Source organism: Bradyrhizobium sp. RDI18 (assembly GCF_043203335.1).
Taxonomy (GTDB): domain Bacteria; phylum Pseudomonadota; class Alphaproteobacteria; order Rhizobiales; family Xanthobacteraceae; genus Bradyrhizobium; species Bradyrhizobium retamae.
The window spans coordinates 2,602,378-2,660,048 of record NZ_JBICRN010000008.1; the positions used below are offsets into that span (position 1 = coordinate 2,602,378).

Sequence of the window (57,671 nt, forward strand, 5' to 3'; positions counted from 1 at the left end):
GTCAGCGCCGCGGATGCGAGTTCGACTTGCATATGATGCCGCATGGCCCCGCCGACGATCTTTCGGCTGAAGAGATCCATGACGGCCACCAGATACAGCCAACCCTCCGCGGTCGGGATGTAGGTGATATCGGCGAGCAGACCCGGTTCGGGGCTTTAGCCGTGAAGTCGCGTGCGATCAGGTTCGGTGCGATCGGCAGGTCGTGGCGGCTGTCGGTGGTGCGCACACGGCGCGGCGGTGCCAAGATGGCGTGGATACCGTGCCGGCGCATCATCCGCTCGATCCGGCCGCGGCTGGCGCCACGGCCCTGCGTCCGCAGCACGGCATGGGCGCGGGGACTGCCGTAGCGTTCGCTGCTGTCTCGATAGGCCTGCCGGATCGCAGCCAGCAGCGTGGCATTGGATTTTGTCCGCTCGCTCGCCGGGCGCTCGCGCCAGGCATAGTAGCCGGCCGGTGAGACCTCGAGCACGGCACACATCAATCGTACCGGATAGGCGTCGCGGTGGTCCTCGATGAAGCGGAAGCTCATGTCGAAGCCTGGTCCGCCGACATCGGCGCCGCCTGCGTGGTGGGGCGCCACGCCGCCGATGCCGGCTCCTGCCGGAACTTGTCCACCCAGCGCCGCAGCACCGAGTCGTGCAGACCGAGCCCCTTGGCCACCGACGTCACCGAACGGCGGCTCGACACCACCAGCTCAACAGCCTGACGCTTGTACTCTTCGGTAAATGACCGACGTTGACGTTCCATTCGACACCTCCGGGCTCAATAAGCCTACTACAGGTGTCCACTCATTCGGAGGAGGTTCAGACTGATCCAGCGCGAAGGGATCCACCGTACGCGTTCCCGCCTCCGGGACGCGTTGCTGCCACTACGCGCGCAACCACGCGCTCGATGCGCGCCGCGCGCGATGCCGAAGCTCGCGTTCCTTCCTGAAGAGCTACTGGTAGCTTTGGCGCCCGCGCGTTAGGCGGCGATCGCGCGCGTACAGACCTGATCGACACTCGCCGAAAGCCGCGGGCGCGATGTTGCTTCGCCAAAAAGGCTGGATTAAGGTCTTTCGCACCCGCGCTAAGCAGGATCAAGGAGTGCGTACTCCCGAACAGTGGTATCGCGTTCGGCGAGATGCTGGATGCGGCTCGTCTGAGCGCGCTCGAACTCGACCTGAACCCGGCCGTGATCAGAGCAGCGATAAGCGGATTCGGTCAGCGACCCGCAGGCGCTCGAAAACGCATCGGTCTTCTTGGATTTCGCGCGCATCTTTTGCCTCAAATCTATGAACAACTGAATTTGGTCCTAATGTTTGGATAGCCCTCGCGGCTCGTTGTTGTGTCATGAACCGTACATCGGGTTTGGAAGGAGAAAATCGTCCCTCCCGGAAATAAGGTTTCGCACTCCATTCGCGCGCGCCTCTGCTTGTGTTGTCCTCGGCAGATCAAGGATGTTGCACCCAATCCGTAGAGCAAACTGATCCCGCTTATTCCAAGACGCGCGCGCCGAGCCGTCTGTGTCCCTTGACCAGCAGCCTACGGCATTGCCCTCGCTGATTAGGTGCCGCCTCCGATCCTTGTCGTTCTTATACCCATATCGCTGCGATTCATCGCGATTGCCAGTCTGCGTGTCGGCGGCGCGCCAGCCCAGGATGCAAACCCGCCTGCGATCGTCCCGCATCCCAAAGCGCATGAGCATGGGCCTCAAGTGGTATCGCCGATCGATTGAATTTCCTGAGACTCGCGAGCTCGCGAAGGTGATCAATATTTCGAGTCGATCCCGGTCCAGAATTGTTCTTTGGCCTGGAGCCGTCGGTTGTAGTCGGCGAGCACAATGAAGGGAATTTGCATCCTTTGCACGCTCATCGACTCACTTCTTGAGAACCTTCTGCTGTTTAAACACCACCTGGCAATTATCGCCAGCCTCCAGCGCGCCGGCCCGGGCATCCTGACTTCAAATGGACGGAGAGAAAGCGGAGTGGCGCACCTGGTTCCAGGTTTATGTCGATGCCATAGGAATCCGGTTGGCGTTGTCGACATCGAGTGCCGTCAAATCGGGATTGCGCGAATACCTGATCGGCTTCTTAATCACGAAGCTCACGCGCTGCTTGATGATCGTCTTGACATTGCCCCGGGTGCGATCGGCAGATCTCCGCTCTCGGGGCGACTGGCGCCTTGATGCTCCGGACAAATGCTGGAGCATACCGTATAAATACGCACCTTGAGTATTGCGTGCAACGTAGTTGTCTTGCAATGTTTCCCAGAATGGGCTGTTGCAGCTAATTTCCGAAAACGCCTTCAACGATTCAGATTTTCCGATTGCGCTCTGGCAGCTCGCTGAACAACCACTAACCGGGTAGATCATGAGGCAGATTCGGCCCCTGTGTCCGACTAGACGACCGATTCCATGAAACCTGCGCTGATGGAGCAGGCTGAATTGGTGGAACGGACGGGCTGTTGGCGGATTCCTCGTTTGCGGTCGGCGAAACGAGGAGCTGTATCATGGCAGGATGGCGGCGAGCGGTCGAATTGGCAATGAGTGATGAAGAGATAGCGACCTTGACGACGCTTTCGCGGTCGAGGATCGAACTGGCGAGCCGGGTGTCGCGGGCGCAGATGCTGCTGGCGTATCGGGAAAACCCTTCGTTCTGCGCGGTGGGCCAGAGACTTGGGGTCCATCATCAGACGGTGCAGCGCTGTGTCGAGCGGGCGCTGGCCGATGGCCCGCTGGCAGCCCTCGACGATCGCCCGCGACCGGGCAAGGAACCAACCATCACGCCTGAGGCCAAAGCCTGGTTGGTGTCGCTGGCCTGCGACAAGGCCAAGGACCACGGCTATCCACATGAGTTGTGGACGACGCGGCTCTTGGCGCGCCATGCGCGCGAACACGGGCCGGCGGCGGGGCATGCGTGCTTGGCCAATTTGGTCCAGGGAACGGTGTGCAAGATCCTCGGCCGAGAGGAAATCAAGCCGCACAAGGTGCGCTATTATCTTGAAAATCGCGACGCCGAGTTCGAACAGAAGATGGCGGAGGTGCTGTGCGTCTATCGGGAAGTCGAAGTCCTGAAGAAAGCCTCTGCCAAGGGAAAGAAGAAGCGGGGAAAGCCGGTGACGATCGTCTCCTGCGACGAGAAGCCGGGAATCCAGGCCATCGCAACGACGGCGCCGGATTTGCCGCCCAAGCCTGGCGTCCACGCCACCTTTGCGCGCGATCATGAATACAAACGCCATGGCACGCTCAGCCTGTTGGCTGGGATTGATCTGCTCACCGGCAAGGTCCACGCCCTTGTCAAAGATCGCCATCGCAGTCGAGAGTTCGTCGAACTCCTCAGGCTTATCGATGACGCCTATCCGCCGAACACTGCGATCAAGTTGATCCTCGACAATCATTCCGCGCACATCTCGCGAGAAACCAGAGCCTGGCTCGCCACTCGACCAAGCGGGCGCTTCGAGCTCACCTTCACGCCCAAGCGCGGCTCATGGCTCAATCTCATCGAGGGATTCTTCTCCAAGTTCGCCCGTTCAGTCCTCCGCCACATCCGGGTGGCCTCAAAACACGAACTCAAGGAGCGCATCATGGCCGGTATCGACGACGTCAATCGCCATCCGGTCATCCACAGGTGGTCCTACAAACTCGCCGACGCCGCCTGATATGATCTCGAACCAAGAAAACGCTAATCTAGGAGGCAATTCTCCAAACAAGTCTCGGCACTGTGGCTGCCTGCATTGGAGGCTCGATCCCCGGTGTTGCGCAATTACCTTCTGATGACGAGCGAGGTTTGTTGGGCATGAATGGGCCAACTAGTGTCGCTAGCGTATGGCGGTCTTGATTCTTTTCCAGACTCTGCAACGTTTGACGCGTCCGTCCAAATCGGCGCAGACGCCATTGCACTGATGCGCAAACTAACTGACCTTCCCCCAATATGTGGAACGGCCCGCGTGGCAAGAGCTTTTTCAGTCGATTCACACATTGGAACGGTGCGGTCATATGTCCGGCCTTTTGTACGCGGCACATGGCCGCTGGCCTCGATGAGATCCGCGGAACAAGGAGCTAAATCAAGTTTACGCGCTTGAGCGCATTGGGGCAGTAGCTTCACTCGTTCGGGATTTCGTCCCACGGTTCATTGCCTGTTGTGGCACCTTGCCCTCTGCCGGCTGCGCCGGTCAGATCGTTTGGCGGTCACTGCGTCCATCAGACGGCGACCGCGGTAATCGCGAGTGGATCTGGACGTCGATAAGTTCCGCCCCTATTCAGAAGCGCCCCGATGATCCGCGCCGTCTTATTGACTTGCGCGACCGCGACAACCTTGAAGAGCCGTCTGGCGAGAAGCGTTCAGCCACGGCCGCGCCCGAGCGTCGTTTCGGGCGACCCGCAAGACGGCTGTTGCCCCGACGACCAGGAGAGCGCGGAGTTCTGGATTTCCCATCTTCGATATTCGTCTCAGTCGCTCTTTGCCTCCGCTTGAATGAGACCGCGGCGTCAATCCCAGCCAGGTGGCAAAGTGGCGAGCCGACTTGAACCCGCCGGATCCGGCACAAGCGCCTTGATGGTCGGCGCCGTAATTGGCGCCGACGCCGGAATCGTGGTCAACCGACGCATGTCCTCGTCGTGCTTGGCCTCGACCATTGCGCGCTCGAGCCTCTCGATCTGGTCGGCTGAAGCTTCAATCTCATCGGCAATAGCCATCAGCGCGAAGCGCGCTGCTGCGGGCAAGCGAGCATCTGTCTCGTCCCGTACAATCGCGACCAGCGCCTCAACCTTGCCAGGCCCGCGGTGGCGATGATGCCTAATTCGGCCGGATGCGCGCGCAGGGCGTTGACCGCGCCTGCGTTCGCTGCCGCACCAAAAGGGCGCGGGTCTTCAGCACCATCGTCGCAGCCTGCTGCTCGGCCGTCTTGATCGGGACGAAGCGCATGGTCTTTCGGGTCACCGCTTCGCTGATCGCCTCCGCATCCGCCGCATCCGTCTTACTCGCTTCAAAGGGTTTGACATAAGCCGGCGGAATAAACCGCAGCTGATGACCGAGAGCTGCGATCTCGCGCGCCCAATAGTGGGCGCTACCGCATACTTCCATCCCACCAGGCATGGCGGCAGCTTCTCGAAGAAGCGCAGAACTTCGCTGCGCCGCAGCTTCCGGTTGAACACAGGCGAGCCCTCGTCATCCGCGCCGTGAACCTGGAAAACGTGCTTGGCCAAATCCAACCCGATGGTGCTAACCTGTTTCGCGGAACGGTCCTTCCTTTGTGGCCCTCGATCAACGACCACGTTCTAGCACTTTGATGCTGTTGGATGGGCCGTTCCACCACATCAACTTTTATCCTGTTCTGAGCTTGCCCTGGCTGTTGGCTTTGCCCGATTGGATGGTGGTGGCGACGGGAGCTGGCGCGAAGCCCTCGGCATAGCGCAGCGCCAGATCCCGGCGCGGGTGGCAGGTCAAGGCGAACTCGGAGGGTGTCTTTCATCCGAGCTGCGAGTGTGGTCGTGCATCGTTGTCATCGGCCCGCCAGCATCCGAGCGCGACGCGAGCCTGGGCCATCGAGGTGAACAACGTCTCGTTCAACAGTTCATCCCGCAGCCGACCGTTGATGGGGAAGATAGCCCCGCTCCCTCGGAGCCGGCGATATACTGGCGATGGACGGAACCGCTAACAAGAGCAGTTGACCAATGGAAGTCAGGACAATTGGGTTGGACATTTCGAAGCATGTATTTCACGTCCACTCAGTTGATAGCAAAGACCAAGTGACCAGTCGCCAACGCCTCCGGCGTGGCGAGATCATGTCGTTCTTCTCCTCGCTCGCCCCCTGCCTGGTCGGCATTAAGGCCTGCGCCACCGCTCACCACTGGGCGCGCGAGATTCGGCGGTTCGGACACGATCTGAGATTGATTCCGACAGCCTATGTAAAACCCTACATGCGGCGAGGAGCCAAGAGCGACGCCGCTGACGCGGCCGCGATCTGCGAAGCGGTCACCCGCCCCAATATGCGGTTCGTTCCAATCAAGAGCGTCGAGAACCAAGGCTTCTTGATGCTTCATCGCGCGAGAGGCTTGCTGGTCCGCCAGAGAACCATGCGCTATCCGAGCTCACTTTGCTGAGTTCGGAATCAATGTCGGACAGTGCCGGCAAAGGGTGGATGGTCTGGTGGACTTGTTGAATGACGAGGAACTGACGCTCCGCGCCCATGCCCGCATCGCACTGACTGTTCTCGTGAACCAACGGAAGGAATTGGACCGGCAGGTCGAGGCGATCGAACGGGAGCTGGCTGACATTCAGAGAGAAATCCGATGGCGAAGTTGCTTTCCTCGATTTCCGGCGTTGGTCCCATAACGGCCACGGCCTTCGCCGCGACTGTGCCGGACCCGACCATGTTCCGCTCGGGGCGAGAGCTCGCGGCCTGATACCGGACGATCGGGCCTGACGATGCCAGCCTTCGCCAGCGCATGAGAGCGATCGCCCAGGAACGCCGCGCTTCGGTTATCGGCGCCTGCATGTTCTGCTCAAGCGGGAGGCATCCGCGTGGCGCGGGAACTGGACCGGCTGATGATAGAGCGCGGCAAGCCGAAGATGGTGGTCAGCGACAACGGCGCCGAGCTGACCAGCAACGCCATCCTGATATGGGCCGATCAGAGCCGTATCGCATGGCACTACATCGCGCCAGGCAAGCCTATGCAGAATGCCTGTTAGTGCGACCGAAGCCATGGCCGCTGGCCCTGATGGAGATCGCGCATCGCGGCCTCATCAACGGGTCGCGCTTGTAGCTCAACGCGTCCGTCAGATGGTAGCGCGGTCGATGCCATACGAATGCGCGGCGAATCCAGCGGCATTATCGCGGCAACATTGCGCCCCATTCCGACCGCCGGGAAGGCAGTTGATTCAGCTGGCGATCCTGCCAGAAATTTTTGCGTCCGGGGCGACGAAGCGCGCCTGCCAGGCTCAGAATCCGAAAAGGCGAGGTATGTTCGGCAGCGGGTTAGGTGTGGGAACGGGAACTTTCAGACTCAGTTCATCCGAAGGACCGATCGCGTTCGTGCCCTCACCGCCCGTACCTTTCTTGAGCCGATGCCACTGCATGGTTAACGCCGGCGGCCTTCCGCAGGTCGCTGCAATATCCTTCAGTTTCCGACGGCGTACAAATTGAAAAGCGATCAGGCGTGCTGAAGGCGAAAGCGTTCTGCCTGTGGCCCGCAAGCTTGGGATATCGCGGAAGCTTCTGCATGACTGGGTCAAGGCATGGAAGGCCCATGGACCTGAGAGGCTGAACCGCAAGCGCGGGCTCAAGCCCGATCCACGCAGGCTCAAGCCGCTACCGGCGAACGACAAGAAGCACTCTGCACTCGCTCAGGCGAACGCGCGCATCGCCGAACTCCAACGGCTGGTGGGCCGCAGCAACTGGACCTCGATTTTTTCCAAAGCCTTGCGCGCGTTGGAGCGGCCGGCAGCGCAAGGCAAAACCGCACGCACATTATCGAAGTTATTGAAGCGATGACGCTGAGGACAGCCGGTTCCCACGCCGATGTGCATCGCCTATGCAGGCCCGCAGGCCTACCGCGCGCAACGTTTTACCGGCACCTTGCCGGTCGTGGCAGTGACGCGAGGCAGTGCGAGTTGCGCGACCTCATCCAACGCATTTGCCTCAAGCACCGCTTCTATGGGTATCTGCGGGTGACAACGGCCCTCAGGCGGCAGGGCATGGTGGTGAATGCCAAGAAAGTTCAGCGGCTTATGCGCGAAGACAATCGCCTGGCCCAGCGCAAGGTGCCGTTCCTAAAGCCGCCTGCGGATCGGCCCTCGGCCTTTCTCATCGTCCCCAATCTGGTGCGCGGCCTGGTCCGGTCGGCACCCGATCAAATCTGGGCCGCCGACATCACCTATGTGCATTTTGCCAGAACTTTCGCCTATCTCGACGCCTTTTCGCGCAAGGCCGTCGGCTGGGCTTTTGAGGCACTTGATGGCTCGCTCGCCATTGCCGCACTGGAGACGGCCCTTGGCGCCCGGAAGCCGTAACCCGGTAGCCTGATCCACCACTCCGATCGCGGCGTGCAAGGCGGCGGGAAGTACTGACGTAGCAGCCCATTGGTGTTCTCGTTGGTGCCACGCTGGCGATTTCGTCAGCGCTGTGGATGCTCAGGTCTGTGCCAAGCGGCCCTCAATGCTCGACCGAGAAAGACTCTGGGCTGGAAAACGCTGCCATGGGCTTTGCGGGTCGCAGAAGTAGATTTGGACACCCGCATCGATCTTGAGACGATCATGCTGGGCCATTTCGGCTCCCTGCTCCCAAGTCAGCGAACGACGTAGTTCTTGGGGCAAGGTGATGATGGCGCGCGTAACCGCTTCGCGCACGGCTTCGGCCCCGTGTCCCGCGAGCGCAGGGCCGTTCTTCGTGGGGGAGGTTCGCCATGACCTGCGAGCCGGAGAAGATGCAATAGCATCATGAAACGCGTCGTGTTCGACCAGTGTGCCAATCGCCGCGCTCCCAAGACCGAGGATAGGATCTCCCTCCCAATGGCCCGGCACCGCTCGATCGGTTGCTTCGGCGAGGCGTTGGCTGATCTCCGGAGACAAAGCCTTTCCCTTGCCCGCGCACGCGCGCCCTGGGCACCCGTAACACGCGTCCTGTTCGCAAGCAGGCCGTCGGTTCGCGGCGCAGCGCTCTCCGGCCTTGAAAAGAGGGACTTATAGATGGCTTCGTTGTCGTCCGGGAGGTCGAGCGGCAAGCGTCGGGCAAGCTTGTGTTGAGCGCAAGCTTGTCGGTTTAGGCCGACGGGCCGGCGATCCGCATGCCAGTGGGCAGTCGTCGCCCGATACTCCAACCCGCCGCTGCGGGTGGCTGCATTTGCCGCAGTTCTCGCGAGATTAGGTCGCCCCTCCAGGCGCCGCGGTTCCCACGCCAGGTGCAATGGAAGGATCGAGGAAATCGAGATCAAGGCTGACATGCAGCACACCATCAGCGGCGCACACTTTGTCGATGATCCGGCGAATCGTGATGCCCTCCATTCATTCATCTGGTGCATGTGGGTGATCGGGATGCTGAGGTCGCGCAGCAACTGTTTTTCCAGCTTGTCGAGCGAACGCGTGCCGAACAGTTCCAGGTGATCCGGGCGGACCGAGACGCGCACCTCGTCACCGAGCAGCTCATCGAGGCCGCCCTCGCCGCACAGGAATGCCGCTGCCATACCATGCATGTTGGCCGTGATCGTCGTGGCTGGCGTATTGAAATCGGCATGCGCGTCAGCCAAAGCACGAACATCTATCGCCCGCGCTCCTGCCAGTTACGTGACATGGCGTTGATGGAGCCCATTGAGAGCGAATGGTCGCTGCCGAGAAAAATCGGGAGCGCACCAGTTATCCGCGCCTGCTGAGCAGGCCGCGTCCAGCGCTGATTCCTATAGTGCCTTGCATTCTCCGGCGGTAGATCCTTGAGACCGATGATGCCCGATACGCTCAAATCGCCGTGATCCATTACATCAAACTCCTGCGTTTCCAGTAGGTTCAGGATCCCGGCGTTGCGGAGCGCAGCCGAGCCATCAATGTGCCGCACTCCGACGCACCCACGTCGTTGGGCGCTCCGAGGAGCGCGATGCGCCGCGGCATCGGTTCGGATTCTGTCGAATGTGTCACGGCTTGTCCTTTGAAGTCAGGAGCACGCGTAGCGGTAATCGGGACAGAGAGCCGCCTCGGTCTGTTCAGTTTTGATGCATCAGTGCAGGAAAGCGGTCACCGAGAGTTCGCAACCCGCGGTTCGCTACGTTCTGCCCCGCACGCGCGGTAATTCCTCGACGAGACCATCTTATGCTGTGAAGTTGCTCCGCCTGACCCTGCAGGATCAGAAGGATCGAGTGTCCACACAGCCAGCGATGAAGTTCTTTTTTGGTCTGCGAGGTGGTCGACTTGCTGAGGTCACCGTGAAATGCCATCAGTGGAAGACATGTTGCTCTCAAGCGATGCCAGATTGCGCCTTCCGCGGAGGTTATTTCTCCTCAAAACGGACCACTCCGGTTCGAGTGAAGGAGAACACCGCTCCTACTGCGAGTCTGCGCAGCCCACACTCAGTGTTGTTGTATCCAATCAGCAACAACCTGCGAGGACCATGCTCGTGCTTTAACCATTGATCACGCGCATCCTTTCAGGTCGCCAGCTAACGAAGGACCGTTGGCTGTCTTGAACCCAACAGGAGCCGTGTCGCTGTCAGAGACAGGACAAGCCAGGTTCGGCCCGGACATTCCGGGCTTTCACTCATCTCGGCGGCGGTGCCGGAATTTAGTACCTTGCTCGTGCAGCGTACCCATCGGGCACGGTTTTCAGAGAGCACAAGTTCGCTGCGACCATCGAAAGTTCTCGGCGTCCGCTTATTGCTTTTGAAGCCGGGGGCATGGCATTTGCTTGAGAAGGCGGAACGAGTGAGCGCTGGTGAGCCATGGAAGACGAGCGACCGCTCCTTGCCAAAGCCCGTTCCGAAAGTATCAAAGGCGCGGGAACACTGCGTCTTCAAATCCATGACGGAGAGCAACATGCCTTTAAGAGAGCTGGTGGCGATGAGCCATATCATCATGGTCGTTCACAGCCACCAGAGGCGAGTTCCACCAGTTTGTCTCATGTCGGAGGACCCAAAACTCGATCCTGAGCGGGCTCTGAGGATCTGAGGATCTCGAAAGAAAGAGGCGATGCAAAATCGCCCAAAATATCCGTGCTTGGAATCAGGCGCTCGCCAACCGATCAAAGCATCTTACCCGACTCGCCAATTAAGAAGCAGGAGAATGAGTATGCGCGACCCCGTCCAATTCTGGAATTGTGCTGGCGAACAGTTTGCTAGGTGCGCAGACGATCCGAACTCCTTTTTCGCTCGACGAACTGCTCTTGTCGCGGAGCTCGTATCTCATCACGTTTTGCCGGGCCGAATGCTAGACATAGGGTGCGGAGCAGGCCAACTCTGTTTTGAGCTTGCGAGGCGAGGATTTGACGTACACGGAGCTGATCTGTCATCAGTGCAGATCGAAATGGCCATCCAAAGCGCTCGCGGGCTTCTCGACATTCCGGAGAAGCGGTTCCAGGTGTGTGCACCTCACTATTTGCCTTTCGATGGACACTTCGACCTGATTACAGTAATCGGTGTCTTGTCCTATGTCGAGGATCACTCTGCGTTTATGCACCGCACGCTATCCCTACTGAAGCCGACTGGCATGTTGGTTGTTTCGTGCACGAACTCGCTAAGTCTCTTTACTTTTGCGGAAGTGATTCGCCACATGCTGTCGTTTCGGCCTCAGCGAGCCTGGTTTTCAGTGCTTGCAAATCTGGTACGAACAGGCCTGTGCTCCGGCGGTTGCGTCGATTTTCGAACGGCACGTCAGTGCCGAAGCGCGGCTACCCTGGACCGGCTATGTCGTCAGTCGGGACTAAAAATCGAGGAAACATTAGATTTATACAACATCGACTGGGATCTGCTCGATCGAATGCCTTTTGAAAGGGGACGTCTTAGCCGGATACTGTCCCGACATCTCGGGTGGACCCACATTGGAGCCTATCGCTTGGATAAGCGCTAGGCTCCACTCATTAATCTAGCGCAATTCAGAAGAGCATTTCGCGTCCAAACTCTCATTTACAGCACTCCCGGTTCTTCGGACGCTTGGCAGGCTCTCTGCCCCACGCGCAGAGCCTACTCCAATGGAGGCAATCCTGCCAACGCCACAGCGGAATCAATCGATTTTGGACTGCCAAATTAGCGTATTTCTGATTCACTATGCTGGCTGGGCAGGACACCAGCATGGATGGGCAGGTCTTACTCGTCTTCGCAAGCGTGTTGTGGCAGTGATAAGGCAGCATGGCATCAGGCCGCCAAGCGGTTGAGGGCGCGATCAGCACCGCAATTCGCTCGATTAAGCAGGTCGATGAACCGGCGCGTCGCTACTGGCCAGATACGCGGCCACACAAGGCGCCGGGGCAGTACGCGGCTTGGCTGTCGCGCACTCAAGGACGGTGATTTCAGGTTACGCGGGTTGGTCACCGAGCTTGCCGAGCGCGGGCCGAAAGGCGACTAACACTCAGTGTGGGACATCGTACATGCCGAGTAGAGCATGGCTTTCCTGGCGGCTTTGCCGCTATGCCAGGACGATGCGCCATGTTCATCGAGTCACGATCGCTGGCGTGCGCTTTTAGACCTATGTCGAGAACGTCCTTCGAATTTACGAATTATCGTTGTCCTTCGATCTTTACACCCACAGAAGCAAAGCCGTGCGCCAGCTCATTCGCTCCGCTGGCATCAAGCTCCGCTTCCTGCCAAAACGCTCAACCGGCCTGAATCCCGTCCGACAGGTCTTTGCTAAACTCAAACACCTGCTCCGAAACGATGTGGTTCGAACAATTGATGCACTCCGCGCAGTTCGGGAGCTATTACGGCGTCATCCTGAACTCGGAGCCGGAATACGCCGCACGCTGGAGCACCGGATTCGCGCCTGGCGGGCTATCCATGGCGCGGAGCGAGAAGTGATCTTTCGCCAGACCCATGCAGCTGGCCAGGTCGGCCTCTCCGACTTCACTGACTTCACTGACATGGGCAGAACTGGGGGTCACCATCGCTGGCCTGCCACTCGATCATCGCCTCCCATTACGGCTCGCCTATTCCGGATCGAGCATGCTCATGTTGTGCATGTTGCGCTCGGTGGCGAGAGCTTCGTCGCCCTGGCCGAAGGGCTGCAGAATGCCCTGTGGTCGCGGCGCGCCGCGCGAGCATCGGACCGACAGCCTGTCGGCGGCCTTGTGCAATCTCGACCGGAATGCTCAGGACGGTCTGAGGCGGCGATGCGAGCAGCTTTGCGCCCATTATGGCATGCAGCCGACCCGCAATAATCGCGGCATTTCCCACGAGTACGGGGATGATCGAGAGCACGTACGCCCATCTCAAGCGGGCGATTGCGGATACGCTACTCTTGGGCGGCACCACCGACTTCGACGATCTCGCCGCTTATCGCTGCTTCGTCGACGAGATCGTCAGCCGTCGTAATGCCCGCAACACCAGGCGGATCGACAGCGAGCGCACCACCCTGTGGGTCCTGCCGGATCGCCGTACCTACGAGGAGATGATCGTCCGCGTGACATCGAGCGGCGGCTTCACCCCGCGGAAGGTGTTCTACACGGTGCCATCGCGCCTATCGGTCACCGGCGGCGGGTGCGCCTGTACGACGATCGTCTCGACGGTGTTCGTCGGCGGCTCGCGACTCCTCACCTTGCCGCGCGGACGGCCGCATCCCAACGGCAAGCACGACCAGGTCGTCGACGGTTCGGCACGGGATCCATTCCGTGCGGCACAAGCCGATCGCGCTTCTCAATCTGGTCTATCGCGATCGATATTCCGGCGTAACGCTTAGCGCCGAGCCTTGGACTTCTTGCGCGAACGCTTGCCGGACAAGAGTGCCTGCCGGATCATGGTCGATCTGCTTACACTCGTTCATAAGCGCGGCTGCGAGGCCGAACTCCCGCTGACCTCGACGCCGGCCGACTGCCGGACCTCAACGGGTTGCGCGCCCACTTCGCCCCTGCTCCCGCTCACGTGCCGAACGTCGCGGTGCAACTGGCGCCGCTCGCCATTGAAGCCTCCTCGGCGCCGCCGAGATCGGAGGTGCCGCATGAGCACGGCCAACACCGTCGACACCGCGCTCCTCAATCTGTTGCCCAACGAGCTGCAGTGCCCGCCATCAAGATGCCGTGGCCGCAATTTGCCGAGCAGTCTGACATCGACCGCCTCGATTGCTTCGATTTCCTCGTCCTGATGATCTTGCCCAGGTCATTAAAGATCAGGCCGAGACCAGCGTGCTGTTCGAGCTCATCAGCCCACGCTACGAGCGGCGCTCCATGCTGATGGCGGCCATTCAGCCCTTCAGAGAATGGAATATGGTTTTCCCGGAACCCGCCATGACATTCGCCGTTAATCGACGTCTCGTCCACCACGCTACCATCATCGAGATGAATGTCGAAAGTTTCGCAGGCGCACCGCGCTCGAACGAAAGCGCGGCCCAGGACGGCCGCCGTCGCACGCCACACCCAAAACTGTCGGTGATTGAGGCTCCGCGACAATCAGAGCCAACAAAACTCCTTGCGCCTGCAATCGTCGTGGCAATCATCACACCGCGACACCAATTCGCCATCCTGATTTTCGCGCGCTCCTCATCCAGATTGTCCCGCTATAGTTAACGTTTTTGTGAGCTCACCGGCGCATGAAAACACCTGCACTAGGTCTCGGATGCCATGTTCGATGAGGATGCATGCCGCACCCCGAACAACCACGCGCCGGATACCACCGCCACCCATTCGCAAGCTTGCCATCGACACTCCGCAGGCAACACTAAGACCTACTCGCATCAGACGGAACAAGGGGTTAGCTACATGGATCTAAGATTGCTTCGTTTAGCCGCCGATACGGCAAGCCCTTCTTCTCCGCCGACAAGGCATGAGTCAGGTGACCACCGCAGCAGCAAACCCCGTTACGCAGGTCTTCGTTTTCAAGAAACGCCTGCAACGATTTGGAGTTCGTGATGTACCGAATGTAGGCGAAAGTGCTTTCTGTGAGCAGCTGCGTTGCAGTGTGCGCCACTATAGACGGGATATGATCGCAGTTGTAATGGACGACACCTTCCTCGCGATACGAGTGGTAGAGGAACGCTGAAGAGGTACAGGTCTCGATCATGTCGCGATCGCAGGCAGTACAGTCACAGATAATGCTGCTCGTCCGCATGGCGCGAACCATGGCGCGATCGATCAGATATTCCATTCGGTGTTTCGGAAGATCGGAGCGACGCACCGCGCAGTTCAGGAGGATGTCGGTTTTCGGCAGAGCAGCCGCAATAATATCTCGAGTGCGAGAGGGATCATTGTTGTCCATCACGAGCAGTTTTGTGCGAGTGGCGGCAATGTAGTCGACGCCTTCGGTTCCGAAGCGGGCATTGGCTCTGCCATTAAAGTCCTCGCTGTTTCGAGTGACAACAACGGTCAAGGCAACACCAAGATCGGACAAATATTTAAATGCGGAGAGACCCATGTTGCCGCACCCGATGATTAGGGCCCGCCCCCTGGAAGAAAGTTCTCATTGCGGGGGCAAAATGTTCGTTTTTCCTTCGAGCAGAGCTCTAGCGCTCTATGGGCGAAGAGATAGCCAGTCAATCGGCTCATCGGCTCGAGCAATGGATATCGGCCGTCTTTTCCCACCCACTCGTAAGCAATTCCTAAGAAGCCTCGGCTAACGAGTTCAGAAATATCCTGCGCCGCAATGTTTTCATCGAAATGCAAGTAGGTGAATAAGATATGATGCGGAGCGTAGTCAACATACTCTGAACGTAACGGCGCCTTGACTTTGAGGAGGAGCCTCGCTTCGGTGAGAAGCTTACTTTTTACCACAATCTTAGCGCCGCTCTCCTGATAATCAGAATCGGAGAAGCCTGCCCCTTCTCCGGCGCCACTCTCGATATAAACGGTATGCCCGGAGCTCGAAAGAACTCTCGCTTGAAGGGGCTGTAGTGCGACACGATGCTCGTCTTGCTTAATTTCCTTCAACACACCTACGTTCATGGAACGCTCCCTTGTTATTCCGATTCGGTCGGATGCCGATTCTTACCTACGAGCGCGAGCCTTACAGTTTGTCGCCGCAATCGAGGTGTCAAACGCAACATCCTGGAACGGAGAGCATTTCTTCTTGCGGCATCTCTTGTATTCAATGCGAAATTACTAGCACAGATCGACAAAGCGCGGTGAGCGTGCAACCATAGGCGCCTCTCTAGGTCTGCACATGATCGTCAGAGAATACGGCGAGTTCGAAGGAGAGCAACTATCAAACTACGCGGGGAGTTTTGGGCTTGACTTGGACTCAAAACTATAATTGGTCGTGCGTGAAGAACGCGGATTTCAACCTGGGCTAGACTGAAGTCGAGCGGTGAGCGGGATGAGGATTTTGAACAGCAAGAGCCTCAGCCACCGTATGAGGCGGCGGAAGTTGTAGCCGACGGCGGCGAGGACGGCGTTGGTGGCATCGCCCTGGCGGTGCCAGAGGTAATTCCGGCCCATTCGATGCTCGGATTTGAGATGGCCGATGACCGGCTCGATCGCGGAGCGCCGGCGCAACTCGCGTTTGATCTTGGGCGTCACCCGCCGCTTCTGGCCTGAGGTGAACACCCTGAATTTGTATTCGGGCGGCGCATTGTGGCCGCGGTAGCCTTTGTCGCCAAGAAGGCGCTCGATGATGTTGCCGATCAGCGCTTCCATCTCCGGGATCACGGTTTTGAGCGTATGGCCGTCATAGGGGTTGCCGGGCAGCGCTTTCACGTGGGTGACGAACTGGCCGCCTTTGGCGTGCGATAACGTCGTGGCAACGGAGACCTTGACCCCGATCTATGGACCACGCCCGCGTTGCAAGAGGGATCGACAAAGGGATGAAGCGGTTTGCGCCAATCTATCCGGCTTCGATTTGAGGCTGTCGCCCCGAGCCATTATGGATATCCGCGCCACTTCTGTCCTCAATAACTCGCCGGCCTCAAGGAGGACCATGGAGTCGAACCAGGCTTCAGAAGTGTCGGTGGAACCGTTTCTCCATTCGTCCTTTCCGTCTCGCAAACCTCGGCGGGATAGTGTGCTATTCCGATCGGATCTTGGATCTTCCTTCCTTCCCGGGTCGGGCGTGCTATGCAGCGTGGCCCAGGAAACTCGCTTCGTAGTCACGGCCTTTTGCGAGCATGCTCCAGGCCATCCGCGCGAGTTTTGCGGCCAAGGCAACAACCAGTACATTCGAGTGGAGCCGCTTCGATGCGGCCTCCAGCCAGGCTCCGAAGCCGTGCCTGGCCCAGGTTTGGCGCCTCAGTAATACGGCTCTGGCTCCCTGAATGAACAGTGTTCGTAGATAACGGTTGCCGCGTCTTGATATGCGACCGAGAATGGTTCGATCACCGGTCGAGATTTGTTTTGGTACCAGGCCAAGCCATGCCGCAAAGTCGCGGCCCTTCTGGAACGCATCACCAGTTCCGATCGCGGCAATCATCGCGCTTGAGATGATTGGCCCGACGCCCGGCGCACTCATCAGGCGGCGACAATGCGCATCTTGCTCCGCGATCTCATTGATCTCCTTGGTGACTAACGCGACGCGATGGTCGAGATAGCGCCAGTCCTCGGCCAAGTCCTGGATGAGCCGAACCACCTGAGGTGATAGGCTTTCCGAAGGCATCGAGAGGATTTGGGGGAGTTGCCAATCGGAGTGCTGCCGCTCCCTGCCGCACTGGTAGGCCTCGCTCAAGCAAAAAGCCCCGAATTTGATTGATGACCGATGTTCTCTGTGTCACCAATCGACTGCGAACTCTGTGGAGTGCCTGTAAATCAAGTTGTTCGGCCGACTTCACTGGGACGAACCGCATTGTCGGCCGCTGAGCAGCCTCGGCGATCGCTTCAGCATCCCGAAAGTCATTCTTGTGACCCTTGAGGTATGGTTTGACGTACTGTGCCGGCAAGAGCCGTACTTGATGGCCTAATTTCTCGAGCTTGCGCCCCAGATGATGTGCTCCTGCACACGCCTCCATTCCGATTAGGCAACGCGGAACATTGCTCAGCGACTGGTCAAGCTGATTTCTCGATCGCTTCTTGCGTAACGTGATTGCGCCGGTGGCATCGAGACCAACGACATGGAATGTGTTCTTCCCGAGATCGATACCGATTGTGATAATGTTCGTATTCGACATGGCTTGCGCTCCTGCTGCTGCCCGCGGGGTAGCACGTTGCCTCTGAGAGCGGGCGTGGTCCATGCCATTAACTCGTAGGGCCGGTGGGCCTTGCCCTTGCCGATGCATTCGACTTCCGGCGCGTGCAGCGAATAGACCTTCGGACCACGCTGGTGCTGTTTCTGGTCAAGCACCCGTCGCGCCAGTGTCAGCATACGGTCGAGCGCGATCTCATGGAGCAAGTCGACATTGCCCTCGAGCTTGCGGGCGATGTCGCGGATGATGCGGCCAAGATAGGTTCTGAGCGTCTTCAAGGCCCGATTGGCGCGTTTGAACTGCTTGGCGTGGGCATAGCTGGTGCTTAATCAGGGCGAACTTGCCGATCCGCCCATAGGACTGACGCAGCTTGATGCCAGCTTCCTTGGCGAGCCGCACCAGGATCTCGCGGGCGCGGTTCAGAAGCCGCGCGTCGGTCGGGAACATGACGTTCTTGGGCTGCACCGTGGTGTCGACGATGACGCGATTGAGGTCGGACGGCTTGATCGCCTCGGTCTTGGTGGCGACCGAGAGGCTCTCCTGGAGCAGCGCCTGCAGCTTCTCCTCACCCATGCGCTGGCGCCAGCGCGTCAGCGAGGAGCGGTCAAACACCAGGCGATGCTGGAAGAACTCCTCGCCGCAGAAGAACTGGTAATAGGGGTTCTCCAGCCAGCGTTCGCACAACACCTCGTCGGAGAGGTCGTAGGTGTGCTTGAGAATGGCCAATCCGGCCATCAGACGAGTCGGCAGCGGCGGCCGGCCCGGCTTGTCCTCGTAGACCGCGCCGAACTGCTGCTCCAGGAACGACCAGTCGATCGTCCGCGCCAGCTTCACCAGCGCATGGTTCATGTCGATGATCGCGTCCAGCCGCGAGCGCAGCAGATCGGTCTGCCCTGTCTCTCGTCGTTCCTTGGGTCGCATCGCTCCCTCGTCCGAAGTCCTTGGCGACCACAGAATCACGAATCAGATTTGCAAGGAATCTGGAGGGTTCTGTGAGGTCGCGCTCACGCGAGGGCGCGGCAGGCGCTTATGACGCGACCTCATTGAAGCCGGATTGAACGAAGGCGCGGGAGGCTATGCGCGATTTTACGCTATGGGGATTGTTTGAGATCGCAAGGCCCGATCTGCTGGCTCGGCGCGTGAGGCAGAGACACGAGATGTGCGCATCGGGGAAGAGTTGAGACCAAACGCGCTTCGCCGGAGATCACGATAGACTTTTTGTTGCATCGGACGGTTGTTGTCGCGCAGTGTGACAGCACGGATTCGACATCGTCCGCGATGATCGAGACGCTGGGAGCGGAATGACGAATGATGATCGTCGTGCACGGCATGACTTGGCTCACGATGTGTCGCATCGGAACGGTGGTGTTCGAGGGCTGGAGCGGCTGAAGCTGTGTCGAAAGCGCTCAATGATGCGCATGACGCCACCACAATCGGCACAGGCAGGAACCTCGGCCCAGGTTTGAGCTTCCGAATCCACAGGCGGCGGCTGGCCATCGTTTGGGGCTGTTCGCTCGCGATCGAGAAGTTCGCGGCAAAGGGCGAGCTTGGCAGCGCGATGGCGGTTGGCCATGAAGCCGAAGTGGCGGATGCGATGGAAGCCATCGGGCAGCGTGTGAAGAAGGAAGCGGCGGATGAACTCGTCGGCCTTGAGCTTCATGATCCTTGTCGCGCCGTTCTGGCGGTAGTCCTTCCAGGTAAAGGCGACGTGATCCTCGTCGAGGGCTACGAGCCGGCTGTTGGCGATTGCAACGCGATGGGTATAGCGGCCGAGATAGGCCAGCACCTGCGCGGGGCCGCCGAACGGCCGCTTGGCATAGACGACCCAGCTGATGCGCCGCATAGCGAGGAGGTGAGCTGCGAAGGCAGCAGGCTCGGCCAGGGATGCGAGATCGCCGAAGAAGTTCAGGGTGCCGGCGTCGAAGGCGGCGGTCAGACGTTCGAGGAACAGGCGTCTGAACAGCCGGGCGAGCGGTTTGACGGCCAGGAAGAAGTTTGGTCGGCTGGCGATCCAGCGCGCGCCATCGGGCGAGAGGCCGCCGCCCGGCACGACACAGTGAATGTGAGGATGATGCGTCAGCGCCTGTCCCCAGGTATGCAGGACCGCGACGCCGCCGATCTCTGCACCGAGCCTTCGCGGATTGGCAGCAAGCGTCGTCATCGCCTCAGCGGCGGCCTTAAACAGGATGGCATAGACGACGGCCTTGTTCTGGAAAGCGATCGCTGCGATCGGTGCAGGAAGCGTAAAGACGACGTGGAAATAGGGAACCGGCAGCAGGTCGGCTTCTCGCGCGGCAAGCCACGCGGCTCGGGCTCGCCCCTGACACTTCGGACAATGCCGATTCCGGCAGGAATTATAAGCGATGCGTGTCATGCCGCAGTCGTCGCAAGCCTCCATGTGACCGCCGAGCGCCTCGGTTCGGCACGCAACGATCGCACTCATCACGCGCCGCTCGACCCGACCGAGATGACCGGCATGCAAACGGCGATAGGCGTCGCCATGCCGGCGCAAGATATCGGCAATCTCGATGGCGGGTCTGTGCGGACGGACGTCGGGGCGGGCCATAACCCGCATCCCGGACGCGTCGTCATACCGGTGGCGTCACCTCCAGCGACAGGCGGTCGAGCGGGCTCTGCGTCGCCCGGATCGTATCGGTGGCGACCTGCGTGTAGCGCGCCGTCGACGACAGGTTATTGTGCCCGAGCAGAACCTGGATGATCCGGATGTCGGTTCCGTTCTCCAGAAGATGTGTCGCGAAGCTGTGGCGCAGCGTGTGCAGCGTGACGCGCTTGGTCAGGCCCGCAGCCTTCACCGCCGACCGGCAGGCGGCATGCAACACGGTCTGATCGATCGGATGGTCTTCGTCGCGTCCCGGGAACAGATAAACCCGCGGCCGGGCGAGCCGCCAGTAGGTGCGCAGGATGCCGAGTAGTTGGGGCGACAGCATCACGTTGCGATCCTTCGCCCCCTTGCCGTGGCGCACCTGGATGACACCGCGAGCACTGTCGATGTCTTCGATCCGCAGTCCCGCGACCTCCGAGGCCCTCAGCCCGGCCGCATAGGCGGTGGTCAGTGCGGCGCGGCTCTTCAGGCTCGATACCGCTTCAAGAAACTGAACCACTTCGTCGGCGCTGAGCACGACCGGCAGCTTGCGCGGTTCTCGCGCATAGGGAATGCGTTCCGGGATCAGCGCCTCGCCAAGAGTAACGCCGTAGAAAAACCGCAGCGCACAGACGATTTGGTTCAGCGCCGGCCATGATATGCCGGTCGAGACCAGATGCACTTGAAAGGCGCGAACGTCTTCCAGTTCCAACCGATCCGGCGATTTGCCGAAATAACGGCTGAACTTCGAAACCGCGCTGATGTAGGATCGCTGCGTCGCCGGCGACAGATTGCGGACGGTCATGTCCTCGATCATGCGGCGGCGAAGAGGGCTCAAATCGGCCATCTCAATACTCCTGTCTGAGAGGGTGGGCTGCAACACCCACATCCTCTCAGGCAGGAGGCGCTCTACGCCACCTCGCCGTTCACGCCGCGGTAGCGGCTTCGTTCAATCCCTCTTTGCAACCGCGATTCCCGGCAAATCCTAATGCCCGTTCGTTGCTCTTTCCGATTCCAAATCAAGGCGTTGGCGATTCTTCACGGACGACTAATTGTCCCTTTATTGAGTGCACGGCATGATGGAAGCTCCCGCTTAGCCCACCTGCAGTCTCGGTTGGTTAGTGCTAGACCAATTGCTGACGGGCACCGCCGAAGTCGCAGTCGTATGGGCCGCCTACTTTTTAGGGCACCGATCTCTTCTAGGAGCCTGTCCAGTTAGCTTTGGGAAGGCAGTTTTATCTTGATAATGGCGGCTCAGGCGGCCCTTGCGAGCTTGACGAGGTTGTGAGCGGTGCAGATGAGCGCCCATTCTGCGCTGACCTTTTCGATGCCGCGCAGCAGGAATTGCCTGAACCCTCTTGCCTGTTTGATCTGTCCGAAGACGGCTTCGACGATCTGCTTGCGCAAGCGGTAGCGACTTCGGTAGCCGGCGCGCTTGAGCTTGGTGCTCATCCTGGCGATCAGCGAGCCGGGTCTTGAAGCCTTTTTCGCGGTGGCGGATTTGGTGCCGTGCTTCTGCCTTCCGGTGGCGATGTAGCCCTCGATGCGCCGCCGTTTGATCGTGCGAAGATTGGCGTCGGAGCAGTAGCCGGCGTCGGCCGATACTTCGTCGGGATTGGTCCCCAGATTGGCCCTGATCCCGTCGAGCAACGGCGCCAGTTGCGCCTGATCGCTGGAGGAACTGGTCAGCGTCTGCGCCACGATGATCTGATGGGCACCATCGACCGCGGCCTGGGCGTTGTAGCCCTGGATGTAACCGTCCTTGGTCTTCAGGATGCGGCTTTCCGGGTCGGTGAAATTGCGTTGCGCCTTGCCGTCGGGCTCCGTGTTCGGCGGCGCGGACGTCTTGCCGTTCTTTTTGCCCCCTTCGGCGATGCGGCGCTCCTCGGCTTCGGCCCGCGCCTTGCGCTCCGCCTCGGCTGCGGCCTTGGCTTCGGCCTCCAGCGCGGCCTTGGCCTCGCGGATCTTCTCAAGCCGCTTCTGCTTGTCGGCCACCCAATCGGGCATCTCGTCGCCGCGCTTGTCGCCGTAGAGCTTATCCTCCTGCGCATCGGCGGCCTCCGTCGCCTTGAGCCAGCGGTCGACCTCCGCTGCAAGCTCCGCTTCCCGCTTCTTCATGCGATCATAGCTCATCGCCTTGTGCTTGGACGCGTTCGCCTTGATCTTGGTGCCGTCGAGCGCAACGTGCCCGAGCTTCACCAACCCGGCCTTCTCGGCCAGCTTCAACACCTGCACGAACAGGTCGGCCAGCGCCTTCAGGTGCCGCCGCCGGAACTCTGAGATCGTGCGGAAGTCCGGCGCATCGCCCGCCACGATCATCATGAAATCCGCCCGCTCCACCGCCGCCCTGGCGATCCGCCGCGACGAGTAGATACCGCTCGCGTAGCCGTGCAGAAGCAGCGCCGTCAGCATCCGAGGATCGAACGGCGGCTGCCCCAGCCCGCTTCGGTAGCTGCCTATGATCGCCGATAGATCAAGGCTTTCCCTGACCAGCGACACGATCAGCCGCGAAACGTGGTCCCTCGGCACATAATCCTGCACGCTCGGCGGCAGAAGCTGGGCCTCGTCGATCTTCCAGGGGCGAAATTCCTTGCTCATGGCTGCGCAAGGAATCAGACTCGCTCCCTCTTGACCAGTCACTACTCAGACAGGCTCCTAGGAGTGCCACGGCACGCGTCGCGGTCAAAAAACAACCAGATCAGATAGCTTTCGCAATGATCGAAAGTGACGTAGAGCCCCGGCGTTCTCCTTGAGCAACCCGGTGGGTAGATCAAGGCAAGGTGCACGGAGGCAACATGATTGAAGCGACTGAAATATATCGTGGTGCGGCGCCCTACTACGCACGGCACGGCCTAGCCTATCCAGAAGACTTCTTCGTATCATTGATTCGAGTTTGCCGTCTTAATAATGGAAGTCGGGCAATCGATCTTGGTGCCGGCACTGGACAAATTTCTATTCGCTTGGCGCGCTCGATTGGGGGAGTGCTTTTTGTCGATCCAAGTGGCGAAATGGTTCACGAAGGAAAGCGAATGGCCCGGAGCATAGGCGTAAAAAATATAGAATTTCTAATGTCTAGATCTGAAGACCTAAACGAACCAGAATCGTCATTCGATATCGCCACAATTGCGGGCGCCTTCATTTTTATGGATCAAAGCATGGTGTTGGCAAAGCTGGCCCAAATGCTTAAACCGGATGGTTGTGTTGCGATCATCCGTCGGGAACGGGATGGTTCAGAACCTGGAGAATGGTATGATGCGATGATAAACGAGATCAAGGAGTTCTGGGGAGGAAGCTTTCCGGCAGGTCCCGGCGCCGCTTTGCCCATAATGGCGATGTCCTATCCAGAGGTCTTGCGCTCTTCCGACTTCTCTGAAGTCACCGAGCTTCGTCATTACTACGAGCATCACTGGAACATTGATGACCTTCTTAGCTACCTCTTCTCAACGTGCATGGCCGCCCCAGGTACTCTCGGATCGCGTCGGGATGAATTTACTACACGCATTCGTGGTTTGTTAAGGTCATATTCGTCATCTGGACTCTTTACGGAACGAGGTCACGTCAAGACGTGGCTCGGATATAGGTTCTAAGCGCATTCAACGCCAGTCCAAACGTAGCCACTTGGCTTTGCCCTCTCAGATCTAGGCATGCGGTTTGCCGCATGCTCGCCATATGTGAGACTGCGCGCACGTAGCTGTAATGCGTGGTGCGGCACGTGGAGGCGTGCTCTCAGACTCTCAACAACAGTCCATCCACGGATCTTTCTGCTACTCGTCTCACCCCACGCAGTTCTTGTACGTGGTGCGGCCTAGCTATGTAGTCTGATGATTTTCCACTGTGTCTTTTCACCAGAAGGAGTTAGAGCCCGTCCCGAAAGAAGGATGGACGGATGAAGCAAGCAGCGTTCGCAGAAGAGCAGATTTTGCTGTATTGAAATGAGCATGAGACCGGAGCAAGGACGGCCGACCTAGCGCCAAGCGCCGCGGGAACAACCTGGCCGCATGAAAATATCTGAGACCAAGAGGCTGAGGGCGCAGCGCCTCGATCCCATCGGGGGAGGCAGATCTTGTTGCGGGTGCCCGAAAGCGAAGAACGGCACAACGTGCTGCCACATTTAGTCAGATCTGGCGCAGCGTTTACCCCATTTGGTCTCAACTCGGCAAGCTACAGCAATGCCCCCGCGGCGCTCTCGGGCGATAGATCGCGTTGATCGAGGGCAGGATCGCCTTGCGGTCCCTCCAGGAGACGAACGCAAGGCTGTTGCGGATTAGGTGCATGATGGGGTCGTTGAAGAAGTCTGCGGTCGTCGATTCACTGATCCCGCCGGTTCTCTTTGATTCGCGAGGTGGGCAGGATGCTGGGTCGGAAAGAGCGCGATCAGCTGGAGCTGTTCATCACCGGTTCGTTGCGACAGCTCGTTCCAGACGACCACATCCTCGCTCGCGTCGATCGCGTGTTGGACCTCTCGTGGCTGCGTGACGAGGTCGCCGATCTCTACTGCACAGATAACGGACGCCCGGGGATCGACCCGGAAGTGGCTGTTCGGCTTATGCTTGCCGGCTTTCTGCTGGGAATCATCCATGACCGACGGCTGCTGCGCGAGGCGCAGGTCAACCTGGCGATCCGTTGGTTCGTAGGCTATGGTCTGCACGAGGTGCTGCCCGACCACTCGTCGCTGACGCGCATTCGCCAGCGCTGGGGCGCTGAGCGCTTCCGCAACATCTTCAAACGCACGGTTAAGGCATGCATCGCAGCTAAGATTGCGGCCGGCGAGATCGTTCACATCGACGCCTCGTTAATCCGCGCGAACGTGAGTTGGGACGCCTTGGCGGTGCGCCATATCGCCGATGTCGAAGCAGCCGACCTATCCGAGTTCGAATGGAAGGATCGTCAGAGCGGCAAACACAAAAAGATCTGCACAACCGATCCCGATGCGACCATGGCCACCAGCAGCCGCAATCGTCGTCTGGAGCCTGCCTACAAGCAGCACACAGCGGTCGACGATCTGGCGGGCGTTGTTCTTGATGTCGAGGTCGCGACAGGCGAGGAGAACGAAGGAATGGCGATCGAGGCTCGGCTAGATGCAATCGCCGCTACAACCGGCGTCGATATCAAGACGGCGACCATGGATGCGGGCTATGCGTATGCCAAGGTTTTCCGGGCGCTCGAGGACCGTAAGATCGAAGCCATTGTGCCGGCAAAAACCGAACAGTTGCCTGGCAAGGTGATACCGACGAGGCGCTTCAAGCTCGATGCCAAGCACAACTTGGTGCGTTGTCCAACCGGCAAGATCCTGCGTCCCAAAGGCAAGCTGCAACGGGGCTCTTTCCAACACTTCCACGCGAGCAGCAAAGACTGTCGAGCCTGCCCGCTGCGGTCGCGCTGCGTGAGCCTTTCCCGCCATGCGCGTGTGGTCGTGTTCAATATCAATCACCCGTCATTGCTTCGGGCGCGACGCAAGAGGCTCAGATGGGGCAAAAATGAACACAATCTCTATCGGCGTCATCGCTGGCGGGTCGAGGGCATCCATGGCGAAGCCAAGAGTTGGCACGGTCTTGCTCGTGCCATACGCCGCGGCAAGGACAACATGCGCATCCAGGCTTTCCTGACTGCCGCTGCCATCAATCTGAAGCGGTTGGCCGCAGTACTCTTCGCCATTTTGCTCATGCTAGCGGCCCGCGTTGACGATCGGCTTCATCATCAAAGGATCGCCTCAGCCTGAAGCACGGCCAGCGGGCGTGCGGCAAGGGCGCGTCAAAGAAGCGGGCTTCTTCAACGACCCCATGATGCAGGTTTGCACCAGCGTTTGAGGGTAAGACCGGTTTGATCGCTTGCGGAATGCGTTTCAGCCCGTCGAAGAAGGCGATCAGGATGTCGTTGACACCGCGCGCCCCCGGGAATGTCAGATATTTTGTGTAAGAGGCCTCTGTGAAGGTTGAATTGCAGCCGTTTCTTGCAGCCGGACATTGTCATCGATCCCATGGTGGCTAACAGTGGACGGGCAGCAAGGTTTGTCAAGGCCGTAGCCCGCAGGATCGCCGTTACGGACCTTGCTGATCGGCCAAACTCGGGCCGACGAATAAGGGGCCGATCGACACTTTGGTCATCGCGCTGATCCCGGAAAACGCGAGCCGAACTGAATGGCGAACTGGCCCACGGCGGCAGTCTACTCGACACCTCGCCGCCACCTCAATCCGGCGTTCTTGATGGCGAGATAAAGCAGCTTCAACGCCGCGCCGTCATTTGGAAAGCTGCCGCGGGTCTTGATATCTTGCGCAAGCTACGGTGCAGCGCCTCGACGTTGGTGGTGTAGATCATCTTGCGGAAGCCAGGAGCCAACGCGAAGAACGGCACGACGTGTTCCCAGGCGCGGAGCGATTTCAGTAATTCCGGGACAGAAATTCCGCTAAATCGCGGACAGTAGTGACGGTTGGTTTTCGAGAGCGCCGTTCAGGCAATGTTCTCTCTCAAGCTGAGTTTGAGAAGGGCGATGCCAAGATGGAAGTAAGCGAAACGAACTGCGGTGAAGGACCTACGATCGATCCTGAGACTGACATACGAGCAAGGCCTGTCCGCTCGGGCCATCTCGGAACGGCTGCAGATCAGCAAGACCTCGGTTGCCCTACCTGCTGCGGGCGCGTGAGGCGGGCTTAAGCTGGCTGCTGCCATCGATTTACGAGAGCGAGGTGGCGTTGGAGCGGACGCTGTTCCGCCGGGTCGGACGGCCGCCCCAGGATTTTGAGCGAACCTGAGTGGCCGCTGGTGGTGCAGGAGCTGAAGCGCAAGGGTGTGACGCTGACGCTGCTGTGGCAGAAATACCGGGCGGCCCGTCCCAACGGTTATGGCTATACCTGGTTCTGCGAGAAGTTTGCAGCCTACCAACGCCGGGCGAACCCGACCTTCCGCCACCGCTATGCGGCGGGTGCGGTGATGCAGACCGTTTATGCCGGCCCGACGATGGAGGTGATCGATCCGCAAACGGGCGAGATCCGTCAGGCTCAGATTTTTGTCACAGTGCCCAGGGCCTCGTCGCTGACCTTCCATGGAGCTTCGGTCAGCGACTGCCGGATTGGATAAGGCCAGACCCGGGCCTTTGTCGTACTTCGGCGACGTTCCCAAAGCGATCGTCTGCGACAATCTGAAGGCCTGGGTCGTCAAGGCGCTGTGGTTTGAGCCGACGCCCACCCAGACCTTTGCCGTCATGGGCGAGCACTACGACACGACGATTTTGCCGACCCGTAGTCGCAAGACGCGCGAGAAGGGCAAAGTTGAAGGCGCGGTGCTGATTGTCGAACGCTGGATTCTGGCGCGGCTGCGCCGGCCCGCGGTTCTTCAACTTGGCCGATCTCAACAGCGCGATTGGTGATTTGCTCGAGGAGCTGAACGACCGGCCGATGCGCCATATCGGGAAATGCCGTCGCCAGATGTTCGAGGAGATCGAATGCACCGCCCTGGCGCCGCTGCCCAGCGAGCCGTTCGGAATATGCCGAATGGAAAACGGCCAAAATGCATCTCGATTATCATGTTGAAGTCGACAAGACCTTTTACTCGGTGCTGCACCGGCTGATCGGCTGTCGGCGGAATGTCCGGCTCACCTATCGGGCTGTCGAGATCTTCCAGGATCACATGCGGGTCGCCAGCCATGCGCGCCGGTCGCAGCGCAGCGGCCACGTCACGATGAACGAGCACATGCCCAAGGCCGATCAGCGCTACGCCAATATGACGCCGGCGGGCTTGATCAAGATGGAGGGGCGGATCGTCATCCTGGTCGAGCGGATTGGCCGGCGGCGATCAGGGTGAGAACTCCTATTGCCTCATGGAGGAATGTTCCCGAAGTCGCGATCGTTGCCTCATTTATTTTGCTCCCAAGAAGACGGACGGTCAGTACGGGGGAGGCCGGTCGTGAAGCTGGCCGGGGTTGTGCAACGACCGGCCTCCCCCGTACCGGAAGCGGGCGCTGTTACCGCGCAACCCCTGTCTCCTCGAAACGCTCCGCATGATCTGCCGATCCAAAGAGCAGCGCGCTTGCCTGCTTGCTGCGCCAGGATTTGAGGCGGCGCTGAAGCGTTCGCAGCAGCTTATCCGGGTACGCGCCCGGATATTCCGCCTGCAGCTTGTCAGGAGCTCGGCGCCGGTTCGCCACGGCTCGGCCTTGAACCACTCCTGCAGCTGTGGGGTCGCCTGAACGAGCGGATCAGGGCGACGACGACCTCGCTTCGCTTTGAGTATCGGCCGGTCAGTCGGTCGAGATGCGCCCTCTTTCCAAGCCGTTCGCAAGCTGGCGAGGAATAAGTCGATCGGCGGCCGCCGCAATAATCGAATCGCCTGCGACTTCACGTCGGCAAGGTCGGCCAGACGTATCTGCACAGGACGAATGTCACGCAGCAACGCGACCGGGTCCAAGCTGACGCAGATTTCCTGCAGTCGGGCCTGAACCGCATCGGAGAGGTATGTGGGTCGGCTGCCAGCCGCTGATGCGGCGTCGTCGGTGCACTATAAGATTTACGGACGCGTGCGCCATCGCGCTGTTTTCCGATCAGCTTGAACGACGGCTGGAAGAAGTTCACGAACAGGCGCACTGAGCGATAGAGTTATGCGAGCAACGCAGCCCCTCGAGTCCTTCAATCGACGCTAACCAACCATGCGTCGGACCACGGCTCCGTTCTTCTGTTCAACAAACGCCTGGTCATTCTTGCGGTAGGGTCGGCAACGCGTGACACAATGTTCGCCTGCTCACAATGCGCTTTCAGCGTTTCGTTTATGAACACGGTATCATTGTCGGTATCGAGGCCCTGCAGCGAGAACGGCAGCTGTCGGCGAAGTTCTGTCAACACGGTGCTCAGGAGCGTTTGCTCGCGCACCAGCAACGGCGCACACTCCGTCCAGCCGGTCGCAATATCCGCGAGCACCAGCGTCTGGATAAACTGCCGCGCGCCGAGGGCCCGCTGTGGGCGACCAGATCGGCTTCGACAAACCCCGGCGCCGGATCCTTCCAGTCGGCGGACGTCCGTACCATGCTCCGTCGCAATACGCTCGCCGTGGCCGTTCCATTGACTCGATCAGGGGCGGCAGCAGCGCTTTCAGAGGATTGCCCCATATCCCCTCGGAGCAGGCGCATCGTATGCTTTTGATGGAGCCCGTCACAACCACAAACTCGTCGAGAATTCGCGCCTTCTCCGCGCGGCTCGCCTCTCTGTAGCGCTGCCCCACAGCGGCCGTCAGCTCTCTTCGAGTCGCCATGCTCAGTTGCCTCATTCGTCCCCGCAGTCCCATCCCACTGGGGAGCAAATTACGTGAGGCAGCGGCCCAGCATTCAGGAATATTTCAGGCGACGCAATGCGCGCTCTCATCCTGTTTGCGCTCCATAGCGGAAGCCCATCCATCTGGGAGAGGCATTCGGGATGAGCGAACGGCGGGCGTGTAAAGCCATCGGCTGCTGCATGACCATGAGATACGCGACGATCCAGGCCGACGACGCCGGCCTTCGCCAGCGCATGAATGCGATTGCCCAGGAACGCCGCCGCTTCGCTATCGGCGCCTGCATGTTCTGCTCAAGCGGGAGGGCTATCTGATCAACCATAAGAATCTCTTCCGGCTCTATCGGGAAGAGAAGCTGACGGTGCCGGGACGAACTCCTGAACGAGACGTTGTTCACGTCACTGGCCCAGATCTCGCATTACTCTCGGATGCTGGCGGGCCGATACAACGACACACGACCACACTCGCAGCTCGGATGAAAAATCCCATCCGAGTTCGCCTTGACCTGCCGCCCGCGCCGGGATCTGGCGCTGCGATGACGAAGGCTCCGCGCCCGCTCCCGTCGCTAGCACCGCCCATCCGGCAAATCCAACAGCTGGATCGAATTAAGGACTGGATAAACTAGTCACGTGAATCTAAAGTTCACCACATAAAGTCTGCTGGGCTTTGTGGCAGAAGCGTTTGACCGAAGCCAAAATCTGGTCTGCGGACTTGGTCCATTTGAAGGGCTTCGGGCTTTTGTTGTGCAGGTCGATGAAGGAGCGGATGTCGGCCTCGAGCTGCCTGACGGAGGTGTGAACACCTCGCTGGATCTGCTTTCTGGTGAGTTCAGCGAACCAGCGCTCGACCTGATTGATCCATGACGCGGAAGTCGGCGTGAAGTGGACATGATAATGCGGGCAGCGGGCGAGCCACGCTTTGACCTTGGGTGTCTTGTGGGTGGCGTAGTTGTCCATGACTATGTGGACATCGAGCCCTTCAGGAACTTGAGCATCGATCTCCTTTAAAAACTTCAAGAACTCAACTGCCCGGTGGCGCTTGTAGCATTTGCCGATGACGAACCCCGAGGCGATATCGAGTGCTGCAAACAGCGTGGTCGTACCATGCCGCAGATAACCGTGCGTACGACGTTCCGGCACGCCAGGCATCATCGGTAAGATCGGTTGCTCGCGATCGAGCGCCTGAATCTGGCTCTTCTCATCGATGCTGAGAACAAGGGCTCGGTTCGGTGGGGATAGGTAAAGGCCGACGATATCGCGCACCTTGTCGACGAACAGCGGATCGCTCGACAGCTTGAATGTCTGGCTGCGGTGCGGCTGCAAGCCGAACGCCGGCCACATTCGGCGGATCGTGGTGTGGGAAAAGCCAGTTTCCGCAGCCATCGATCGGATCGACCAGTGCGTCGCATCGGCTGGCGTCGTGCGCAACGTCCGCTCGATCACAGCCGCAACCTGATCGTCGTTGATGGTGCGAGGGCGGCCAGGGCGGGCTTCGTCAAGCAGGCCGTCACAGCGATCCTTCAGAAATCGGCGGCGCCACTTGCCAACGGTGTGTTCATGGATGCCGAGTTCGGCAGCCACGGACTTGCTTGGCAAGCCATCCGCACACCGCAGGATCGCGCGGCACCGCTCAGATAGCGACCGGGCAACACGATGACGACGAACTTGCCTTTCTAAGTACGCCCGCTCCTGCGCACTCAGCACCAACGGCGCGATGGGCCGGCCTCTCACACCCGCATTCGTCACAAGCGCTCTCCTCTATCGAGAGATTCGAGCTATCATATAATGTAACGAACTTGCGTTCCAGATGACTAGGGGCAAGGTCAATGCGGCATCCGGTGAGACGGGCTGCCGCCCCATGAGGCGACCGCCAAGCGTCGCATTACGATTTGCAGAAGCTATTGGTAAGCCTACTTTGACTCGATTCAGAACGACCCTAAATTCAAGGCGCTTAAGATCTGGATTTTCGTGTACAAGTCGCTGAGTAAAATGCTCAGCAGAGATTCAGAGCCCTCGCGTCAATTCTCCTTAATGGCCCCAATTCCGCACCGCCATTCGGCCGACACCCTTAACGGACCACACCTACACAGTTCATCTCGCTGTTTCATCGAACCCGTACGTAGGTTGGCCAGCATCTGCGCACCCCAGACCGAGCCCTCCCTCGGCAACAAATGTCGGATCTAGAGACTTCGCAGCCAATGCTCAGTCGACCCAGCCCGTGTAGGTGGCAAGCCCACGTTTCCTAATTTGGCTACCGATTACCACTCGCTGGATTTCCGACGAGCCTTCCCAAATCCTGTCAACGCGAACATCGCGATAGAGCCGCTCGACCGCGTTCTCTCGCATGTAACCGCGGCCCCCTAGGATTTGCAGCGCTTTATCGATGACGCGTCCTGCCATCTCGCTCGCCTGTAGCTTCACTGCGCTTGCATGGGCGTGGGCCAGCTTTCGGTCAGGCCTCTGCGATGCCTGCCATGCGACGCGATAAACCAACGATTTTGTCGACATGATTTCTACTGCCATGTCCGCGAGCATGAACTCGATCGCCTGAAAATCGCGAATCAATCTGCCAAATTGGACGCGTTCCGCCGCATAGGCGTTCGCGATTTCGGTCGCCCTTGTTGCCGCGCCGACACAATGGGCCGCGATCTTGAGACGGGTCTCGACAAACCAATCCTTCGTTAGGTCGAGACCGCCGCCAATAGTACCAAGAATGTCCTCATCTCCCAGCTCCACCTCTTCAAACACGAACTCTGGATGCTCTGAAATGTAGGTGTGCATGAACTTCGGCACGCGTTTGATATGGACTCCCGGTCGATCCTTGTCGACAAGAAACACCGTTGGCTTTGCCGGATCTCCATCAACATGGGCGTGCACCATGATGAAGTCGGCGATATCCCCGTGAGTAACGAACCACTTCTCGCCGGAAAGATAGTACCGGTTTCCACGTCGCACCGCCGTAGTTTTCACTTGGCGCGGGTCGGATCCTGCGCTGGCCTCTGAAATTGCAAAGCAATAGGTGCGTTCGCCGCGACAACATGGCTCGAGGTAGCGTCGCCGCTGCTCGGCGTTGCCTTCCTTCAGAGGGATTGCGGGTTGGTATGCCACGCCCCAGATTCCGCCCGTTGCCATCCCGAACTGTTCGTTGACGAGCGCCTGCTCGAACAACGACAAGCCTTGGCCCCCGTGCTCGGACGTATGGTTGATCGCATTGAAGCCCGCCGCGAGCACCTCCCTCTTGAGCTGCGAGAAGATATCGCTAGGCAACGTGTTATGCTCCTCGACCAACATTTCGTTGGGAAAGAGGTGCTCCCTAGCAAACCGGGCGGCTCTCTCCTGAAGGTCGCGCTCGCGCTTTGAAAGTGTCAGATCCATGAGTCTCGATCCTTTCCTAGTTTGTCGTGCGCAAGCTCAAATTGCTGCGCGCCAGATGCTTACCGCCATCAACGAAGAGCACCGTGCCTGTGATGTAGTCGCCCGCGGGGGATGCGAGATAAGCGACCGCCTCGGCCACTTCCTCCGGTTCGCCCATGCGCCGGATGGGCAAGACATCAATGCCGGCCTCGATCTGCGCTTGATTATATTGCGCTAGCCCGCTGGTACGGATTGTACCTGGTGCGATTGCGTTAACGGTGATGTTGTACGGCGCCCACTCGCCAGCAAGGGTCTCAGTCAGGCTGATGACTCCAGCTCTCGCTGCAGCGCTATGCGCGTAGCCAGGCAAGCCGCCTGCAATGGAAAGCACGATGTTGATAATGCGCCCGCGACCGCCCGCAGCAACAAGGCGCGCCGCGAATGCCCGGGACACGTGCCATGTTCCTGTGAGATTGAGATCGACGACTGATCGAAATCCGTTCGCCGATATGCGCAGAGCGGCGGCTTCGAACTGCCCGCCAGCGTTGTTCACGAGAACGTCGGGCATGAGCCCGCGCTCGGATAAGCTGTCGAAAGCCGCCTCAACGTTATGCTCATCGCGTATGTCGACGGTTTGCACATCCACAGCAATTTCTTTCGCCCGAAGACGATCTGCCGCCGCGGCAAGGCGCTCCGCGCTTCGGGAGACAATGACTACGGTGGCGCCGAGTTCGCCCAGTTGTTCTGCAATCGCATATCCAATGCCGCTGCCACCTCCGGTTACTAGTGCAACTCGGCCGGCGAAAAGTTTTGACGCAAAGACCTGCCTCATGCTGTATGTCCCCGGCGAACAACGAAAGGACAATCGAGATGATGAATGTGCAAACGCGGCGCAACGGGGCGGTGTTCGAGATTGTGTTGGATCGACCGAGCGCAAACACGATCGACGGAGCAACGAGCCGAGCGCTTAGCGAAGCGTTTGTTACATTGCGTGACGATCTTTCGTTGCGGGTGGGTATAGTTACCGGTGCCGGCGAGCGCTTCTTCTCGGCCGGCTGGGATCTCAAGTCTGGCGCTGTAGAGACGCCCGACCGTGATTGGGGTCAAGGCGGCTTTGCCGGGCTTACAGAGCTGTTTGACATCGGCAAGCCCGTGATCGCTGCCGTGAACGGTCTCGCTGCTGGCGGCGGCTTCGAACTGGTACTCGCCTGCGACCTCATCGTTGCAGCCGACCACGCCGAGTTTCTGCTTCCTGAGGCGCGCGTCGGGGTCATCGCCGATGCTGGTGGCGTACTCCGCTTGCCGCGCCGATTGCCGCACGCAATCGCGATGGAGATGCTTCTCACCGGGCGGCGCATGAGCGCAGATGAGGCGCTCATGCGTGGCCTGATCAACGCGATCACGCCACGAGCTGAGGTTCTCACGCATGCCCGTCAACTTGCGGATAGCATCTGCACCTCGGCGCCTCTTGCGATTGCAGCCTACAAAGAGGTGCTGCTGAAAACTGAGAACCTGCCGGTGCCCGAGGCGTACCGCGTTATGCGGAGCGACGCGTGCCCGGCCTACCACAGGCTGCGTGCTTCCGAGGATTTTAGGGAGGGACCACGCGCTTTCGCCGAAAAGCGGCCGCCGCGCTGGCGAGGATGTTGAGTGACCGTGCAACGTCTCCGAAGGTGGAAGGACCGCGCTGCAATAGGCAAAGAGATCCAAGGGAATGGAATACAACGGAATGCAGCCGCGCAGGCGTACACGCGTCTCGAACGGCTGGAGAACGCGACTGTGTTCATCCTTGCACATCATCGCTCTCAATCTGCCATAGCGAGGCCGCCGACCCCCAACAACCGCTCGCGTCTGGCCACAGCGCCTTCAAGCCAGCCGGCCTGGAGTTGCGGGACCGAGGCGACGAGAATTTTCGTGTAGGCATGCTGGGGCCTGTTCAACACCTCGTCTGTGGGGCCACGTTCGACAATTTCGCCGCGATGCATAACGGCAATCTCGTCCGCGAAGCTCGCGGCAGTAGAGATGTCATGCGTGATGAACATGAACGCCAATCCGCGCTCAGTTCTTAAGCGACGCAACAATTCGATGATCGATGCAGCAACTATGGTATCGAGCGCTGACGTGATCTCATCGCAAAGGATAAGTTCGGGGTCTGCGGCAAGCGCCCGAGCGAGATTGACTCGCTGCTTCTGACCTCCAGAGAGTTGGTGAGGCTTGCGCCGGGCAAAGTCGGCCGGCAACTGTACCATTTCCAAGAGATCTCGCACTAACTCGCCGCTCTCGCGGGTAGCCTTGCCGCGGAAAAGAGTTAGCGGTCGACCCAGAATTTGCCCAACAGTGTTCGCAGGATTGAGAGCGACATCGGGGGACTGAAATACCATTTGGATGCGGCGCAATGCGTCTTTTGACCTTTGCTGGACAGAGTCCGGCAGCCGCTCTCCAGCTAGATGAATGGTTCCCCGGGCAGGAGGAAGCAGACCGGCGACAACCCGCGCCAAGGTGCTTTTACCCGAACCGGATTCACCGATTATGGCGAGTGCCGAAGACCGGCGCACGACGAGATCGACAGACTTCACGGCTACTACGACTGGATTTTGTCTTCTATTTCGGCCGTAACCAGCGGTGACATTCGTGATATTAAGAAGCGGCGGCCCGGCGATTGCGGTGGGCGCAGCAACGGCATCCGGCGTCCATTTTTTGCAAGCCGCAAGCAGAGTACGAGTGTACGGCGCCCTGGGTGCAGTAATGATCGCTTCGGAACTGCCCTGCTCTTGGACGACCCCGTTATGAATCACCAATATCCTGTCAGCGATCTGGGACACGACGGCGAGATCATGACTGATGTAGAGCGCCGCCGCCCCTTGATGCCGGATCGCGCGTTTAAATGCCTCAAGAACCTCGATTTGGGTTGTGACGTCCAGGGCGGTTGTCGGTTCATCCAGAACGAGAAGCTTCGGCCCGCAACAGATCGCCATGGCGGCCATGAGGCGTTGCAGTTGGCCCCCTGAGACTTGATGAGGATAGCGCGCTCCGATGTGTACGGGATCGGGCAGAGCCAACTCGCCATAGAGTTCAAGTGCTCGGGCGCGGGCCTGTTTGGCGGGCATAATTCGGTGAACTACCGCCGCCTCAATGACCTGTTCTCCAATCATGAGCGACGGATTAAAGCTGGCCGCGGCACTCTGCGCGACGTACGCGACTTGGCTACCGCGCATTTTACAAAGCGTGGCAGGGTCAAGCGAAAGGACATCAGCTCCATCAAGCAGCACGCGTCCTGAGGTCGCCTTTAATCCCGGCCGGATATGCCCGAGTGCGGTAAGACCAAGAGTAGTCTTTCCCGAACCGGACTCGCCGATGATGGCAAGCACTTCCCCAGGCGCGATAGCAAGATTAACGCCGCGCACAACAGGTGCTCGCGTCGCGACGCTTTCGATAGTGAGGTTTTCAATCTCAAGAACGCGACGGTTCATTCGCGCCCCCCGCGGTAGTCTCGGCCGGAACGCAATGACAATTCATCGACAAGAAGATTCAAAGCAACGGTGATGCTCGCGATTGCCGCTGCCGGAATGATGGGCGCCAGGGAGCCCGATCCCAATCCCTCGATATTCTCCCTGACCATGCTGCCCCAATCGGCGACCGGCGGTTGCACGCCCAATCCGAGAAAGCTCAGACTGCTCATGAACAAGATGATGAAAGAAAGTCGCAACGCAAAATCGGTGAGCAGCGGCAGCGCGGCGTTCGGCAACATCTCCCGAAAAAGCACCCACCAGACACCCTCGCCTCGCGCACGCGCGGCCTCGATAAACTCCATCTCTCGTAGCTCCATGGCAAGCGCTCGCGCGATCCTGAACACTGCCGAGGCGTAGATGAATCCGCTCGTGACGATGAGCACCGGGATCGATGAGCCGAGTGCCGCAATGACGACCAGACCCATCATAATGTGTGGGAACGAAAGGAGTGCATCATTGAGCCGGCTCATCAGGGTGTCGACTAAGCCACCGCGAATCGCAGCGAACAAACCCAGATAAACTCCAACGAACTCGGCGATCAGGGTTGCGGTTAGCCCCATTCCGAGCGTCGTCCGCGCGCCAGCCATCAAGCGAGAGAGGATGTCACGCCCGATATAGTCCGTGCCGAGGAAGAATGCGGCAGCAGGCCGGGCCAAGTTGTGATCGGAAACAATGTCCGCCTCGTTATACGGCGCAAGCAATGGGCCGAACACAGCTACAAAGAACCAAAAAAGGAGAATCGCTACGGCGATTAGCGCGCCAATGCTCAGCTGAACTCGCCGAGGCTTCAGCGACGTGGCGGTCGAATTATTTGCGACGGCGTTCATTTTTTCACCGCTGCGTGTCGTAGCCGCGGGTTGCCGAGGATTGCCGCGATGTCGGCAAGCAGCATCAGACCAATATAGCCCACACAAAAGATAAGCACACAGGCCTGGATCACCGGATAATCGCGGGAGGAAACAGCATCGACGAGCAGGCGCGCCAAACCTGGGTATGCGAAGATCGTCTCGACAACCACGACTCCGCTCACCAAGTACGCAAGATTGAGCGCGACAACGTTGGCGATTGGGCCGATTGCGTTACGTAGCGCGTGTACCAGGATCACGCGGCGGTACGGCACACCTTTAAGTACCGCCATTTCGATATAGGGCAACGAGAGGACGTTCACTACTGTTGCACGAATCATACGAACCATCTGCGAGATTATGACGGCGGCGAGGGTCGCGACCGGCATCGCCAGCGAGGTTACAAACTGATTGATCGACTGGTATTCAGTGACGTACGCGATCGCCGGCAGCCAGCGGAGATTCACCGCGAAGATGAGCACCAAGACGGTAGCAAGGAAGAACTCCGGTAAGGCAGCAACGCACAGAATCGCGATAGAGCTGAGGCGGTCGAACTTGCTGGCCGGGCGGGTCGCGGCGGTCAGTCCGATGGCGAATGACAACGGAACCGCCACGACCGCGGAGAGAGCAGCCAAGACCAGCGTGTGTCCGAGCCTGTCACCGATAAGCGCACTCACCGGCGTCTGATTTGCGAGCGACATACCGAAATCGAGGTGCAGGATGCCGAAAAGCCAACTGAGGTACCGCAGAGGCGCTGGCCGGTCCAAACCCATTTGAGCTCGCAACACCGAAACGCTTTCGGGAGTGGCGCTCTGCCCAAGCACAGCTTGCGCTACGTCGCCAGGCAGCAGCTCAGTTCCGACGAACACTAGAAGAGAAACGAGGAGCAACGTCAGCAACCCCTGCAGCACACGACGAGCTATCAATTGGATCATTCGCAAACTCTCGGAGAGGGCGATGATCTTCTCACCGCCAAGCAAGTGACCAGTTAGTTCTCGAGCCAGACGCTATCGGCGAAGTTGAAGCCGCCAAGATTGCCCGTTGGGATGGGGCTCAGCCCCTTCACCTTGCTCGAAATCGCATCGATATAACTGACAAAGGCCGGGATCGCATTCCCGCCCTGCTCGTAGATGATTTTCTCAATCTCCCAGAACAGCTCCTTACGCTTGGCTAGGTCAACGGTGCCGCGCGCAGTATTGATGAGTTGATCGAGCCGCACATCCTTGAATTGGGTATCGTTCCATTTGGCGTCCGACTTCCAAACCAGCGTCGCCATAATACTCTCCGTCGGCCGCGGATTCCATTGAACAGCATGGAAGGGGCGCTTCATCCAGATATTCGACCAGTAGCCGTCGGACGGCTCGCGCTTCAGGTTAATCGTAAGTCCGGCACGAGCGGCCTCGCGTTGCAACAGAAGCCCCATTTCGATGCTATTCTGAACGGCTTCCGAAACGCGGAGCTCAATACTGGCGTTCTCCATGCCGGCTTTTTTCAAGTGGAACTTTGCTTTGTCGATGTCGACCCCGCGCTGCGGCAGAGAGCTGTTGTACACCGGGCTTTGCGGCATCACGAAGTGATCATTCGCGACGACGCCGTAGCCCTTCAAGATCTGATTCACAATCCGTTCGCGATCGAGCAGGTTTTTGACCGCGAGGCGGAAGTCGGGATTGTTCGTTGGCGCCCGATCACACATCATCGCAAACTGAACGAAGCGCGGGCAACGAGTGGAGAAAACCTCAATTCCCGGCGCCTTTTTTGCTTCGTCGAGCGCATTCGGCCGGAGATCCGACATCATGTGAATATCGCCGGCGATCAGGGCATTCAGCCGCGCGACTGGATCTGCGATACCGAAATACTCGATCTCGTCGAGATAGGGTCGCCCCGACTTGAAGTAATTCTCGTTCCGAGTGACAACGGTGCGGACGCCCGGCTTGAACTCTTTGAGCCGGAAGGGGCCAGTCCCGACCGCCGTCGAGAAGTCAGTCGTCCCATTCTTTACGATCAGAAAGCCGAACGTACCGAGCAGAACAGGGATGTCGGCATTCGGCGCGCTGAGTTTGATCCGAACGCCATCCTTTCCATCGGCCGTCACGTCGACAATGTCTTCGACCAGGCCCTTGGAAGCAGAGGCAACCTTCGGGTCCTTATGACGCATGATCGAGTACACGGCGTCCTCAGCATCGAACGTCTTCCCGTCCTGGAACGTCACGCCCTTCCGAAGCTTGAAGTACCACTCGGTTACGTCGCCATTTGCCTCGAATGACTCCGCAAGCTCAGGCACAGCTTCCCCAGCCTCATCGATACGGGTGAGCCCGTTGTAGAGCATGAAGCCGCGCGCATATTCCGAAGTTTGCGCGAATTTCGCAGGATCGAGCGTGTCCTGCGCGCTTTGCACGTGAAGCGCGACGCGCAGCCGCCCGCCACGGGCAGGTCGCGCGAAGGCTTCACGCAGCGGGGACGCGCCGGCTGCGAGTGTCGCGCCTGTAGCGAGCAGCGATTTGTTGAAATCGCGACGATTCGGAATTTGGTTGGCCATCTTGGTCGCTCTCCCGGGATCGTTACTATTCATCTTCATGTACCGCGTGACATGGCGGTACCAGCGTCTTTATTGACATTTTGTCAAACGCTGCCATTTTGTCAACAGAAATCATTCAGGCCGCGACGCGGCGAGAAAGGCAGTTCGTTCGACATGCTGACGCGGAATGCCGATATCCAGCTTCAGTGCGCCATCATCTGACGGCCGATCGCAGCAATGGCCGAAGAGATGACTTTCGGAATTGCCAGCCGGGTTATCGGCCACGCCGTTCACGAGCAGTGGTTCGTGCCCCGTGCAATAAAATGCCTTACCTGCGAACGCGCACGGGACGACAAAACGTAACTTAATGACCGCTGGCAACGCTAGTCAGTAAGCGCTGGCCCCGCTTGGGCCCCAGATCGCACGCAGCATATAGTGAAAATTACGAGGCAGTTGGTGCACGAGAGTCGCGCCGCCCAAGGCGCAGGAGAACAAGAGCAATGCCACTGTCCAATGATCCGCTCCTCCAATTCTGTCAATCGGCTTGCAAATTTGGCTGTGACTCACTTTTGATGCAGTTTTGGGAATGTCTGGCGCATTGATTGCGGGGAGAATCAGCGCCATGCAGCAGGCACTCCAGCGCTCCAGTCTGGTGCCGAGTGGGTTTGTTGTAGAGAGTGCGTACTTCGAAGGTGATAAGGCCGTTATTGCGGTCCGGGCGTCGGGAAGCGTTGGTCTTTGCCCATCTTGCGGAACGGTTTCCCGACGCGTCCATAGCCGGTATCAGCGTCGCGTGACCGATCTTCCCCTTTCGGGGCGGATCGTACAGCTTCTGGTAATTGCCCGTCGATTCCGTTGCGGCGCTGTCCTATGCGGGCGCCAAATCTTCACCGAGCGCTTCGCCGAAGGGGTACTGGCACCAGCGGCGCGACGCACGGCAAAGCTGGACTCTATCGTCCCTCACCTCGGTCTGGCGCTTGGCGGTCGACCGGCAGCAGGCTTCGCAAAGCGGCTGATGCTGCCGGTGAGCAAAGACACGCTTCTTCGCGTGGTCCGACGCCGTAGCCGTCCGCCGGCTGATCCGCTCAGGGTTATCGGCATTGATGATTGGGTCTGGCGGCGCAATCACCGATACGCCAGCATCATCTGCAACCTGGAACGGCGCCGGGTAGTCACCCTGCTCCCGGATAGGGAGCCCGCAACCGCCCAAGCCTGGCTCGCTGCTCATCCCACGATCGCGATCGTTGCCCGTGACCGAGGTGGGGGATATGGCGAAGCGACAGCAAAAGCCTTGCCGCATGCGCTACAGGTCGCAGATCGCTGGCATCTGATGGAGAACGCCAGTCGGGCCTTCCTCGATGCGGTTCGCAAATCGATGCGCGAGATACGTACAGTGATCGGCGCAACCAAGCTGCTAACAGCCGCAGAGCGGATCCAGTATGAGGGTTATCTGCGCCGCGAGGAGACCAATGCGGCCATCCTGGCTATGTCGAAGAATGGCATGCCCATCAAGCAGATCGTACGCCAGACTGGGCACAGCAGGAAGCTGGTACGGCAGGTGATCCGCGGCGAACGACACGATGTCTTCCGGATCCGGCAAAGTTCGTTGGACTTACACTTGCCGTGGCTCGACGATCAGTGGGCGTCCGGCTGCCGAAACGGGGCTGAACTTTGGCGGCGCTTAACGGCGCGTGGCTTCCGAGGCTCGCTCCGCGTCATCAGCGAGTGGGCGACCCGCAGACGAAGGGCTGAAAAGCCTGACGCACGAAACTTTCAACGAATTCCGTCGGCCAGAACGATCGCGCGCCTCATGACAATCGGAGGGGATCTGCTCACGAAAGCGGAGACCGTCACGGTCGCTGCGATCGAAGCTGGCGTCCCGTCCTTGGTCGAGGCCCGCGAGATCATCGCCGAATTCCACACGATGATCCGGCGCAAAGCCGAAGCAGGGCTCACGCCGTGGATCGACCGCGCCCGCGCCAGTCTCGTTACTTCCTTCGCCAGCGGCGTCACGAAGGATGAAGCGGCGGTTCGGGCGGCAATCACTTCGCCCTGGTCCAATGGACATACTGAAGGTCAGATCACCCGCCTCAAGCTCGTGAGACGACAGATGTACGGTCGCGGGAAAATCGATCTGCTTCAGGCCAGGCTAATCGGCGCAGAATAATCGGAGCTGCACCAAAATTGCGTCAGAGCCAATATTGCAAGCCGAATAACACAATTCGTCGCAGTTCGCACCTCGCCGGCGAAATCAAGAAGATGGGGAGCGGACCTCGCGCTCATGCCCGGGATCACGTGGCTCAGACCCTCGTCGGTATCGATATGAGCCCGGATCACGTTGATGAAGTCTATTGTGCCAGAAGCGGTCAGACGCCGCGCGATCTCAAGCCCCTCGTCGCGCGAAATACCGTTCTTCAGACGCTCCCTAATTTAGAACGCCAAAAGAAGCGTCCCGTTCTTCAGAGGCCTGTGAATTTCGATGGGCGCGAACCGGCCGAGAATGTCTCGGCAGCCTTGCTACCCCTCACGAAACGAGCGAGTCGGCGGCAGGCCTCGGCGAGCTGCTCGTCACTCAACGTGAAGGAGAGCCGCACATGTCCTTCGGCACTCTTACCGAAAGCCGATGCGTCGAGCACCGATACTCCCTCCTCTCGAAACAGGCTCCAGGAGAAGTCGTGCGCTGACAGCCCGGTAGCTCTCACGTCGACGAGCATGAACATACCGGCTTCGGGCTTGGCGCACCGCAGACCCGGCACTTCGCTTAGTAGATCGAAGACCAAGTCGCGGCGACGGCGATAAACGGCGCGCATCTCCGCCGTGACCGTGTCGCTCTCGGCGATCGCTTTGAGCGCGCCCTGCATCACGAAACCAGGCAGGCCATAAAGCATGCAAAGTGAGAGATTGCTCATGTGTTCGATCAGGGCAGTGGGCGCTATGGTCCAGCCCATGCGCCATCCCGTCATCGCATGCGACTTCGACAGAGAGCCGATCGTGACGCAACGCTCCGCCATGCCCGGTAGGGCCCCGATCGAGACATGGGGCGCCTCAAAGGTGAGCTCGGCATAGACCTCATCAGCAACGATCCACAGGTCGTGCCGCCGAGCGAGATCGGCGATAGCTTCGAGTTCTTCGTGCGTCATGACGACGCCCGTCGGGTTGTTAGGATTGGCGAAGTAAAAGGCTCGCGTCTTCGGCGTTATAGCCGCAGCCAGCGATTGCGTGTCGAGACGCATTCCTTTTTCGACGGACAGCGGCACCGGGATGAGAGTGGCACCGCTCGCGCCGACGCTCGCATGATAGGTAAGGTAGGTCGGCTCAAGAGTGACGACCTCGTCGTCTTTCTCGAAAAGGCACTGCGCGACGGAGAAGAGGCTGTTCTGCGCGCCACCAAGGACGATGACGTTTTCGGCCGACACCTCCTGGCCAGACAAGCGTGAATGACGCTCCGCGATCGACCTCCGTAACTCGTACCGGCCGAGAATCTCCGTGTAATGCGTATCGCCGGCGCGCAAAGCCGAGACCGCAGCCTCGACGATGGGTGCAGGCGTCGGAAAATCCGGATCGCCGACAGACAGCAGAATCACGTTGTCGCCCCGCAACTTGGCTTTTCGTGCGGCCAAATGAATGTCCCAGGCACTGACGCTGCTGCCGCTGATCCGGTCCACTCGGGACGAATAACGCATTTAGATCCCCCAGGCTCTTGCCCATGGGCGGCCATTTCGTTGGTTGCCGCCTGATTTCAACTGACCGAGTGCTCCCTCCCGGCCGCTTTGACAAAGTGTCATATATTGACATACAAAGTGTCATATGTTGACATAGTGTCAAGACTTTATTCCCCTGATCGGGCACGGCACGGAAAGGTCAATAAGAAAACATCGGCAAGCGGAAGTGACGTTGGGCGACCTCGTCGAAGAAAATACGGTGAGAGATTGGTTGGGCGCGAACCTTGCCGCGACCAGCTTTGGGTATCATTCCGATGTTGAATCACGACTCACGCTTTATGAAAAGTGGGTACTAGTATTGCGGCATGAATGCTGCGTGAGGTTACGGCATCACCGAGCCGGTGCAGAACGAACCCGAGCCCGGGCCCCTGAACCTGAAGATTGCGCCAGGCGAAAAGTACCTGGGCAAGAAAAGACGGTGGCACACGCTCGATGCCGATCCACCGTTACGATCGCGATCGTCCTGGAAATCGGGAAGTTCGTCCTAAATTCCATGGGCTTAGAATCAGATGATCCGACAAGATGGTCATTTGCAGCAGTGGACTGCCCTTACTGGAACGGGAGCCCTGCCGTCGACAAGGCTCCCGCCTGATCTTACGCAGGAAGAACGCCGTTCTTCTTAGCGGTCCAGGTGGCGACATAGTCCATTAGCCCCGGAGACAGGCAATCGTAGGGCGCGAGACCCAAGTCCTTCAGACGGGCGCGCACCTCGTCCATCTTCGTGGGATCGTAGCCACTCTCGATGATCGAGGAGAACGAATGCCGCAAATCCAGGCGGTGCTCAGCCGCTTTCCGTGAAACGCTCGGGATGAATGAAGGACAGCCCCTTGAACGGATGGTCGCGCTCGACCGTGCATGTGCACGCCACACGCCTCGCAGGCATGACGCTGGATCAAAGCCGACGGGTCCACGATGGCAAGCTTGTCTGCATTTTCCGTAACCTCGATGCTCTCACTCGACGGCGACAACGGAGAAGACCGCGCCGGCGGGCTTCCAACACTTCGTGCAGCCGCACGTGTGATTATGCGCAATGTCGCTCTTGACCTCGACCTTCACAGGAGCAGTTACGCATTCACAGACGAGCGTGCCTCCGGAGAACGTCCCCCCTGTAGGTATTCAGCCTTGGTCGACCGACGGATGAATGGCGATAGTTTCCATGGTCCTTCTTCTCCCTGGTTCAGCCGGCGACCGCTTGGCCATGTTAAGTCCGGGTTACTTCTTCAGCTTCTCCGCGTGATCGTCTATCAAAGGAAAGATGAAGAAGTAAGAATGGCGATGGCCATCATGGATTTTAGTCTGAGTGGACCGTCATGGGCCGCATAAATCCGTTCGAGCTCATTCGGTCGCCGCCAATTTGATCGGCTCCGCACTTCGTCGTGTTGACGAGATGGGGAACGTTGCAGGCTCTCGGTTCGATGAATCACAGAACAAATCGCAGCTTAGGCGGCGGAATGACGAATCAAATGTCCTTGGCCAGGCGAAGCGCATCGTAGATCGCCGCGTGCGTGTTTCGGGCCGCTACGGCATCGCCGATGCGGAAAAGCTGGAACCTGCCCTCGGGATTGCGGATGACCGACTGCGGCACGCCGGCGATGAGCTGCTCGTGGGAGAGTTCGCCGTGATTGCGCGAGGCCGGCTTCAATTCGAAATAGAGATCGTCGAGCGGGATTGTCCCATGATTGATCACCACCTGATCGACGAAGCGCTGCTTTGCGACACCGCCATAGTCGCTGCCGATATGCGCGATGAGCTGGTTGTCCTGCTTCTCCACCCCAGCGAGCCTGAAGGTAACGGTGAAGGTCACGTCGAGCTTCTGGAGTGAGCGCATATAGGGCACGAGGTTCATAGCCATCACCTCGGGCGCAAAGGAGCGATCGGGCGTCATGACCTCGACCTTGGCGCCGGCATTCGCCAGGAACTCGGCTGCCTGCAGGCCGGCATGATCGCCGGCATCGTCAAACAGCAGCACGTTGCCGCCCGGCTTCACGTCGCCTGAAATAATATCCCAGGCTGACACGACGAGTTCGTTGCCCTTCGACAACACTTCTGTATGCGGAAGGCCTCCTGTCGCAATGATCGCGACGTCGGGATTTTCGGCGAGGACGGTGTCTGCTTCCGCCCATGTGTTGAAATTGAATCGTACGCCGAGCTTCTCGCATTGCGCCATGCGCCAATCGATGATGCTAATCATTTCGCGGCGGCGGGGGCTCTGGGCAGTCAGGCGAATCTGTCCGCCGGGTTGGCCAGCCGCCTCGAACACGACGACGTCGTGGCCCCGCTCGCCAGCGACCCGGGCAGCTTCGAGCCCGGCCGGGCCAGCGCCGACGACCACGATCTTCTTGGGTTGATCGGTCTTGGCTATCTGGTGCGGCATGGTGAGCTCTCGGCCCGTGGCCGCATTGTGAATGCAGTAGGCCGCGCCGCCCTGGTAAATGCGATCAAGACAGTAATTGGCTCCGACGCAGGGGCGGATGTCATCCTCGCGCTTCTCGATGATTTTTCGGACGATGTGCGGATCGGTCATGTGTGCGCGCGTCATGCCGATCATGTCAACCTTGCCAGAGACGATGGCGTGCCGGGCGGTGGCAACATCCGGGATTTTCCCGGCATGAAACGTCGGGAAGTCTGTCGCGGCACGGATCTCACCTGCAAAATCGAGATGCGGTGAATTTGCCATGCCCTGAATCGGGATGACGTCCGTCAGGCCGGCATCCGTATCGATATGGCCGCGGATCACATTCAAATAGTCGATGAGCCCGCTCTCTTTGAGACGCTTGGAGATTTCGATACCCTCGGCTTTTCCGTTGCCGCCGGGGAGACACTCGTCGGCCGTGTATCGCACGCCAAGGATGAAATTCTCGCCGACGCGCGAACGGATAGCCTTCAGCACATCCATGCAAAAGCGTAGGCGGTTTTCGAGCGGACCGCCGTAGGGGCCGTCGAGCTCATTAGTGAGAGGAGAGGCGAACTGGTCGAGCAAGTGCCCGTAAGCTTCGAGTTCGACGCCGTCCATGCCGCCCGCCTTCATGCGCTCTGCAGCGTCGGCGAAGTCCTTGATGATGCGCTCGATGTCCCAGTCTTCGATTTTCTTGGGAAAGGCGCGATGTGAGGCTTCACGATGATGGGACGGAGCCACCACGGGAAACCAGTCGCCTTTATCCCAGCGCGTACGCCGGCCGAGATGGGTCAATTGGATCATGATGGCCGCACCGTTTTCATGCACGGCATCCGTCATCTGCCTGATCCACGGCACGATTTCATCTTTGTAGGCAAGCAGGTTGTTGAAGACCGGAGGGCTGTCTTTGGAGACCGCCGCGGAGCCGGCCGTCATAGTCAGGGCCACGCCGCCCTTCGCCCGTTCCACCGTATAGGCCCGATAGCGCTCCTTCGGCATACCGTCCTCCGGATAGGCCGGCTCGTGAGAGGTCACGATGATGCGGTTGCGCATGGTGAGGTGTTTCAGGCGATAGGGCTGAAGGAGGGGGTCGTTGGACATGCGCGGGGCTCCGGCTTAGTCAATTATCGGTGACGCTAACGGAAAATGGACACTTGTGTCAATCTGAATGACTCTTATGTCCTCTTCATGGACATTGATGTACAGTTTCAAGCGTCGCGGTCTACCTTTATGAGGACGGTGATGGATCAAACAGTAAGTGACGGCGGCTGGCGCGGATCAGAGGAACTCTGGGTTGAAGCGGCCTACGATTCCTTGCTGGATTCCGGCATAGACGCGGTCAAAATCCTGCCGCTTGCCAAGAAACTCCACCTATCGCGGACGAGCTTCTATTGGTTCTTCAAGGATCGCGAGGAACTTCTCGCAGCCCTGGTCTCGCGCTGGCGCGACAAGAACACAGGAAATCTGGTCAAGCAGTCGGAGGCCTATGCGGAGACGATCGCCGAGGCAATGCTGAACGTCTTCGACTGCTGGCTGGACCAGAAGTTATTCGACTCGCAGTTTGAGAACGCGATCCGAGGTTGGGCACTGCAGTCGCCCGACATACTCGCGGAAGTCCAAAAGGCTGACGTGCTTCGCCTTGACGCCCTAAAGCGGATGCTCCTACGTTTCGGCCACGATGAGATGCTGGCGGAAGTCCATTCCCGTACGGTTTATCTTGTCCAGATCGGATATATTTCTATGCAGACGCGCGAGGATATTACCGTTCGCATGAAGCGAATTCCCGAATATGTGAAGACCTTCACCGGCCAGGCACCGGAGCAAAAGGAGCTCGATCGCTTCTTTGCCCGGCATGGCTTTGCCGGTTGAGCGGGGCGAGCGTGAATGGCCGGGACGTTGCGGATTGGCGTGGTGGGAGGCAGCGACTGGCATGGCGGAGCCATCGCTGAGTCGATCCTAGCTGCAGGCTCGGTCTCAGGCCATTCCTCCGGAGGTGCATCTCGGCCAAACAACGTTCCATCAGTGCTTTCCCGATCGAGACGATCCGGATGACAGCGGAATGTACTCGACCCATGTCCTGCTCGATCGAGCGGATTAGCGTCGGAACAAATCGCCGACGAAGCGCTGCTTCGCGCTTTCAAAAGCCGAGCTCGCGGCCAACTGCGTACGGACTTTCAACTTGCCGCTGTCGCCGGTGATGTTCGCGGCCTGCTTCACCGACTCGAGTTGCGAAGGCGCCTGCATAAGCGTCGAAAATGCGAGTCTCCTCCGGTGACCTAGGCCTAGAGCGGGATGGGTTTAGGTTTGGTCATATCCTGCGTTGGCGAAGTAATTGGCGCATTCAGTCGGTGAGACGGTGCTGAGGATCGGAGCGATAGCATCGTAGACAGCCTCGGTGGTTCGCTGTGCGGCTTTGCGGAGCCAGTGTTTGAACTTGGAGAAGAACTGCTCGATCGGGTTCAGATCGGGTGAGTATTTCGGCAGGTAGAACAGCTTGGCGCCGGCGGCACGGATAGCGCGACGCACGGCGTTGACCTTGTGGGAGCCGAGGTTGTCCATGATGACGATGTCGCCGTGCCGCAGGGTCGGGACCAAAACCTTCTCGATGTAGATAAGGAAGGATTCACCGTTGATCGGCCCCTCGATGAACCACGGAGCGCTGATGCGATCGCGGCGCAAAGCGGCCATGAAGGTCATGGTCTGCCAGCGGCCGTGCGGTACCTTGGCTTTGATGCGTTGACCTCGCAGCGCCCAACCCCGCAGCGGCGCCATGTTGGTCTTGGTCCAGGTCTCATCGATGAACACCAGGCGGGAGGGATCGATCCGATCCCGATACTTGATCCACTGCGCCCGCCGACGGGCGACATCGGGACGATCCTGCTCGGCGGCAATCAACGTCTTTTTTTGTAACTGAGCTTCTCAGCGTGGACGAACTCCCACATCGTTCGGTAGTCGACCTTAAGGCCACGCTCAGCGAGCTCGGCCACCAGCCCACGCACGGTAAAATCCTTCCGGCATCGTTGCATCAGCCAATCGCGGTGCGGCCCTACAATCTTCTTTGGCCTATAGCCGCCGACCTGGTCCGGCTTGACGCTGCCGGTCTCGTGGAAGCGCTGTACCCAGTTGATCGCCGTGCTGATGCCCACCCCAAATTGGGCCGCCGCCTGATGCCGCGACAGGCCGCCTTTGATGACAGCCCTCACCACCCGCTCACGAAGGTCGTTCGAATAGGCTCGTCCCATCCATGCTGGCCTCCTTCCCAGCCAGCATGTTGAATCAGAAGCTTTCTGATTTGGGAATCTGGAGGGTTCTGTGAGGTCGCGCTCACGCGAGGGCGCGGCAGGCGCTTATGACGCGACCTCATTGAAGCCGGATTGAACGAAGGCGCGGGAGGCTATGCGCGATTTTACGCTATGGGGATTGTTTGAGATCGCAAGGCCCGATCTGCTGGCTCGGCGCGTGAGGCAGAGACACGAGATGTGCGCATCGGGGAAGAGTTGAGACCAAACGCGCTTCGCCGGAGATCACGATAGACTTTTTGTTGCATCGGACGGTTGTTGTCGCGCAGTGTGACAGCACGGATTCGACATCGTCCGCGATGATCGAGACGCTGGGAGCGGAATGACGAATGATGATCGTCGTGCACGGCATGACTTGGCTCACGATGTGTCGCATCGGAACGGTGGTGTTCGAGGGCTGGAGCGGCTGAAGCTGTGTCGAAAGCGCTCAATGATGCGCATGACGCCACCACAATCGGCACAGGCAGGAACCTCGGCCCAGGTTTGAGCTTCCGAATCCACAGGCGGCGGCTGGCCATCGTTTGGGGCTGTTCGCTCGCGATCGAGAAGTTCGCGGCAAAGGGCGAGCTTGGCAGCGCGATGGCGGTTGGCCATGAAGCCGAAGTGGCGGATGCGATGGAAGCCATCGGGCAGCGTGTGAAGAAGGAAGCGGCGGATGAACTCGTCGGCCTTGAGCTTCATGATCCTTGTCGCGCCGTTCTGGCGGTAGTCCTTCCAGGTAAAGGCGACGTGATCCTCGTCGAGGGCTACGAGCCGGCTGTTGGCGATTGCAACGCGATGGGTATAGCGGCCGAGATAGGCCAGCACCTGCGCGGGGCCGCCGAACGGCCGCTTGGCATAGACGACCCAGCTGATGCGCCGCATAGCGAGGAGGTGAGCTGCGAAGGCAGCAGGCTCGGCCAGGGATGCGAGATCGCCGAAGAAGTTCAGGGTGCCGGCGTCGAAGGCGGCGGTCAGACGTTCGAGGAACAGGCGTCTGAACAGCCGGGCGAGCGGTTTGACGGCCAGGAAGAAGTTTGGTCGGCTGGCGATCCAGCGCGCGCCATCGGGCGAGAGGCCGCCGCCCGGCACGACACAGTGAATGTGAGGATGATGCGTCAGCGCCTGTCCCCAGGTATGCAGGACCGCGACGCCGCCGATCTCTGCACCGAGCCTTCGCGGATTGGCAGCAAGCGTCGTCATCGCCTCAGCGGCGGCCTTAAACAGGATGGCATAGACGACGGCCTTGTTCTGGAAAGCGATCGCTGCGATCGGTGCAGGAAGCGTAAAGACGACGTGGAAATAGGGAACCGGCAGCAGGTCGGCTTCTCGCGCGGCAAGCCACGCGGCTCGGGCTCGCCCCTGACACTTCGGACAATGCCGATTCCGGCAGGAATTATAAGCGATGCGTGTCATGCCGCAGTCGTCGCAAGCCTCCATGTGACCGCCGAGCGCCTCGGTTCGGCACGCAACGATCGCACTCATCACGCGCCGCTCGACCCGACCGAGATGACCGGCATGCAAACGGCGATAGGCGTCGCCATGCCGGCGCAAGATATCGGCAATCTCGATGGCGGGTCTGTGCGGACGGACGTCGGGGCGGGCCATAACCCGCATCCCGGACGCGTCGTCATACCGGTGGCGTCACCTCCAGCGACAGGCGGTCGAGCGGGCTCTGCGTCGCCCGGATCGTATCGGTGGCGACCTGCGTGTAGCGCGCCGTCGACGACAGGTTATTGTGCCCGAGCAGAACCTGGATGATCCGGATGTCGGTTCCGTTCTCCAGAAGATGTGTCGCGAAGCTGTGGCGCAGCGTGTGCAGCGTGACGCGCTTGGTCAGGCCCGCAGCCTTCACCGCCGACCGGCAGGCGGCATGCAACACGGTCTGATCGATCGGATGGTCTTCGTCGCGTCCCGGGAACAGATAAACCCGCGGCCGGGCGAGCCGCCAGTAGGTGCGCAGGATGCCGAGTAGTTGGGGCGACAGCATCACGTTGCGATCCTTCGCCCCCTTGCCGTGGCGCACCTGGATGACACCGCGAGCACTGTCGATGTCTTCGATCCGCAGTCCCGCGACCTCCGAGGCCCTCAGCCCGGCCGCATAGGCGGTGGTCAGTGCGGCGCGGCTCTTCAGGCTCGATACCGCTTCAAGAAACTGAACCACTTCGTCGGCGCTGAGCACGACCGGCAGCTTGCGCGGTTCTCGCGCATAGGGAATGCGTTCCGGGATCAGCGCCTCGCCAAGAGTAACGCCGTAGAAAAACCGCAGCGCACAGACGATTTGGTTCAGCGCCGGCCATGATATGCCGGTCGAGACCAGATGCACTTGAAAGGCGCGAACGTCTTCCAGTTCCAACCGATCCGGCGATTTGCCGAAATAACGGCTGAACTTCGAAACCGCGCTGATGTAGGATCGCTGCGTCGCCGGCGACAGATTGCGGACGGTCATGTCCTCGATCATGCGGCGGCGAAGAGGGCTCAAATCGGCCATCTCAATACTCCTGTCTGAGAGGGTGGGCTGCAACACCCACATCCTCTCAGGCAGGAGGCGCTCTACGCCACCTCGCCGTTCACGCCGCGGTAGCGGCTTCGTTCAATCCTCAATCGATTCAAACTAGACCCATCCCGCTCTAGTACTCGGAATCATAGCTGAGTGATACGTCGGCTTTTGAATTTGCGCTGGCGGACTTTTTTCTTGGTCCAGACGAAGGGCTCGGCCTTTTCGTTGTATGCGTCGATGTAGCCATCGATGTGCTCCTGGAGCTGCCTAAGGCTTGTGAAGGAAGCGCCGCTGAGCGACTGCCCCTGCAGGATCGAGAACCAAACCTCGACCTGATTGAGCCAGGATGCGCTTGTCGGCGTGAAATGAAAGTTCACATTGGGGTGGGCCTTGAGCCAGTGCTCGTTCTTCTTGTGGGTGTTGAGATTGTCGAGGATGACATGAAGCTGGCGGTCCGGAAAAGCCGAGGTGACGCTGTCCATGAAGTCGAGGAACTCGACGCGCCGCCGCCGTTTTGAATGCGTCGCAATGATCTTTCCGGTCGCAAGCTCGAGCGCCGCAAACAGCGTTGTCGTGCCACGCCGCTTGTAGTCGTGGCTCTGACCGGTCAAGGCGCGGCCATTGGGCAACTTCAGATAGCCTTGCACTCGCTCCAAGGCTTGAATCGAAGGCTTTTCGTCCACGCATAGCACGATGGCCTTTTGGGGCGGGGCGACGTAGAGGCCAACAACGTCGGCAGCTTTGGCCGTAAAGTTCGGGTCGTTGCTCTCGCACCAGGACTTGCGAGCCACGAGGTCGATCTTGTGGCAGCGCAGGAAGCGCCAGACATATTGGACGTCAACATCGCCCAGCGCCTCGGCCAGCAGAGGCCTTGACCGGCGCGGCTTTCACCGGCATTCCACTGTTGACAAAATGACATATTTTGACAAACAGTCAAATCAAGCTTAACGAGGAGCAGTTTGAAATGAACGGTGCGGAAAGCCTGGTCAGAACCTTAGTGAACGGCGGAGTTGAGGTCTGCTTCGCTAACCCAGGCACATCGGAGATGCACTTCGTAGCCGCTCTCGACCGGGTCGAGGGCATGCGCTGCGTCCTCGGCCTCTTCGAGGGCGTAGTGACGGGAGCGGCGGATGGCTACTTTCGCATGAAGGGCACCCCGGCCTCAACCCTGCTGCACCTTGGCCCCGGCTTGGCCAATGGGCTCGCCAATCTTCACAACGCTAAGAAGGCTCATTCCGGCGTCATTAACATCGTCGGTCAGCATGCGACTCATCACATCGCACATAACGCACCGCTAACGTCGGATATCGAAGGCCTGGCACGGCCGATGTCAGACTGGATCCGAACCTCACCGAGCGCCAGGTCGGTCGCGGCGGACGGGGCTGCGGCTATCGCCGCCGCCAGAGGCGCGCCACCGCAGATAGCGACCCTGATCCTGCCGGCCGATACGGCTTGGAACGAGGCTGAGGGCTCGGCTAAGGTACCCGAGGACAAGCCACGCAGCTTCGATCCCCAAGCCGTCGAAACGGCCGCACGCATCCTCCACCGGGAGGGGAGCTCCACTCTCCTGCTCGTCGCTGGCAGCTCGCTCGGCGAACGGGGGCTGGCGCTCGCGGAGCGTATTGCCGGCAAGAGCGGCTGTGCAGTGTTGGGAGAGACCTGTCACCAACGGATGGCGCGCGGCCGCAGCCGCTTTTACGTTGGCAGGGTTCCATACGCGGTCGACCATGCGATCGAAACCTTGAAGGGTTTCAAGCACATCATCCTGGTAGAGTCCAACAATCCCGTCGCGTTCTTCGCCTATCCGAACAAGCCGAGCTATCTCAAAGCCGAGGACTGCGAGGTGCATCGCTTGACCAACTGGGGCGAGCAATCCGTTGAGGCTCTCGAAGCTCTCGCATTGGCCATCGGGGCGACCCCCAAGGACGTCAAGTTGCAGCGGCTTGACGAGTTGGTCAAACCTACCGGCCCCTTAACGCTGGCAGCCATCGCGCAGGCCATCGCGTGCGCGATCCCGGAAAACGCCATCGTTGCAGATGAGTCGATCACCACCGGTCGGGGCTTCTTCCCTCCGACGGCGGCCGCCCCTCCGCATGACTGGCTGCAAGACATGGGTGGGGCAATCGGCTATTCGACCCCGGTCGCTACAGGTGCCGCGGTGGCCTGTCCTAATCGGAAGGTCTTTTGCATGGTCGGCGACGGCAGCGCGATGTACACGTTTCAGTCGCTATGGACGCAAGCGCGCGAGGGGCTCGACGTCGTTACGATCGTGTTCGCCAACAGGAATTATAATATCTTGCGTGGTGAATTCGACAACGTAGGCGCCGGTAAGCCTGGCAAGCGTGCCCGCGATATGCTTGGCATCGACCGACCCACAATCGATTTCGTGGCGCTCGCGAAAGGTTTGGGTGTGCCCGGTTGCGCGGTTCAAACAGCGGACGAATTCAACAAAGCCCTCGCGGAAGCTGTGCAATCGTCTGGACCTTGCCTGATCGAAGTCCCGATTTAGGGCATCGCCGATGCTCCGGTCGGCACCTGTGTTTTCATCACCTGTAGGCCCTCGACCGCCAGTGTCCCTAAGGAATGAGCGATGGCCTTCGGAAAGCCAAGCTCACAAGAACCGCCGGGTATCTAATCGCAGTCGGATCGTGGTTCCGCTGGGATGGCCAACAATGGGGAGAGCTTCGCTGGATCCCGCCCGAAGCGAGTACGACATCAGACGCATGAATCCGGGGGGACCGATTGTGATATTCACAGGCTAAGACGCCTGAACGGCGAAGATCGCGGCGCGATCGGCTCGTGGGTGAGCGCTCGACGCGGATCAAGTAGTTGAGCGATCCTTATCGACATGAGATCGTGACGGCGAAGTGAAGGCACAAACGAAAACTCGACTGGGCAGAATGATATAGGCCTGGGTTGTGACGCTAAAGCGGGCACTTCTGCAAGTATCTCCGGTTTGCGCTTTCTTAGATTCCCGCCACTGAACTCTGGCTCTGACGAGTTTCACTGACGTCTTCAGTCACGAGGCACCGTTAAGCCGCAGCTGGAGGAGATCGATATTCCCCCGGCTGTACATCTGGCGTTTGACTAGCTTGAGCCGAGTAATCCGGGCTTCGGCCTGAACGTTGACCAGGTGCAGAGGGTCGCTGCTCCCACAGCGGCTTCGTCCGGGCGGACGCCCTTCGCAAGGAAGCGACCATGCTATTGGAGGCGCGATCGGGCCATAGTCGGCGACGACGCACACCGTTCTCGATCGCCGCGATCGTGACAGTTTCAGCCTTTGCGAGATCTCTCGCGACCGGTGGTCATCGACCGGGCGATGGTCCGGGCCGACGGGACTCGCGCCAGGCTGCTCTCATCCGCCCTTTTGGCAGGTCGGCGGCGCGCCCATTCCGAGATCACCTTGAGGCCGCAGTGCGTTGCGGCTAGGGGACGCGCCCGACGACTAGGCGCGTGTTCATCGAAAGCCTTTCGCCTTCATCGTGCGCCAGAGAGCGGCTGCGTTACGCGCTCCCACTCACGCCGTGACGCAGTGCGCTTGTTGAAGTCTATCAAAGCTGCTGAGTCAGCACCACGCTTCAGCCATTCTTGCTTGACCATCAGGTCGCGTAGTCTGGGCTTATGCGGTCGAGCCGACGCTTGAGCGCCACCCACGGCCGCTGGCCCTTGGTGCTGGGACTACGATTGGACTGCGTTGCAGTATGAGTGGCGACTTCGCTGGATGGTAGAGCGATCTTTTGTCCGCCCTGCGTTGCTGCGAGCTGGATGCGGCAAGATTGCTCCATATAGTACATGTTAAAGAAGGCTTCAGCGATGGTACGCCCGACTGTAAGCAAACCGTGGTGCTTCAGGATCATTACGTCGTTGTCGCCGAGATCGCGTACCAGCCGTTCGCGCTCGTCGAGATCGAGCGCGATGCCCTCATAACCGTGATACGCAACGCCGCCGTAGAAGCCCATTGAAATTTGATTCAACGGTAATAGACCCTGCTCCTGCGCAGCCACTGCCATGCCCGCCAAAGTATGCGTGTGCATGACACATTGGGCATCTTCCCGATTCATGTGCACAGCGGAATGGATTGTGAAGCCTGCGCTGTTGATCTTGGACTCTTTGTGCTCCTCAATCGCGTGCCCCTCAGGGTCAACGACGACGAGGCTAGACGCCGTGATCTCGTCGAACATCAGTCCGTAGGGATTGAGGAGAAAACGGTGCTCCTTGCCGGGAAGTCTTGCGGAAAGGTGAGTATAGATTAGGTCGTCCATACCGAAATGTGCGATCAAACGGTACGCTGCGGCCAGATCGCAGCGGATCTCCCATTCCTGGACATCAATATTGCGCACTCGCTTTTCTCCTCTTATCAGGCCGAGACCGAGCAAAAACCGACGATCGTGCTATGTGGACCCGAGCCTTGGCGCTTTGGCTCATCGCGGAAACAACCTTTTCGGCACACGAGCATCAGCTCAATCTGGCGTATGTCGGCTCACCGTTCGTTTCGACCGACACAATAGACATCGCATTCGGCCGGCAGCCCATCTTCTCGATCTTGTCTCCGCGCGACATAGCTGCAAGCGCTCGGTCCCGTCGTTGTAAAAGTGATTTCCGCTATGCGGGCACGGCGGTAACAGCGGCTCCATTTCCGCAACAAAGAGCTCGGGTTTTCCGCCGGCCGTTGAGCAAGCTCCTCGAATTTGGAGTAAGTCGCTAGAACCAATAGGGTCACAGCAAGGTCCTAGTCGGAACTGCGCTGCAAATCGCTGACTTTAACGATGTGAGGGCGCGGAAATCCGGCAAATATTGAGCCCAATATGCAGGAATGCAGACTGACATCGAGAAGACCCTGACTGACAATCTGACCGAGCTCGCGAATGAGTCGATCTGTCGAGCCGCGCGTCCCGAATGCAGGGGTATCGTCTTGACCCGTCCGCGGGTCTAGCGCCGTTGCTTGGACTCGGATCTCGCGCACATTTCACTGTGCTTGGGCTGCGGAGAACTCCGTGCGTACCTCGTCCAACAGTTGCCAGGCGTAAGGCGCAAAAGATCGCCAAATATCGACATGAAATGTTTCGGCGGTAGTTCGTGAAAGAAGGACGCTTGCTTTCCCCAAGATGGTACGGGTGCAAGCGCTGACCGGAAACGCCGCTTCGGACAGGTCCAAGGGACAAGCGTGATTTAACACATACTCGCTACGTGGTCCTGAAATCGCAAAGACCTCCGACCGGTGACTAACATCAACAATCGAGCATGGTTGGCCAGCAAGGGCCTTCTGCGCCCTCTCAATGATTCGAGCGGGATCTTCCTCTGAAAGTTGGAGCATCCACTCATCGGGGCCAAGCCAATAAGCCGTGGTTTGTCCGAAAGTCACAAATCGGCACGCTTGCCGAGGCAACGCGATCCCAAGAGCGGCTTCCGCGGCTGAAATGGCTGAACGCCGGCAGCGGAAAATCACTTTGCCGGTACCCGGAAGGGCGCTCATGAATGCTTCCGAAGAAGCCGAAACGGCGCCTCGATCTAGGCCATAAGGTACTTCCCACTCGGACAAGGCGTTTGAACGGTGAATCAGAGGATCAGCCATTGACGCGCTCGTTATTGGGATCAAAAAATACGGGATTAACTACTTCGACCATAACCGAACCACTCGGCATGGGTACGCATACCGTGGTGCCAATTTGCTTTCGGCCGCCTCGAAGCAACGCGAGTGCGATCGGGCGATTAAGGGCGGTGCTCCAGTAAGACGATGTCACGTGTCCGATCATTGTCATAGGAATCGAGCCAGCCGGATCTGCGACTATTTGAGCTCCTTCTTCGAGCAGGGTCTTGCCATCGACGGTCAACAATCCAACCAATTGTTTACGATCGGCTTGTCTCAGTGCAGGCCGAACGAGGGATCTCATTCCAACAAAATCTGGCTTGGCCTTTCCCACGGCCCAACCAAGACCAACGTCATCAGGAGTTACCGTTCCATCGGTCTCCTGACCTACAATGATGTAGCCTTTC

Annotated in this window: 39 protein-coding genes and 19 pseudogenes (1 of these 58 running past the window's edge); 18 read left to right on the top strand and 40 right to left on the bottom strand. The window is 59.3% G+C overall.

The window, feature by feature from the left end:
• Positions 1 to 29 precede the first annotated feature (29 nt).
• The 5 genes and pseudogenes from ACFXS9_RS21685 to ACFXS9_RS21705 form a co-directional block, all read right to left on the bottom strand.
• Positions 30 to 80 (bottom strand): annotated as a pseudogene (locus ACFXS9_RS21685) (hypothetical protein); the annotation flags it as partial.
• Between the two features lie 176 nt (positions 81 to 256).
• Positions 257 to 529, bottom strand: a pseudogene (locus tag ACFXS9_RS21690) (IS3 family transposase); the annotation flags it as partial.
• Positions 526 to 747: a transposase gene (locus ACFXS9_RS21695; RefSeq protein WP_392691893.1), complete on the bottom strand. Its 222-nt coding sequence runs from the start codon at positions 745 to 747 to the stop codon at positions 526 to 528. The pseudogene ACFXS9_RS21690 and the gene ACFXS9_RS21695, both read right to left, overlap by 4 nt.
• Positions 748 to 1,068: 321 nt before the next feature.
• A complete protein-coding gene (locus ACFXS9_RS21700) occupies positions 1,069 to 1,257 on the bottom strand; it encodes a hypothetical protein (RefSeq protein ID WP_392691895.1) in 189 nt (62 codons plus the stop codon).
• Positions 1,258 to 1,986: 729 nt separating this feature from the next.
• Positions 1,987 to 2,352, bottom strand: a complete 366-nt coding sequence (locus ACFXS9_RS21705; RefSeq protein WP_392691898.1) for a hypothetical protein — start codon at positions 2,350 to 2,352, stop codon at positions 1,987 to 1,989.
• A 137-nt stretch (positions 2,353 to 2,489) separates the two neighbouring features.
• Between ACFXS9_RS21705 and ACFXS9_RS21710 the strand changes: the two genes are divergently transcribed.
• The gene (locus ACFXS9_RS21710) at positions 2,490 to 3,638 is read left to right on the top strand and encodes an IS630 family transposase (RefSeq protein ID WP_392691901.1); all 1,149 of its coding nucleotides are present in this window, start codon (positions 2,490 to 2,492) and stop codon (positions 3,636 to 3,638) included.
• A gap of 541 nt (positions 3,639 to 4,179) precedes the next feature.
• On the opposite strand, the pseudogene ACFXS9_RS21715 reads toward ACFXS9_RS21710, so the two are convergent.
• Positions 4,180 to 5,196 (bottom strand): annotated as a pseudogene (locus tag ACFXS9_RS21715) (IS110 family transposase).
• A gap of 106 nt (positions 5,197 to 5,302) precedes the next feature.
• A pseudogene (locus ACFXS9_RS21720) lies at positions 5,303 to 5,572 on the bottom strand (transposase); the annotation flags it as partial.
• 101 nt (positions 5,573 to 5,673) lie between these two features.
• On the opposite strand from ACFXS9_RS21720, the gene ACFXS9_RS21725 reads away from it, so the two are divergent.
• From ACFXS9_RS21725 to ACFXS9_RS21735, 3 genes and pseudogenes are all read left to right on the top strand, one after another.
• Positions 5,674 to 6,081 carry a transposase gene (locus ACFXS9_RS21725; protein ID WP_392691904.1) on the top strand — a complete coding sequence of 136 codons (408 nt, stop codon included), beginning with the start codon at positions 5,674 to 5,676 and terminating at the stop codon, positions 6,079 to 6,081.
• 189 nt (positions 6,082 to 6,270) lie between these two features.
• Complete coding sequence (locus ACFXS9_RS21730; RefSeq protein WP_392691907.1) at positions 6,271 to 6,384, top strand: transposase; 114 nt, start codon at positions 6,271 to 6,273, stop codon at positions 6,382 to 6,384.
• A 109-nt stretch (positions 6,385 to 6,493) separates the two neighbouring features.
• Positions 6,494 to 6,661, top strand: a pseudogene (locus tag ACFXS9_RS21735) (IS3 family transposase); the annotation flags it as partial.
• A 663-nt stretch (positions 6,662 to 7,324) separates the two neighbouring features.
• Here the strand turns inward: ACFXS9_RS21735 and ACFXS9_RS21740 are convergent.
• Positions 7,325 to 7,507 (bottom strand): hypothetical protein, encoded by a 183-nt coding sequence (locus ACFXS9_RS21740; RefSeq protein WP_392700345.1) that lies wholly within the window; start codon positions 7,505 to 7,507, stop codon positions 7,325 to 7,327.
• A gap of 84 nt (positions 7,508 to 7,591) precedes the next feature.
• Here ACFXS9_RS21740 and ACFXS9_RS21745 point away from each other — a divergent pair, with 84 nt between their 5' ends.
• Positions 7,592 to 7,990: a transposase gene (locus ACFXS9_RS21745; protein ID WP_392691910.1), complete on the top strand. Its 399-nt coding sequence runs from the start codon at positions 7,592 to 7,594 to the stop codon at positions 7,988 to 7,990.
• A gap of 120 nt (positions 7,991 to 8,110) precedes the next feature.
• Here ACFXS9_RS21745 and ACFXS9_RS21750 read toward each other — a convergent pair whose 3' ends face one another.
• From ACFXS9_RS21750 to ACFXS9_RS21760, 3 genes and pseudogenes are all read right to left on the bottom strand, one after another.
• Positions 8,111 to 8,548, bottom strand: a complete 438-nt coding sequence (locus ACFXS9_RS21750; RefSeq protein WP_392691912.1) for an IS30 family transposase — start codon at positions 8,546 to 8,548, stop codon at positions 8,111 to 8,113.
• A gap of 291 nt (positions 8,549 to 8,839) precedes the next feature.
• Positions 8,840 to 9,168: pseudogene (locus ACFXS9_RS21755) on the bottom strand (arginase family protein).
• A 65-nt stretch (positions 9,169 to 9,233) separates the two neighbouring features.
• Positions 9,234 to 9,524 (bottom strand): arginase family protein, encoded by a 291-nt coding sequence (locus ACFXS9_RS21760; RefSeq protein WP_392691915.1) that lies wholly within the window; start codon positions 9,522 to 9,524, stop codon positions 9,234 to 9,236.
• Positions 9,525 to 10,746: 1,222 nt separating this feature from the next.
• Here ACFXS9_RS21760 and ACFXS9_RS21765 point away from each other — a divergent pair.
• The 4 genes and pseudogenes from ACFXS9_RS21765 to ACFXS9_RS21780 all read left to right on the top strand — a co-directional run.
• Positions 10,747 to 11,523 carry a class I SAM-dependent methyltransferase gene (locus tag ACFXS9_RS21765; RefSeq protein WP_392691918.1) on the top strand — a complete coding sequence of 259 codons (777 nt, stop codon included), beginning with the start codon at positions 10,747 to 10,749 and terminating at the stop codon, positions 11,521 to 11,523.
• A gap of 688 nt (positions 11,524 to 12,211) precedes the next feature.
• Positions 12,212 to 12,292 (top strand): annotated as a pseudogene (locus ACFXS9_RS21770) (hypothetical protein); the annotation flags it as partial.
• A gap of 72 nt (positions 12,293 to 12,364) precedes the next feature.
• Positions 12,365 to 13,606 (top strand): annotated as a pseudogene (locus ACFXS9_RS21775) (IS21 family transposase); the annotation flags it as partial.
• Between the two features lie 94 nt (positions 13,607 to 13,700).
• Positions 13,701 to 14,167: pseudogene (locus ACFXS9_RS21780) on the top strand (ATP-binding protein); the annotation flags it as partial.
• Between the two features lie 184 nt (positions 14,168 to 14,351).
• On the opposite strand, the gene ACFXS9_RS21785 reads toward ACFXS9_RS21780, so the two are convergent.
• The 8 genes and pseudogenes from ACFXS9_RS21785 to ACFXS9_RS21820 all read right to left on the bottom strand — a co-directional run bounded on the left by ACFXS9_RS21785 (position 14,352) and on the right by ACFXS9_RS21820 (position 22,903).
• Positions 14,352 to 15,011 carry a hypothetical protein gene (locus ACFXS9_RS21785; RefSeq protein WP_392691921.1) on the bottom strand — a complete coding sequence of 220 codons (660 nt, stop codon included), beginning with the start codon at positions 15,009 to 15,011 and terminating at the stop codon, positions 14,352 to 14,354.
• Between the two features lie 17 nt (positions 15,012 to 15,028).
• Positions 15,029 to 15,538, bottom strand: coding sequence for a hypothetical protein (locus ACFXS9_RS21790; protein WP_392691924.1), 510 nt, complete (start codon positions 15,536 to 15,538; stop codon positions 15,029 to 15,031).
• Between the two features lie 333 nt (positions 15,539 to 15,871).
• Positions 15,872 to 16,351: pseudogene (locus tag ACFXS9_RS21795) on the bottom strand (IS5/IS1182 family transposase); the annotation flags it as partial.
• A gap of 292 nt (positions 16,352 to 16,643) precedes the next feature.
• A pseudogene (locus ACFXS9_RS21800) lies at positions 16,644 to 17,688 on the bottom strand (IS110 family transposase).
• Between the two features lie 71 nt (positions 17,689 to 17,759).
• Positions 17,760 to 18,624, bottom strand: a pseudogene (locus tag ACFXS9_RS21805) (IS5 family transposase); the annotation flags it as partial.
• 418 nt (positions 18,625 to 19,042) lie between these two features.
• A complete protein-coding gene (locus ACFXS9_RS21810) occupies positions 19,043 to 20,269 on the bottom strand; it encodes an IS91 family transposase (protein WP_392685342.1) in 1,227 nt (408 codons plus the stop codon).
• A 22-nt stretch (positions 20,270 to 20,291) separates the two neighbouring features.
• The gene (locus ACFXS9_RS21815) at positions 20,292 to 21,152 is read right to left on the bottom strand and encodes a tyrosine-type recombinase/integrase (protein WP_392685345.1); all 861 of its coding nucleotides are present in this window, start codon (positions 21,150 to 21,152) and stop codon (positions 20,292 to 20,294) included.
• Between the two features lie 407 nt (positions 21,153 to 21,559).
• Positions 21,560 to 22,903 carry an IS1182 family transposase gene (locus ACFXS9_RS21820; RefSeq protein ID WP_392691927.1) on the bottom strand — a complete coding sequence of 448 codons (1,344 nt, stop codon included), beginning with the start codon at positions 22,901 to 22,903 and terminating at the stop codon, positions 21,560 to 21,562.
• A 197-nt stretch (positions 22,904 to 23,100) separates the two neighbouring features.
• On the opposite strand from ACFXS9_RS21820, the gene ACFXS9_RS21825 reads away from it, so the two are divergent.
• Positions 23,101 to 23,892, top strand: coding sequence for a class I SAM-dependent methyltransferase (locus ACFXS9_RS21825; RefSeq protein WP_392691929.1), 792 nt, complete (start codon positions 23,101 to 23,103; stop codon positions 23,890 to 23,892).
• Between the two features lie 764 nt (positions 23,893 to 24,656).
• Positions 24,657 to 26,024, top strand: coding sequence for a transposase (locus ACFXS9_RS21830; protein ID WP_392691931.1), 1,368 nt, complete (start codon positions 24,657 to 24,659; stop codon positions 26,022 to 26,024).
• Between the two features lie 503 nt (positions 26,025 to 26,527).
• On the opposite strand, the gene ACFXS9_RS21835 is transcribed toward ACFXS9_RS21830, so the two are convergent.
• Complete coding sequence (locus ACFXS9_RS21835; RefSeq protein ID WP_392691934.1) at positions 26,528 to 26,656, bottom strand: hypothetical protein; 129 nt, start codon at positions 26,654 to 26,656, stop codon at positions 26,528 to 26,530.
• 169 nt (positions 26,657 to 26,825) lie between these two features.
• On the opposite strand from ACFXS9_RS21835, the pseudogene istA reads away from it, so the two are divergent.
• A pseudogene (gene istA, locus ACFXS9_RS21840) lies at positions 26,826 to 28,093 on the top strand (IS21 family transposase); the annotation flags it as partial.
• A gap of 169 nt (positions 28,094 to 28,262) precedes the next feature.
• Here istA and ACFXS9_RS21845 read toward each other — a convergent pair.
• Positions 28,263 to 29,557 (bottom strand): annotated as a pseudogene (locus ACFXS9_RS21845) (ISNCY family transposase).
• Positions 29,558 to 29,682: 125 nt separating this feature from the next.
• On the opposite strand from ACFXS9_RS21845, the pseudogene ACFXS9_RS21850 reads away from it, so the two are divergent.
• Positions 29,683 to 29,975, top strand: a pseudogene (locus ACFXS9_RS21850) (IS3 family transposase); the annotation flags it as partial.
• Positions 29,950 to 30,039, top strand: a complete 90-nt coding sequence (locus ACFXS9_RS21855) for a hypothetical protein (protein ID WP_392691937.1) — start codon at positions 29,950 to 29,952, stop codon at positions 30,037 to 30,039. The pseudogene ACFXS9_RS21850 and the gene ACFXS9_RS21855, both read left to right, overlap by 26 nt.
• A gap of 156 nt (positions 30,040 to 30,195) precedes the next feature.
• Here ACFXS9_RS21855 and ACFXS9_RS21860 read toward each other — a convergent pair whose 3' ends face one another.
• From ACFXS9_RS21860 to ACFXS9_RS21870, 3 genes are all read right to left on the bottom strand, one after another.
• On the bottom strand, positions 30,196 to 31,305 hold the full coding sequence (locus ACFXS9_RS21860; RefSeq protein ID WP_392691940.1) for an IS630 family transposase: 1,110 nt from the start codon (positions 31,303 to 31,305) through the stop codon (positions 30,196 to 30,198).
• 456 nt (positions 31,306 to 31,761) lie between these two features.
• A complete protein-coding gene (locus ACFXS9_RS21865) occupies positions 31,762 to 32,934 on the bottom strand; it encodes an acyl-CoA dehydrogenase family protein (RefSeq protein ID WP_392691942.1) in 1,173 nt (390 codons plus the stop codon).
• Positions 32,935 to 32,950: 16 nt separating this feature from the next.
• Positions 32,951 to 33,745 (bottom strand): SDR family oxidoreductase, encoded by a 795-nt coding sequence (locus ACFXS9_RS21870; RefSeq protein WP_392691945.1) that lies wholly within the window; start codon positions 33,743 to 33,745, stop codon positions 32,951 to 32,953.
• Positions 33,746 to 33,750: 5 nt separating this feature from the next.
• Between ACFXS9_RS21870 and ACFXS9_RS21875 the strand changes: the two genes are divergently transcribed.
• Positions 33,751 to 34,563, top strand: a complete 813-nt coding sequence (locus ACFXS9_RS21875) for an enoyl-CoA hydratase-related protein (protein WP_392691947.1) — start codon at positions 33,751 to 33,753, stop codon at positions 34,561 to 34,563.
• 155 nt (positions 34,564 to 34,718) lie between these two features.
• On the opposite strand, the gene ACFXS9_RS21880 is transcribed toward ACFXS9_RS21875, so the two are convergent.
• The 5 genes from ACFXS9_RS21880 to ACFXS9_RS21900 form a co-directional block, all read right to left on the bottom strand.
• Positions 34,719 to 36,383 carry an ABC transporter ATP-binding protein gene (locus ACFXS9_RS21880; RefSeq protein WP_392691950.1) on the bottom strand — a complete coding sequence of 555 codons (1,665 nt, stop codon included), beginning with the start codon at positions 36,381 to 36,383 and terminating at the stop codon, positions 34,719 to 34,721.
• The gene (locus tag ACFXS9_RS21885) at positions 36,380 to 37,249 is read right to left on the bottom strand and encodes an ABC transporter permease (protein WP_392691953.1); all 870 of its coding nucleotides are present in this window, start codon (positions 37,247 to 37,249) and stop codon (positions 36,380 to 36,382) included. Before ACFXS9_RS21885 ends, ACFXS9_RS21880 begins: the two co-directional genes overlap by 4 nt.
• Positions 37,246 to 38,202, bottom strand: coding sequence for an ABC transporter permease (locus ACFXS9_RS21890; RefSeq protein ID WP_392699935.1), 957 nt, complete (start codon positions 38,200 to 38,202; stop codon positions 37,246 to 37,248). Before ACFXS9_RS21890 ends, ACFXS9_RS21885 begins: the two co-directional genes overlap by 4 nt.
• Positions 38,203 to 38,255: 53 nt before the next feature.
• Positions 38,256 to 39,803, bottom strand: coding sequence for an ABC transporter substrate-binding protein (locus ACFXS9_RS21895; protein ID WP_392691956.1), 1,548 nt, complete (start codon positions 39,801 to 39,803; stop codon positions 38,256 to 38,258).
• A 111-nt stretch (positions 39,804 to 39,914) separates the two neighbouring features.
• Positions 39,915 to 40,076: a hypothetical protein gene (locus ACFXS9_RS21900; protein ID WP_392691959.1), complete on the bottom strand. Its 162-nt coding sequence runs from the start codon at positions 40,074 to 40,076 to the stop codon at positions 39,915 to 39,917.
• 328 nt (positions 40,077 to 40,404) lie between these two features.
• Between ACFXS9_RS21900 and ACFXS9_RS21905 the strand changes: the two genes are divergently transcribed.
• Positions 40,405 to 41,949, top strand: a complete 1,545-nt coding sequence (locus ACFXS9_RS21905; RefSeq protein WP_392691962.1) for an ISL3 family transposase — start codon at positions 40,405 to 40,407, stop codon at positions 41,947 to 41,949.
• A 292-nt stretch (positions 41,950 to 42,241) separates the two neighbouring features.
• Here ACFXS9_RS21905 and ACFXS9_RS21910 read toward each other — a convergent pair whose 3' ends face one another.
• From ACFXS9_RS21910 to ACFXS9_RS21920, 3 genes and pseudogenes are all read right to left on the bottom strand, one after another.
• A complete protein-coding gene (locus ACFXS9_RS21910) occupies positions 42,242 to 43,447 on the bottom strand; it encodes a pyridoxal phosphate-dependent aminotransferase (RefSeq protein WP_392691965.1) in 1,206 nt (401 codons plus the stop codon).
• A 651-nt stretch (positions 43,448 to 44,098) separates the two neighbouring features.
• Positions 44,099 to 44,620, bottom strand: a pseudogene (gene gfa, locus ACFXS9_RS21915) (S-(hydroxymethyl)glutathione synthase).
• A 343-nt stretch (positions 44,621 to 44,963) separates the two neighbouring features.
• Positions 44,964 to 47,000: an FAD-dependent oxidoreductase gene (locus ACFXS9_RS21920; protein ID WP_392691968.1), complete on the bottom strand. Its 2,037-nt coding sequence runs from the start codon at positions 46,998 to 47,000 to the stop codon at positions 44,964 to 44,966.
• 141 nt (positions 47,001 to 47,141) lie between these two features.
• Here ACFXS9_RS21920 and ACFXS9_RS21925 point away from each other — a divergent pair, with 141 nt between their 5' ends.
• Complete coding sequence (locus ACFXS9_RS21925; protein WP_392699937.1) at positions 47,142 to 47,768, top strand: TetR/AcrR family transcriptional regulator; 627 nt, start codon at positions 47,142 to 47,144, stop codon at positions 47,766 to 47,768.
• Between the two features lie 110 nt (positions 47,769 to 47,878).
• On the opposite strand, the pseudogene ACFXS9_RS21930 reads toward ACFXS9_RS21925, so the two are convergent.
• From ACFXS9_RS21930 to ACFXS9_RS21950, 5 genes and pseudogenes are all read right to left on the bottom strand, one after another.
• Positions 47,879 to 48,168: pseudogene (locus tag ACFXS9_RS21930) on the bottom strand (hypothetical protein); the annotation flags it as partial.
• A 29-nt stretch (positions 48,169 to 48,197) separates the two neighbouring features.
• Positions 48,198 to 49,141, bottom strand: a protein-coding gene (locus tag ACFXS9_RS21935) for an IS630 family transposase (protein WP_392691971.1) whose coding sequence is annotated in 2 segments (ribosomal slippage) — positions 48,198 to 48,803 and positions 48,806 to 49,141 — 942 coding nt in all. Because the reading frame shifts where the segments join, the coding sequence is not laid out codon by codon here.
• Positions 49,142 to 49,558: 417 nt separating this feature from the next.
• Positions 49,559 to 50,785 carry an IS91 family transposase gene (locus tag ACFXS9_RS21940; protein WP_392685342.1) on the bottom strand — a complete coding sequence of 409 codons (1,227 nt, stop codon included), beginning with the start codon at positions 50,783 to 50,785 and terminating at the stop codon, positions 49,559 to 49,561.
• Between the two features lie 22 nt (positions 50,786 to 50,807).
• Positions 50,808 to 51,668 (bottom strand): tyrosine-type recombinase/integrase, encoded by an 861-nt coding sequence (locus ACFXS9_RS21945; RefSeq protein WP_392685345.1) that lies wholly within the window; start codon positions 51,666 to 51,668, stop codon positions 50,808 to 50,810.
• 152 nt (positions 51,669 to 51,820) lie between these two features.
• Positions 51,821 to 52,558, bottom strand: a pseudogene (locus ACFXS9_RS21950) (IS630 family transposase); the annotation flags it as partial.
• A gap of 83 nt (positions 52,559 to 52,641) precedes the next feature.
• Between ACFXS9_RS21950 and ACFXS9_RS21955 the strand changes: the two are divergent.
• Positions 52,642 to 54,186: an acetolactate synthase large subunit gene (locus tag ACFXS9_RS21955; protein ID WP_392699938.1), complete on the top strand. Its 1,545-nt coding sequence runs from the start codon at positions 52,642 to 52,644 to the stop codon at positions 54,184 to 54,186.
• Positions 54,187 to 55,276: 1,090 nt separating this feature from the next.
• Here the strand turns inward: ACFXS9_RS21955 and ACFXS9_RS21960 are convergent.
• The 3 genes and pseudogenes from ACFXS9_RS21960 to ACFXS9_RS21970 all read right to left on the bottom strand — a co-directional run.
• The gene (locus tag ACFXS9_RS21960; protein WP_392691973.1) at positions 55,277 to 56,017 is read right to left on the bottom strand and encodes a class II aldolase/adducin family protein; all 741 of its coding nucleotides are present in this window, start codon (positions 56,015 to 56,017) and stop codon (positions 55,277 to 55,279) included.
• Positions 56,018 to 56,643: 626 nt separating this feature from the next.
• Entirely contained in the window at positions 56,644 to 57,249 is a 606-nt protein-coding gene (locus tag ACFXS9_RS21965; protein WP_392691976.1) for a sarcosine oxidase subunit gamma, read from the bottom strand.
• A pseudogene (locus tag ACFXS9_RS21970) lies at positions 57,242 to 57,671 on the bottom strand (sarcosine oxidase subunit alpha) (it continues 2,571 nt past the right edge of the window). The gene ACFXS9_RS21965 and the pseudogene ACFXS9_RS21970 overlap by 8 nt, the downstream one beginning before the upstream one ends.

Bases quoted from the DNA above. Each gene is read 5' to 3' on its own strand.
- ACFXS9_RS21870 (WP_392691945.1), bottom strand. From the start codon at position 33,745: ATGAGGCAGGTCTTTGCGTCAAAACTTTTCGCCGGCCGAGTTGCACTA.
- ACFXS9_RS21945 (WP_392685345.1), bottom strand. From the start codon at position 51,668: ATGGCCGATTTGAGCCCTCTTCGCCGCCGCATGATCGAGGACATGACC.
- ACFXS9_RS21825 (WP_392691929.1), top strand. From the start codon at position 23,101: ATGATTGAAGCGACTGAAATATATCGTGGTGCGGCGCCCTACTACGCA.
- ACFXS9_RS21705 (WP_392691898.1), bottom strand. From the start codon at position 2,352: ATGATCTACCCGGTTAGTGGTTGTTCAGCGAGCTGCCAGAGCGCAATC.
- ACFXS9_RS21955 (WP_392699938.1), top strand. From the start codon at position 52,642: ATGAACGGTGCGGAAAGCCTGGTCAGAACCTTAGTGAACGGCGGAGTT.
- ACFXS9_RS21830 (WP_392691931.1), top strand. From the start codon at position 24,657: ATGCTGGGTCGGAAAGAGCGCGATCAGCTGGAGCTGTTCATCACCGGT.
- ACFXS9_RS21965 (WP_392691976.1), bottom strand. From the start codon at position 57,249: ATGGCTGATCCTCTGATTCACCGTTCAAACGCCTTGTCCGAGTGGGAA.
- ACFXS9_RS21710 (WP_392691901.1), top strand. From the start codon at position 2,490: ATGGCAGGATGGCGGCGAGCGGTCGAATTGGCAATGAGTGATGAAGAG.
- ACFXS9_RS21790 (WP_392691924.1), bottom strand. From the start codon at position 15,538: ATGAACGTAGGTGTGTTGAAGGAAATTAAGCAAGACGAGCATCGTGTC.
- ACFXS9_RS21695 (WP_392691893.1), bottom strand. From the start codon at position 747: ATGGAACGTCAACGTCGGTCATTTACCGAAGAGTACAAGCGTCAGGCT.
- ACFXS9_RS21895 (WP_392691956.1), bottom strand. From the start codon at position 39,803: ATGGCCAACCAAATTCCGAATCGTCGCGATTTCAACAAATCGCTGCTC.
- ACFXS9_RS21880 (WP_392691950.1), bottom strand. From the start codon at position 36,383: ATGAACCGTCGCGTTCTTGAGATTGAAAACCTCACTATCGAAAGCGTC.
- ACFXS9_RS21810 (WP_392685342.1), bottom strand. From the start codon at position 20,269: ATGGCCCGCCCCGACGTCCGTCCGCACAGACCCGCCATCGAGATTGCC.
- ACFXS9_RS21890 (WP_392699935.1), bottom strand. From the start codon at position 38,202: ATGATCCAATTGATAGCTCGTCGTGTGCTGCAGGGGTTGCTGACGTTG.
- ACFXS9_RS21700 (WP_392691895.1), bottom strand. From the start codon at position 1,257: ATGCGCGCGAAATCCAAGAAGACCGATGCGTTTTCGAGCGCCTGCGGG.
- ACFXS9_RS21875 (WP_392691947.1), top strand. From the start codon at position 33,751: ATGTCCCCGGCGAACAACGAAAGGACAATCGAGATGATGAATGTGCAA.
- ACFXS9_RS21785 (WP_392691921.1), bottom strand. From the start codon at position 15,011: ATGGGTCTCTCCGCATTTAAATATTTGTCCGATCTTGGTGTTGCCTTG.
- ACFXS9_RS21925 (WP_392699937.1), top strand. From the start codon at position 47,142: ATGGATCAAACAGTAAGTGACGGCGGCTGGCGCGGATCAGAGGAACTC.
- ACFXS9_RS21765 (WP_392691918.1), top strand. From the start codon at position 10,747: ATGCGCGACCCCGTCCAATTCTGGAATTGTGCTGGCGAACAGTTTGCT.
- ACFXS9_RS21905 (WP_392691962.1), top strand. From the start codon at position 40,405: ATGCAGCAGGCACTCCAGCGCTCCAGTCTGGTGCCGAGTGGGTTTGTT.
- ACFXS9_RS21740 (WP_392700345.1), bottom strand. From the start codon at position 7,507: ATGCACATCGGCGTGGGAACCGGCTGTCCTCAGCGTCATCGCTTCAAT.
- ACFXS9_RS21865 (WP_392691942.1), bottom strand. From the start codon at position 32,934: ATGGATCTGACACTTTCAAAGCGCGAGCGCGACCTTCAGGAGAGAGCC.
- ACFXS9_RS21820 (WP_392691927.1), bottom strand. From the start codon at position 22,903: ATGAGCAAGGAATTTCGCCCCTGGAAGATCGACGAGGCCCAGCTTCTG.
- ACFXS9_RS21815 (WP_392685345.1), bottom strand. From the start codon at position 21,152: ATGGCCGATTTGAGCCCTCTTCGCCGCCGCATGATCGAGGACATGACC.
- ACFXS9_RS21940 (WP_392685342.1), bottom strand. From the start codon at position 50,785: ATGGCCCGCCCCGACGTCCGTCCGCACAGACCCGCCATCGAGATTGCC.
- ACFXS9_RS21885 (WP_392691953.1), bottom strand. From the start codon at position 37,249: ATGAACGCCGTCGCAAATAATTCGACCGCCACGTCGCTGAAGCCTCGG.
- ACFXS9_RS21730 (WP_392691907.1), top strand. From the start codon at position 6,271: ATGGCGAAGTTGCTTTCCTCGATTTCCGGCGTTGGTCCCATAACGGCC.
- ACFXS9_RS21920 (WP_392691968.1), bottom strand. From the start codon at position 47,000: ATGTCCAACGACCCCCTCCTTCAGCCCTATCGCCTGAAACACCTCACC.